Annotated in this window: 52 protein-coding genes and 2 pseudogenes (1 of these 54 only partly in view); 29 read left to right on the forward strand and 25 right to left on the reverse strand. The window is 71.8% G+C overall.

Annotated elements, in window-relative coordinates; genetic code table 11:
- Both ACIBQ8_RS06915 and ACIBQ8_RS06920 read right to left on the reverse strand, forming a co-directional pair.
- Positions 1–66, reverse strand: partial view of an alpha/beta fold hydrolase gene (locus ACIBQ8_RS06915; RefSeq protein ID WP_397191404.1) — the 5' end (the start) only. Its footprint begins 1,425 nt before the window's first position; 66 of the gene's 1,491 nt are visible here — the first part of the coding sequence; its start codon is at positions 64–66; its stop codon lies beyond the left edge, outside the window.
- A gap of 237 nt (positions 67–303) precedes the next feature.
- Positions 304–1,782 carry an alpha/beta hydrolase gene (locus ACIBQ8_RS06920; RefSeq protein WP_397191405.1) on the reverse strand — a complete coding sequence of 493 codons (1,479 nt, stop codon included), beginning with the start codon at positions 1,780–1,782 and terminating at the stop codon, positions 304–306.
- A 184-nt stretch (positions 1,783–1,966) separates the two neighbouring features.
- Here ACIBQ8_RS06920 and ACIBQ8_RS06925 point away from each other — a divergent pair, with 184 nt between their 5' ends.
- Positions 1,967–3,307 (forward strand): hypothetical protein, encoded by a 1,341-nt coding sequence (locus ACIBQ8_RS06925; RefSeq protein ID WP_397191406.1) that lies wholly within the window; start codon positions 1,967–1,969, stop codon positions 3,305–3,307.
- 9 nt (positions 3,308–3,316) lie between these two features.
- Here ACIBQ8_RS06925 and ACIBQ8_RS06930 read toward each other — a convergent pair whose 3' ends face one another.
- Positions 3,317–4,117: a MerR family transcriptional regulator gene (locus ACIBQ8_RS06930; RefSeq protein ID WP_397191407.1), complete on the reverse strand. Its 801-nt coding sequence runs from the start codon at positions 4,115–4,117 to the stop codon at positions 3,317–3,319.
- A gap of 32 nt (positions 4,118–4,149) precedes the next feature.
- Here ACIBQ8_RS06930 and ACIBQ8_RS06935 point away from each other — a divergent pair, with 32 nt between their 5' ends.
- Positions 4,150–4,905, forward strand: coding sequence for a MerR family transcriptional regulator (locus tag ACIBQ8_RS06935; RefSeq protein WP_397191408.1), 756 nt, complete (start codon positions 4,150–4,152; stop codon positions 4,903–4,905).
- 71 nt (positions 4,906–4,976) lie between these two features.
- On the opposite strand, the gene ACIBQ8_RS06940 is transcribed toward ACIBQ8_RS06935, so the two are convergent.
- Positions 4,977–6,005, reverse strand: coding sequence for a DUF4037 domain-containing protein (locus tag ACIBQ8_RS06940; RefSeq protein ID WP_397174174.1), 1,029 nt, complete (start codon positions 6,003–6,005; stop codon positions 4,977–4,979).
- 114 nt (positions 6,006–6,119) lie between these two features.
- Here ACIBQ8_RS06940 and ACIBQ8_RS06945 point away from each other — a divergent pair, with 114 nt between their 5' ends.
- A complete protein-coding gene (locus ACIBQ8_RS06945) occupies positions 6,120–6,716 on the forward strand; it encodes a dihydrofolate reductase family protein (RefSeq protein ID WP_397191410.1) in 597 nt (198 codons plus the stop codon).
- A 27-nt stretch (positions 6,717–6,743) separates the two neighbouring features.
- On the opposite strand, the gene ACIBQ8_RS06950 is transcribed toward ACIBQ8_RS06945, so the two are convergent.
- Complete coding sequence (locus tag ACIBQ8_RS06950) at positions 6,744–7,571, reverse strand: GNAT family N-acetyltransferase (RefSeq protein ID WP_397191411.1); 828 nt, start codon at positions 7,569–7,571, stop codon at positions 6,744–6,746.
- Positions 7,568–8,998 (reverse strand): adenylosuccinate lyase, encoded by a 1,431-nt coding sequence (purB, locus tag ACIBQ8_RS06955; protein ID WP_397191412.1) that lies wholly within the window; start codon positions 8,996–8,998, stop codon positions 7,568–7,570. Before purB ends, ACIBQ8_RS06950 begins: the two co-directional genes overlap by 4 nt.
- Before the next feature lie 193 nt (positions 8,999–9,191).
- Between purB and ACIBQ8_RS06960 the strand changes: the two genes are divergently transcribed.
- The gene (locus tag ACIBQ8_RS06960) at positions 9,192–9,386 is read left to right on the forward strand and encodes a CsbD family protein (protein ID WP_352350685.1); all 195 of its coding nucleotides are present in this window, start codon (positions 9,192–9,194) and stop codon (positions 9,384–9,386) included.
- 148 nt (positions 9,387–9,534) lie between these two features.
- Here ACIBQ8_RS06960 and ACIBQ8_RS06965 read toward each other — a convergent pair whose 3' ends face one another.
- Entirely contained in the window at positions 9,535–9,930 is a 396-nt protein-coding gene (locus tag ACIBQ8_RS06965) for a hypothetical protein (RefSeq protein WP_397174166.1), read from the reverse strand.
- A 289-nt stretch (positions 9,931–10,219) separates the two neighbouring features.
- Positions 10,220–15,940: a LamG-like jellyroll fold domain-containing protein gene (locus tag ACIBQ8_RS06970; RefSeq protein ID WP_397191413.1), complete on the reverse strand. Its 5,721-nt coding sequence runs from the start codon at positions 15,938–15,940 to the stop codon at positions 10,220–10,222.
- Between the two features lie 397 nt (positions 15,941–16,337).
- Between ACIBQ8_RS06970 and ACIBQ8_RS06975 the strand changes: the two genes are divergently transcribed.
- Positions 16,338–16,784 (forward strand): hypothetical protein, encoded by a 447-nt coding sequence (locus ACIBQ8_RS06975; protein WP_397191414.1) that lies wholly within the window; start codon positions 16,338–16,340, stop codon positions 16,782–16,784.
- Between the two features lie 110 nt (positions 16,785–16,894).
- Here the strand turns inward: ACIBQ8_RS06975 and ACIBQ8_RS06980 are convergent, their stop codons facing one another.
- Complete coding sequence (locus ACIBQ8_RS06980) at positions 16,895–20,152, reverse strand: efflux RND transporter permease subunit (protein ID WP_397191415.1); 3,258 nt, start codon at positions 20,150–20,152, stop codon at positions 16,895–16,897.
- Between the two features lie 97 nt (positions 20,153–20,249).
- Between ACIBQ8_RS06980 and ACIBQ8_RS06985 the strand changes: the two genes are divergently transcribed.
- Positions 20,250–20,702 (forward strand): MarR family winged helix-turn-helix transcriptional regulator, encoded by a 453-nt coding sequence (locus ACIBQ8_RS06985; RefSeq protein WP_387675313.1) that lies wholly within the window; start codon positions 20,250–20,252, stop codon positions 20,700–20,702.
- A 72-nt stretch (positions 20,703–20,774) separates the two neighbouring features.
- Here the strand turns inward: ACIBQ8_RS06985 and ACIBQ8_RS06990 are convergent, their stop codons facing one another.
- Complete coding sequence (locus ACIBQ8_RS06990) at positions 20,775–23,072, reverse strand: HelD family protein (protein ID WP_397191416.1); 2,298 nt, start codon at positions 23,070–23,072, stop codon at positions 20,775–20,777.
- A gap of 139 nt (positions 23,073–23,211) precedes the next feature.
- On the opposite strand from ACIBQ8_RS06990, the gene ACIBQ8_RS06995 reads away from it, so the two are divergent.
- Positions 23,212–23,973 (forward strand): SDR family NAD(P)-dependent oxidoreductase, encoded by a 762-nt coding sequence (locus ACIBQ8_RS06995; protein WP_397191417.1) that lies wholly within the window; start codon positions 23,212–23,214, stop codon positions 23,971–23,973.
- Positions 23,974–24,014: 41 nt separating this feature from the next.
- Here ACIBQ8_RS06995 and ACIBQ8_RS07000 read toward each other — a convergent pair whose 3' ends face one another.
- Both ACIBQ8_RS07000 and ACIBQ8_RS07005 read right to left on the reverse strand, forming a co-directional pair.
- Entirely contained in the window at positions 24,015–24,518 is a 504-nt protein-coding gene (locus ACIBQ8_RS07000; RefSeq protein WP_397191418.1) for a CGNR zinc finger domain-containing protein, read from the reverse strand.
- A 116-nt stretch (positions 24,519–24,634) separates the two neighbouring features.
- On the reverse strand, positions 24,635–24,976 hold the full coding sequence (locus ACIBQ8_RS07005; RefSeq protein WP_397174153.1) for a VOC family protein: 342 nt from the start codon (positions 24,974–24,976) through the stop codon (positions 24,635–24,637).
- Between the two features lie 95 nt (positions 24,977–25,071).
- On the opposite strand from ACIBQ8_RS07005, the gene ACIBQ8_RS07010 reads away from it, so the two are divergent.
- On the forward strand, positions 25,072–25,377 hold the full coding sequence (locus tag ACIBQ8_RS07010) for an ArsR/SmtB family transcription factor (protein ID WP_397191419.1): 306 nt from the start codon (positions 25,072–25,074) through the stop codon (positions 25,375–25,377).
- The gene (locus tag ACIBQ8_RS07015; protein ID WP_397191420.1) at positions 25,374–25,799 is read left to right on the forward strand and encodes an SRPBCC domain-containing protein; all 426 of its coding nucleotides are present in this window, start codon (positions 25,374–25,376) and stop codon (positions 25,797–25,799) included. The genes ACIBQ8_RS07010 and ACIBQ8_RS07015 overlap by 4 nt, the downstream gene beginning before the upstream one ends.
- Here ACIBQ8_RS07015 and ACIBQ8_RS07020 read toward each other — a convergent pair whose 3' ends face one another.
- The 3 genes from ACIBQ8_RS07020 to ACIBQ8_RS07030 are packed head-to-tail and all read right to left on the reverse strand — an operon-like array spanning position 25,800 to position 27,710.
- The gene (locus tag ACIBQ8_RS07020) at positions 25,800–26,012 is read right to left on the reverse strand and encodes a hypothetical protein (RefSeq protein WP_352328267.1); all 213 of its coding nucleotides are present in this window, start codon (positions 26,010–26,012) and stop codon (positions 25,800–25,802) included.
- Positions 26,013–26,052: 40 nt separating this feature from the next.
- A complete protein-coding gene (locus tag ACIBQ8_RS07025; protein ID WP_397191421.1) occupies positions 26,053–26,679 on the reverse strand; it encodes a LysE family translocator in 627 nt (208 codons plus the stop codon).
- A gap of 59 nt (positions 26,680–26,738) precedes the next feature.
- Positions 26,739–27,710, reverse strand: a complete 972-nt coding sequence (locus ACIBQ8_RS07030) for a helix-turn-helix transcriptional regulator (protein ID WP_397174147.1) — start codon at positions 27,708–27,710, stop codon at positions 26,739–26,741.
- Positions 27,711–27,754: 44 nt separating this feature from the next.
- Between ACIBQ8_RS07030 and ACIBQ8_RS07035 the strand changes: the two genes are divergently transcribed.
- Both ACIBQ8_RS07035 and ACIBQ8_RS07040 read left to right on the forward strand, forming a co-directional pair.
- Positions 27,755–28,507, forward strand: a complete 753-nt coding sequence (locus tag ACIBQ8_RS07035; RefSeq protein WP_397191422.1) for a DeoR/GlpR family DNA-binding transcription regulator — start codon at positions 27,755–27,757, stop codon at positions 28,505–28,507.
- Entirely contained in the window at positions 28,504–29,625 is a 1,122-nt protein-coding gene (locus tag ACIBQ8_RS07040; RefSeq protein WP_397174143.1) for an MFS transporter, read from the forward strand. Before ACIBQ8_RS07035 ends, ACIBQ8_RS07040 begins: the two co-directional genes overlap by 4 nt.
- 32 nt (positions 29,626–29,657) lie before the next feature.
- On the opposite strand, the gene ACIBQ8_RS07045 is transcribed toward ACIBQ8_RS07040, so the two are convergent.
- Positions 29,658–30,419, reverse strand: a complete 762-nt coding sequence (locus ACIBQ8_RS07045) for a sulfite exporter TauE/SafE family protein (RefSeq protein WP_397191423.1) — start codon at positions 30,417–30,419, stop codon at positions 29,658–29,660.
- A gap of 310 nt (positions 30,420–30,729) precedes the next feature.
- Positions 30,730–30,930 (reverse strand): annotated as a pseudogene (locus ACIBQ8_RS07050) (ATP-dependent Clp protease proteolytic subunit); the annotation flags it as partial.
- Between the two features lie 549 nt (positions 30,931–31,479).
- On the opposite strand from ACIBQ8_RS07050, the pseudogene ACIBQ8_RS07055 reads away from it, so the two are divergent.
- Together ACIBQ8_RS07055 and ACIBQ8_RS07060 are read left to right on the forward strand one after the other, a co-directional pair.
- A pseudogene (locus ACIBQ8_RS07055) lies at positions 31,480–32,337 on the forward strand (sensor histidine kinase); the annotation flags it as partial.
- Positions 32,338–32,472: 135 nt separating this feature from the next.
- Positions 32,473–33,111 (forward strand): response regulator, encoded by a 639-nt coding sequence (locus ACIBQ8_RS07060; protein WP_397174137.1) that lies wholly within the window; start codon positions 32,473–32,475, stop codon positions 33,109–33,111.
- Here ACIBQ8_RS07060 and ACIBQ8_RS07065 read toward each other — a convergent pair.
- Together ACIBQ8_RS07065 and ACIBQ8_RS07070 are read right to left on the reverse strand one after the other, a co-directional pair.
- Complete coding sequence (locus ACIBQ8_RS07065; RefSeq protein ID WP_397174136.1) at positions 33,081–33,959, reverse strand: DUF2268 domain-containing protein; 879 nt, start codon at positions 33,957–33,959, stop codon at positions 33,081–33,083. The genes ACIBQ8_RS07060 and ACIBQ8_RS07065 overlap by 31 nt on opposite strands.
- A gap of 43 nt (positions 33,960–34,002) precedes the next feature.
- A complete protein-coding gene (locus tag ACIBQ8_RS07070; RefSeq protein WP_397191424.1) occupies positions 34,003–34,767 on the reverse strand; it encodes a hypothetical protein in 765 nt (254 codons plus the stop codon).
- 55 nt (positions 34,768–34,822) lie between these two features.
- Here ACIBQ8_RS07070 and ACIBQ8_RS07075 point away from each other — a divergent pair, with 55 nt between their 5' ends.
- The 7 genes from ACIBQ8_RS07075 to ACIBQ8_RS07105 all read left to right on the forward strand — a co-directional run bounded on the left by ACIBQ8_RS07075 (position 34,823) and on the right by ACIBQ8_RS07105 (position 41,280).
- A complete protein-coding gene (locus ACIBQ8_RS07075) occupies positions 34,823–35,824 on the forward strand; it encodes a MoxR family ATPase (protein ID WP_352328096.1) in 1,002 nt (333 codons plus the stop codon).
- Positions 35,821–36,753, forward strand: a complete 933-nt coding sequence (locus tag ACIBQ8_RS07080; RefSeq protein WP_397191425.1) for a DUF58 domain-containing protein — start codon at positions 35,821–35,823, stop codon at positions 36,751–36,753. Before ACIBQ8_RS07075 ends, ACIBQ8_RS07080 begins: the two co-directional genes overlap by 4 nt.
- A complete protein-coding gene (locus tag ACIBQ8_RS07085; RefSeq protein ID WP_397174130.1) occupies positions 36,750–37,697 on the forward strand; it encodes a VWA domain-containing protein in 948 nt (315 codons plus the stop codon). The genes ACIBQ8_RS07080 and ACIBQ8_RS07085 overlap by 4 nt, the downstream gene beginning before the upstream one ends.
- 11 nt (positions 37,698–37,708) lie before the next feature.
- Positions 37,709–38,299 carry a methyltransferase gene (locus ACIBQ8_RS07090; protein WP_352350751.1) on the forward strand — a complete coding sequence of 197 codons (591 nt, stop codon included), beginning with the start codon at positions 37,709–37,711 and terminating at the stop codon, positions 38,297–38,299.
- Entirely contained in the window at positions 38,296–38,835 is a 540-nt protein-coding gene (locus ACIBQ8_RS07095; protein WP_352350753.1) for a TrmH family RNA methyltransferase, read from the forward strand. The genes ACIBQ8_RS07090 and ACIBQ8_RS07095 overlap by 4 nt, the downstream gene beginning before the upstream one ends.
- Before the next feature lie 34 nt (positions 38,836–38,869).
- A complete protein-coding gene (locus ACIBQ8_RS07100) occupies positions 38,870–39,670 on the forward strand; it encodes a glycerophosphodiester phosphodiesterase family protein (RefSeq protein WP_397174126.1) in 801 nt (266 codons plus the stop codon).
- A gap of 176 nt (positions 39,671–39,846) precedes the next feature.
- Positions 39,847–41,280 carry an MFS transporter gene (locus ACIBQ8_RS07105; RefSeq protein ID WP_397191426.1) on the forward strand — a complete coding sequence of 478 codons (1,434 nt, stop codon included), beginning with the start codon at positions 39,847–39,849 and terminating at the stop codon, positions 41,278–41,280.
- A 6-nt stretch (positions 41,281–41,286) separates the two neighbouring features.
- Here ACIBQ8_RS07105 and ACIBQ8_RS07110 read toward each other — a convergent pair whose 3' ends face one another.
- Entirely contained in the window at positions 41,287–41,733 is a 447-nt protein-coding gene (locus ACIBQ8_RS07110; RefSeq protein ID WP_397191427.1) for a hypothetical protein, read from the reverse strand.
- 113 nt (positions 41,734–41,846) lie between these two features.
- Positions 41,847–42,326 carry a helix-turn-helix domain-containing protein gene (locus ACIBQ8_RS07115; RefSeq protein ID WP_352350760.1) on the reverse strand — a complete coding sequence of 160 codons (480 nt, stop codon included), beginning with the start codon at positions 42,324–42,326 and terminating at the stop codon, positions 41,847–41,849.
- A 33-nt stretch (positions 42,327–42,359) separates the two neighbouring features.
- On the opposite strand from ACIBQ8_RS07115, the gene ACIBQ8_RS07120 reads away from it, so the two are divergent.
- The 3 genes from ACIBQ8_RS07120 to ACIBQ8_RS07130 all read left to right on the forward strand — a co-directional run bounded on the left by ACIBQ8_RS07120 (position 42,360) and on the right by ACIBQ8_RS07130 (position 44,080).
- Positions 42,360–42,854 (forward strand): nuclear transport factor 2 family protein, encoded by a 495-nt coding sequence (locus ACIBQ8_RS07120; protein ID WP_397174120.1) that lies wholly within the window; start codon positions 42,360–42,362, stop codon positions 42,852–42,854.
- A 113-nt stretch (positions 42,855–42,967) separates the two neighbouring features.
- Positions 42,968–43,582, forward strand: a complete 615-nt coding sequence (locus ACIBQ8_RS07125) for a hypothetical protein (protein WP_397191428.1) — start codon at positions 42,968–42,970, stop codon at positions 43,580–43,582.
- Positions 43,583–43,735: 153 nt separating this feature from the next.
- Complete coding sequence (locus tag ACIBQ8_RS07130) at positions 43,736–44,080, forward strand: RNA polymerase-binding protein RbpA (protein ID WP_043625492.1); 345 nt, start codon at positions 43,736–43,738, stop codon at positions 44,078–44,080.
- Between the two features lie 54 nt (positions 44,081–44,134).
- Here the strand turns inward: ACIBQ8_RS07130 and ACIBQ8_RS07135 are convergent, their stop codons facing one another.
- The 4 genes from ACIBQ8_RS07135 to ACIBQ8_RS07150 are packed head-to-tail and all read right to left on the reverse strand — an operon-like array spanning position 44,135 to position 49,682.
- Positions 44,135–45,118, reverse strand: a complete 984-nt coding sequence (locus ACIBQ8_RS07135; protein WP_397174116.1) for a DUF2804 domain-containing protein — start codon at positions 45,116–45,118, stop codon at positions 44,135–44,137.
- Positions 45,105–46,811, reverse strand: coding sequence for a glycoside hydrolase family 2 protein (locus tag ACIBQ8_RS07140; protein ID WP_397191429.1), 1,707 nt, complete (start codon positions 46,809–46,811; stop codon positions 45,105–45,107). The genes ACIBQ8_RS07135 and ACIBQ8_RS07140 overlap by 14 nt, the downstream gene beginning before the upstream one ends.
- Positions 46,808–48,427 (reverse strand): glycoside hydrolase family 13 protein, encoded by a 1,620-nt coding sequence (locus ACIBQ8_RS07145; protein WP_397191430.1) that lies wholly within the window; start codon positions 48,425–48,427, stop codon positions 46,808–46,810. Before ACIBQ8_RS07145 ends, ACIBQ8_RS07140 begins: the two co-directional genes overlap by 4 nt.
- A 4-nt stretch (positions 48,428–48,431) precedes the next feature.
- Entirely contained in the window at positions 48,432–49,682 is a 1,251-nt protein-coding gene (locus tag ACIBQ8_RS07150) for an MFS transporter (RefSeq protein ID WP_397191431.1), read from the reverse strand.
- Positions 49,683–49,756: 74 nt separating this feature from the next.
- On the opposite strand from ACIBQ8_RS07150, the gene ACIBQ8_RS07155 reads away from it, so the two are divergent.
- The 6 genes from ACIBQ8_RS07155 to ACIBQ8_RS07180 all read left to right on the forward strand — a co-directional run bounded on the left by ACIBQ8_RS07155 (position 49,757) and on the right by ACIBQ8_RS07180 (position 55,843).
- The gene (locus ACIBQ8_RS07155; RefSeq protein ID WP_352324949.1) at positions 49,757–50,392 is read left to right on the forward strand and encodes a TetR/AcrR family transcriptional regulator; all 636 of its coding nucleotides are present in this window, start codon (positions 49,757–49,759) and stop codon (positions 50,390–50,392) included.
- A gap of 76 nt (positions 50,393–50,468) precedes the next feature.
- Complete coding sequence (locus tag ACIBQ8_RS07160; RefSeq protein WP_397191432.1) at positions 50,469–51,593, forward strand: zinc-binding dehydrogenase; 1,125 nt, start codon at positions 50,469–50,471, stop codon at positions 51,591–51,593.
- Positions 51,594–51,623: 30 nt separating this feature from the next.
- Entirely contained in the window at positions 51,624–52,982 is a 1,359-nt protein-coding gene (locus ACIBQ8_RS07165; protein ID WP_397191433.1) for an ABC transporter substrate-binding protein, read from the forward strand.
- A complete protein-coding gene (locus ACIBQ8_RS07170; protein WP_397191434.1) occupies positions 52,979–53,863 on the forward strand; it encodes a carbohydrate ABC transporter permease in 885 nt (294 codons plus the stop codon). The genes ACIBQ8_RS07165 and ACIBQ8_RS07170 overlap by 4 nt, the downstream gene beginning before the upstream one ends.
- On the forward strand, positions 53,857–54,675 hold the full coding sequence (locus tag ACIBQ8_RS07175) for a carbohydrate ABC transporter permease (protein WP_397174103.1): 819 nt from the start codon (positions 53,857–53,859) through the stop codon (positions 54,673–54,675). Before ACIBQ8_RS07170 ends, ACIBQ8_RS07175 begins: the two co-directional genes overlap by 7 nt.
- A 7-nt stretch (positions 54,676–54,682) precedes the next feature.
- The gene (locus tag ACIBQ8_RS07180) at positions 54,683–55,843 is read left to right on the forward strand and encodes a mandelate racemase/muconate lactonizing enzyme family protein (protein WP_397191435.1); all 1,161 of its coding nucleotides are present in this window, start codon (positions 54,683–54,685) and stop codon (positions 55,841–55,843) included.
- Positions 55,844–55,855 lie beyond the last annotated feature (12 nt).

A 55,855-nucleotide genomic window follows, 5' to 3' on the forward strand; every position in this document is an offset into this window, starting at 1 on the left:
GGGGACGGCGAACAGCGCCGCCACCGTCGCCAGGGCGGTGGCCAGCAGGGATGTTCTTCTCAGCACAGTGCTCCTGTCGTCGATCGGCACGTCGATCGGCGGGCGGGGCTGCTCGCACGGCGTGATGGGCCCCCTGGCCCGGCTGTGGAGCGTTCCTCGTCCTGCCTCAGTGGCCCGTGGCGGGGCCGCTGCCGTGCCTTTCCTTGATCACGACTCGGAATCTAACAGGCGAAGGCCGTACTGGTGGACATTACGCCAGAATCTGGACATATACCGGCCCGAGGCCGCAAGCCCGCAACCGAGTCAGCAGCTCAGGTCACGCGCGGGCAGACGGCCCGTCACCAGGAAGCCGGTGACGGCACGGTCACCGCAGGCGTTGCCGTTGGCCAGATACACCCCGTGACCACTGGAGTCCACGGCGACCATCCGGGCCCGCTGCCCCAGCGCCTCGCGCATCTTCAGCGCCCCGCTGTAGGGCGTGGCCGGATCCCGCAGATTCTGGATCAGCAGCACGTTGGCCGGACCGCGCGAGCCGATCCGCGTGGCCGGCTCGGCAGGACGGAACGGCCAGTACGCGCACGGCCCGACGTTCACCGGCATGCCCGCCGTCAACGGGTAGGCGGCCCGGCTGCGCCGCACCTGCTGCTCGTGCCGGGCGAGCGAGCCCGGCCACACCACGTCGTTGCACATCGTGGCCCCGGCGTGCGCCGCGGTGTTCTGCAGAGCGGCCTGCGGCGGCTGGTTCGGCGCGGGCAGCTCGGCGCCGCTCAGCGCGGCCTTCATCAGCCCGGCCAGCATCGGGTAGTTGGCCCGGGAGTACAGCGCGTTGAGCAGCGTCTCCCGCAGCAGATTGCCGGTCAGCCGCTGCTCCGGCTCGGCCCCCGGCCAGGCCAGTGGCTCGCGGTCCAGCCGGGCCGCCAGCTCCAGGAACGTCCGCCGCACCGCGGCCACGTCGGCGCCCAGGCCGTAGTCACCCTCGCGCGCGGCCGCCCACGCGCCGAAGTCGGGGAAGGCGTCCTGCACCCCGACCGCGTAGTTGGCCAGCCACTGGCGCGCCACCTTGTGCGGATCGGGATCGTCATTGCTGTCCAGGATCACCCGATCGGTGGTGCCGGGGAACATCGTGGCGTGCACGGCGCCCGCGTAGGTGCCGTACGAGACACCCCAGTAGGAGATCTTGTCCTCACCCAGCGCCACCCGGATCCGGTCGATGTCCCTGGCGTGGTTGCGGGTGCTGATGTGCCGGATCAGCGGCCCGCCGTTACGGGCGCACGCCTCGGCGATCCGGCGCGACCACGCCGCGTTCCCGGCGATCCCCCCGTCGGCGTCGGGATAGGGCTTCAGCCGCGTCAGCGACAGGTCGGCGGGCGCGAGCCCACAGGAGACCGGCGAACTCCTCCCCACGCCACGCGGGTCGAACCCGACGATGTCAAACCGGTCGAGCACCTCCTTCGGCAGCTTCTTCACCAGGGTGCTGGGCCGGTTCAACCCCGGGCTGCCCGGACCGCCCGGGATGATCAGCAACACGCCGCGGCGCACGTCGGGACGGGCCGTCCGGATCCTCGACACCGCCAGCGTGACCGAGGGGCCGCCGGGGGCGGAATAGTCCATCGGCACCTCGATCGTCGCGCACTCCTGGCGAGGGTCGACACCCTCACCGGGCGCGCAGGCGTCCCACCGGGTGACGGCGGCGTGCGCCGGGGCCGCCAGGAGGGCGGCCGTCAACGTGGCAGTCAGCGTGGTCGTCAGCGTGGCTGCGGACAGCAGGGCAAGGGATTTCATCAGGGGCCTTTCGGTTCCGGAGGGACGTCCACGACTCTGCCGGGTCGTTGATCGCCGAACCAGAGACCTCGTCACCGGCCGCCCGTGACCTCATCACGAAACCGGCAAAACACCCCAAAACCGGAAACGTGGAACGGGATGGAACGCCCAGCCGACAAAGACCACCCACCCGAAAGAGACCCGCATGAAACCACTCACCCGACTCCCCCTCACCACCGCACTCCTCCTCACCACCCTGCACACAACCCCCGCCCACGCCGACACCCCACCCCTCCTGCACGCATGGGGCTACAACTTCTTCGGCCAAGTCGGCAACGGCACCAACGACACCCCCGTCACCCACCCCATCCCCATGGCCTCCACCGGCGGCCACGACGTCACCCAGACCAGCGGCGTCTACCTCGAAAGCTACGCCCTCCACACCGACGGCACCCTGTGGACCTGGGGCAACGGCACCCAACAGATCCCCCGCCCCGTACCCGGCCTCCCCCCGATCAAGCAGATCAGCAGCGGCGCCAGCCACAACCTCGCCGTCGGCCGCGACGGCTCACTCTGGGCCTGGGGCAGCAACGACTTCGGCGAACTCGGCGACGGCACCACCACCCGCACCCCCACCCCCAAAAAAGCCCCCATCACCGGCATCGTCCAAGCCGCCGCCGGAACCGGCTTCACCCTCGCCCTCAAAGCCAACGGCGAAGCCTACGCCTGGGGAACCAACCGCTTCGGCCAACTCGGCGACGGCACCACCACCCAGCGCACCACCCCCGTCCGCGTCAAAGCCCCCTACGGCATCACCCAGATCTCCGCCACCGGCGAATTCGGCATGGCCCTGCGCAACGACGGCTCCGTCTGGGCCTGGGGAACCAACGCCTCCGGCCAACTCGGCGACGGCACCACCACCGACCACCCCACCCCCACCCGCGTGGACCGCCACGTCTCCGGCATCACCGCCATCTCCGCAGGCATGGCCCACACCCTCGCCCGCGCCGCCGACGGCACCGTCTGGACCTGGGGCAGAAACTGGGCCGGACAACTCGGCGACGGCACCACCACCGACCACCCCACCCCCGTCCACCTCCCCCTCACCGGTATCACCCAGGTCAGCGCCGGAACCGGCGAAAGCCTGGCCATCGACACCACCGGCACCCTGCGCTACTGGGGCGACAACACCTACGGCCAAGCCGGCAACGGCACCGCCGCCCCCGGCAACCCCGTCCTCAACCCCACCCCCGTCAACGGCCTCAACGGCGTGACCACCGCCAGCGCCGGCATCGTCCCCCTCGCCGTCGCCGCACCCGGACCCGTCGCCGTACCCGACCTGACCGGAACACCGGCCATCCTGGCGGACCGGCCACTACTGGCCGTCGGCCTCCTCCTGGGCACCAAGGCCACCACCCCCGACAGCCAACTGTGCAACCACCTCGGCGAAATCGTCAGCCAGAACCCCCAACCCGGCCAAACCGCCACCGCAGGCTCCGCCGTCGACATCGTCGCCGCCGTCAAACCCCCCAACGGCTGCCTGTGACCACCCCCCTCACGAAACCCCGTCCACCACCGGAACCAGCACATCCGTCACCAACTCACCAGGCGGCGTACACCCCGGATCCGACACATACACCTCCCGCACCGCACCCCTCACCACCAGCCGCCGCTCGGCACACCACGCCAGAACAGCATGCACCGTCAACGCGATCTGGTCATAAGGCCCCACATGCGTCGCCCGCGCGAACAACCCACCCGGCAACACCCCCGCCTCCACCCCCTCACCGGCGAACCCCTCCACCCCACCGTCCAGCAACAACGCCACCCGGACATCCACCACCTCACCCACATCAACCGGAAACAACCCCACCAGCCGCACCGGCCCGAACCCCTCCGGCACCCCCGCCACCAACCGCGCCACCGCCGCAGACGTAGCCCGCCCCACATCCTCCATCCCCGCCGCCCGCTCACCCGCGAACACCGCCCGCGCCCCCATCTCCCGCACCACATCCACCTCAGCCGCCGGCAACCCCACAGCCAGCACCCGCTCCAGCGACGCCAACGTCCGCCGCCGCCGCGCCAACTCCACCTCCAACGACACCCGGACCGACTCCAACGCCCCCACCTCCCCCGACAACACCCGCCCCACCACCGCCAACGGCACATCCAACGACCGCAACAACCCGATCGACAACGCCTCCCGCGCCTGACCAGCCCGGTAATACCGGTAACCCGTCACCCCATCCACATACGCCGGACGCAACAACCCCAACTCGTCGTAATGCCGCAACTGCTTCACACTCAACCGACCAAGCCGCGCAAACTGCCCAATCGGCAGCAACTCCTCATCCACCAACACACCCACCCTCACGTAACGTCAGACCCATGACCCTGTCCATCGGCCAAGTCGCCAAACTGGCCGGCATCACCGTACGAACCCTCCACCACTACGACGAAATCGCCCTCCTCACCCCCAGCCAACGCACCACCGCCGGCTACCGCCGCTACACCGACGACGACCTCCTCCGCCTCCAGCAAATCCTCCTTTACCGCGAACTCGGCTTCCCCCTCGAAGAGATCACCGACATCCTCGACCACCCCCACACCGACCACCTCACCCACCTCCACCGCCAACAGCAACTCCTCACCCGCAAAGCCCAACGCCTCCACCAGGTCATCACCAACGTCGAACGCGCCATCCAAGCCCACACCCACCGCATCCCCCTCACCCCCCAAGAACGCTTCGACGTCTTCGGCGACTTCACCCCCGAAGACCACGACGCCGAAGTCCAACGCCGCTGGGGCCACACCGACACCCACGCAGAGAGCCGCCGCCGCGTCGCCACCTACACCAAGACCGACTGGCTCCGGCTCACCGCCGAAGCCACCGCCATCGACGACGACATGCGCGCCGCCCACACACGCGGGCTCGCCCCCGACCACCCCGACGTCATGGACATCGCAGAACGCCACCGCGCCCACATCACCCGCTGGTTCTACGACTGCCCGCCCGAACTCCACCGCGGGCTCGGCGACCTGTACGCCACCGACCCCCGCTTCACCGCCACCTACGACGACCGCGCCCCCGGCCTGGCCGCGTACTACCGCCAGGCCATTCACGCCAACGCCCGCCGCCTCTGACCTGGCTGAAGGGTTTTGGGAGTGAAAAAACCGGATCTTGTCTAAATCCACCACCTTTACATTGTAGATTTCTAAGCTGGGAGGTCGAGCGCGGCGGCCGTCAGCGCGCGTGCCCGGCGGGGAGAGCCCAGCAGCTCCACCGTGTCCGACAGCTGGTCCACGCACCCCGCCACCGGCAGCCCCCTGACCACCGGATCCGTCACCGACGCCATCAGCGACCGCGCGAACCGCTCCCCGCCGATCACCCGGAACGGCCGGTCGTGGAACCCCCGCACCCCCTCCTCCAGCCGTTCGGTCAGCGCCATGCGGTTCTGCAGCGCCGCCAGCCGTCCGTACGCCGCCGTCAGGCCCTCCTCCCGCTCGCGCCACGACCGCGCCGCCATCGCCGCCGCCAGCGCCTCGCCCAGCTCGGCCGAGCCCGGCAGCCGGGTCAGCGCGCTGCCCAGCCATTTGGCGTACGGCGGGTAGCGGCGACGCAGCAGCAACGCCAGCCGCATCACCTCCCGCGCCAGCCGCGCCGCCACCACGGCCGACCCCAGCTCGTCCCCCACCTCCGCGCACCGCCCCGGGAACGGCTCCTCCTGGCCGATGCGCTGCCACTGGCAGGCCAGCACGTACCGCCACACGTCCTGCGGATACCAGCGCAACGCCTGCCGGGCCGCCTCCAGCCCCGCACCCGGCACCCCGTCGCAGAACACCTCGCCGCCCGTCACCTCGGCCAGCGTCTGCCACGGCACCGACAACCAGTCCAGCAGGGACACGCCCGCCCGCGGATCGAACCCGAGCCGCCCGACCAGCCACTCCCCCAGCTCGGCGACCACCACCCCCGGCTGCCGCACCCCGTGATACTCGAACACGGTGTCAAAACCCCCGAACCGGTCGGGCAGCCCCGCCGCCACCCGCTCCCGTACCGGCTCCACCTGACCGGCCGGCACGAACAGCAGCACCCTCGGCCCCCAGTCATGGTCGGCCGAGCGGGCCGTGTCGAACGCGAGCACCTCCGACCCCGGGCCGATCAGCGCGGCGCTGTGCCGCACCCCGGGAAGGAGCGGCGCGACGACTTCGCCGTAGAAGGCACGAGAAAGCTCAATACCAGGCACAAAGTTGGACATCACGCCGTCAACTCTGCACGAGCACCGCCCGAACCTCACCCGGTTTTCCCAGCGCCGATGACAGCGTGGTGACCGACCGGACACGCCAGGGGGAGGGACCCGTTGACCAAGGTCGTCGCCGACATCTCCGTATCGCTGGACGGCTACGTCACCGGCCCCGACCCCGGACTCGAACACGGCCTCGGCACCGGCGGCGAACTGCTGCACGCCTGGGCCCGCCGGCCCACCGACGTCGACGCGCGCGTCCTGGGCGCCGCGGCCCGCGCCACCGGCGCGGTCATCATGGGACGGCGCACCTTCGACGTGGTCGACGGCCCCTACGGCTGGGGCGACCCGCTCGCCTACGGCTCGGCCCGCGAGCAGGCGCAGACGCCGCCCGTGCTCGTCGTCACCCACGTCCCGCCCTCAGCGGTACGCCGGCCCGAACTGTTCACCTTCGTCACCGACGGCCCCGCCGCGGCCGTCGAGCACGCCCGCACCGTGGCAGGGGACGGCGACGTCGTCGTCATGGGCGGCGCCGATCTGATCGGCCAGGCCACCGACGAAGGGCTGCTCGACGAGCTGCGCCTGCACCTGGTGCCGCTGCTGCTGGGCGCGGGCACCCGCCTGTTCGCCCACGTGCGCCCGCGCCAGTGGGAGCCGGTCGAGACGCACTTCTCCCCCCTGGCCACCCACCTGACCTACCGCGCCATCACCTGACCCACCCCCCGCTGCCCCCGGCGGGGTTCAGCCTGCGACGTGGCAGGCCAGCACCAGGCGCCGGCGGTAGCCGAGGCGCTCGTACACCTTGATCGCCGCGGCGTTGACGTCGTCCACCATCAGCGCCGCGCGGCCGTGCGTGGCCACGAGCTGGGACGACATCCACCCGCACACCCGCTCGGCCAGCCCCCGCCCGCGGAAGCGGGCGGCCGTGGCGACCCCGGCCAGCAACCCCACCGACGGCGCCGACCAGGCGTCGGCCGCCACCGCCGCCAGCTCGCGCCCCACCCGCGCGCCCGCCCAGCGCCGCACCCCGGCCGCGCCCGGCACCGCGTACGAGGAGGGCGCGTCACCGGCCAGCAGCGCCGTGATCTCCTGCTCGGCGTCGCCGTCCAGCCAGCCGACCACCGGCGGCGGGCCCGCGGCCTCACCGCCCAGCGGACCGGCATCCAGCCGCGGGCCGGCCCGCAGAGGACCGGCTTCCAGGGGTGGCGTGCCGGGCTGGCCGGTGCGGGCGCGGGGCGGCCCCGTCAGGCTCATCCACGAGAACGCGCCGCTCTCCCGCACGCCCTCCAGGCTCGCCGCCACCCGCCGCATCAGCTCCCGCTCGCCCAGCGGCCGGTAGGTCGGCCCCAGCTCGGCCAGCGCGTGCCGGACCAGCTCGGCCGCGTCGTCCGGGTCGCCCCACACCGCCAGCCGGTCATATCGGGCCAGGCCCGGGGCGGCGGCCACCACCGCCTCCCGTAACGCCCAGGCGCGGGCCCGGCCGCGCAGGTCCTGGGCCGTCCACACCACCAGGTCGTCGTCGCCGCACGCGGCGCGCACCGCGCCCGGGTCGCCGAGCCGGTGGATCACAGGATCTCGCCCGGCCGGTACGCGGCGGCCTGCGGGTGCTCGGCCACGACCTGCCCCACCTGCTGCACCACCTCGGCCACCTGCGCGGCGGCCGCGCCGGTGAAAGAGACCCGGTCGGCCAGCAGCGCCTCCAGCTCGGCCCGGTCCAGCGGGAAACGCTCGTCGCCGCCCAGCAGGTCCAGCAGCTCGTTGGACGCGCCCCGCGACCGCATCGCCAGCGCCGCCGCCACCGCGTGCTCCTTGATCAGCTCGTGGGCCTGCTCGCGGCCCATGCCGGCGCGCACGGCGGCCATCAGCATCTTCGTCGTGCCCAGGAACGGCAGGTAGCGGCCCAGCTCGGCCGAGATCACCGCCGGGAACGCGCCGAACTCCTCCAGCACCGTCAGCATCGTCTCCACCAGCCCGTCGAAGGCGAAGAACGCGTCCGGCAGCGCGACCCGGCGCACCACCGAGCAGGACACGTCGCCCTCGTTCCACTGGTCGCCGGCCAGCTCGCCCACCATCGAGGCGTAGCCGCGCAGCACCACGGTCAGGCCGTTGACGCGCTCGCAGGAGCGAGTGTTCATCTTGTGGGGCATCGCCGAGGAGCCGACCTGCCCCTCCTTGAACCCCTCGGTGACCAGCTCGTGCCCGGCCATCAGCCGGATCGTCCTGGCCAGCGAGGACGGCGCGGCCGCCAGCTGCACCAGCGCCGAGACCACCTCGAAGTCCAGGGAGCGCGGGTAGACCTGCCCGACGCTGGTCAGCCGCCGGGAGAACCCGAGATGCGCGGTGACCTTCTCCTCCAGCTCCGCCAGCCTGTCCTGGCGGCCGCCCAGCAGGTCGAGCATGTCCTGGGAGGTGCCGACCGGGCCCTTGACGCCGCGCAGCGGGTAGCGGCCGATCAGCTCCTCCAGCCGGTGGTAGCCGGCCAGCAGCTCGTCGGCGGCCGAGGCGAACCGCTTGCCCAGCGTGGTGGCCTGCGCCGCCACGTTGTGGGAACGCCCGGCCATGACGGTGGAGGTGTGCTCCTCGGCCAGGGAGGCCAGGCGGGCCAGCAGCGCCACGACGCGGTCGCGGACCAGCAGCAGGCTGTCGCGGATCTGCAGCTGCTCGACGTTCTCGGTCAGGTCGCGCGAGGTCATGCCCTTGTGCACCTGCTCGTGCCCGGCCAGCGCGTTGAACTCCTCGATGCGCGCCTTGACGTCGTGGCGGGTGACGCGCTCGCGCGCCGCGATCGAGTCCAGGTCGACCTGCTCGACCACCTTCTCGTAGTCGGCGACCGCGCCCTCGGGCACCGCCACCCCGAGCTCGGCCTGCGCCCGCAGCACCGCCAGCCACAACCGCCGCTCAGCGATGATCTTGTACTCGGGAGACCACAGGCGGGCCAGCCCGGGTGAGGCGTAGCGGGCGGCCAGGACGTTCGGGATGCGCGGCTTGGAAGTCACGTTGGACAAGTCTATTCACACCCCGTCACCCCCACCGCATCCAGCCCGCGCGGGCGTCCCGGCGGCCGCGTTCGCGCGCACGGAGGGGCGCTGACCAGCGCCGTCGCACCTCCGGCCGGACGGGGGCCATGTTTCCGCCCGTCCTGGCCGGTAAGTACGGAAGTCGCGAGGACCCGACCAGAAAGGCATGAACATGAGCACCGACGACAAGATCCGCAACAAGGCCCAGGAGCTCAAGGGACGCGCCAAGGAGAACATCGGCGACGCCACCGACAACGAGAGCCTTCAGGCCGAAGGCCGCGCCGACCAGACCGAAGGCGGCCTGAAGCAGGCGGGCGAGAAGGTCAAGGACGCCGGCAAGAAGGTCAAGGACGCCTTCAAGAAGTGATCGCCGCGGGCCTTGGGGGGCGGCGCGGGGGGTCGTACCGACCTCGCACCGCACCGCCTCCCCCGCTTCCCGGTCACCGGCCCTTGCCGCTCAGCCGCGGCTGTTCGGGCCGGTCGGACCGTCACCGGAAGCGCGTGCCCCACGTCGGCTAGCTGTTGCACTCCCGGGACAGGACCTTGCCGGTCTTGGCGTCCGTGCAGGTCTTGCACGTACGGTCCGGGCTCCCCGTGATCGGTTCCTTGGTGGTCTTGCACTCGCGCTCGGTCGACTGCTCCGGCTGCTTGGTCTTCTGCTCGCAGTACTGCTTCTTGTACCCGCCGCCCTTCTTGTCGCGGCAGTAGTAGCACCGCTTGTTGCCTTCCTCCAGATATTTGCACTTGGGCGCGCCACTGGCGGCGCCGCCCGCGGCACAGTCGGCAAGCGCAGCCGGCGTGGCGGGCGTGGCGGTGGTGGCATGGACTTTCTCCCCCAGCGCCTGCGAGGCCATCGAAGGGGCGAGGGCGGCAGCGACAAGGGCGCTCACAGCGCATGCTTCCTTGAACACGTTTCCTCCCACAGGACATCTTTCTCTGGCCCCTCCATCGTGACCCGCCCCCACCAGCAATCGTCAAGACATCGATCCGGAATTTATTTTCCGCCCCCGAACGCATTTCTCGGCCCGAAACCTGGCGGCGCATTTCTATTACGCGGTCAACGCCACCTCCAAAAGCACTCTTTACTTCATCGGGCCGTCCGCCGTTCCCGCCGCCCGGCCGCATCCTCTGGAGGCTCCCGGACTCGAACGACGTGGAGGCGCTCGAAGTGTTCCGAGCGCCTCCACGCACGAGAAGCGGCTACTTATCGGGGACGGCCTGCGCGGTCAACTGGCCGCGCGTGGGGCGACACCCGACTCCCTTGTTCTCTTTGTGCCACACCCATCCGACCTCTACGACGAACGTGCGTTCCGTATGGCACACGATGGAGTGTTCGGCCATGAAGATGTACTTCATGCCCGCCAGCTTGAATTCGGCGTTCAGGATGCCGTGGAAGTGGTGTCCGAACCGCGTGAGCATGCAGACCCCGATGAGCGGGCTCGTGCTGCATTCAGCCGTGACCTCGGGCTCGCTTCGCTTGACCGTGGTCTTGGCGTTCTCGAGGTTGTTGGTGAGCTTGGTCTCGTGACATTCACCCGCGATCGAATACTCGACGGGCAGGGAGATGTTGAACTTGTATTCCGGCGAGTTGTTGAAGATCTTGGGCGCGATGTCGGTCGCGATGTCACTTCCGAGATTGAGGGACTCCTGCAGGAAGCACCCCTTGGCGATCACCTCCATCCCCTTCTCCTTCTTGGTGCCGAACAGCGCCTTCTGCATCGCCACGCCGAACTTCGTGTTCCAGTACTTACCGGAGTTCGGGTAGGCGAAGAACATGTTCTCGAAGGGACCCACGGCCCACCACTCGTGAGCCTTCTTCCGGCCCCAGTCCACCGGCTTGGACCACTTGGAATACACCGACGACCGTACGTACCAGTTCTTGATGCGCAGGCTCTCCACCTGCTGGCAGTAGATGTCGTACGGATTGGCCCGGCAACCTCCGGGCCCGGCGGCGGCCCCGCCCGCGCCGCCCTCGGACACCCCGCACACGGCCTCGACCGTGCCGTCGGGATGGACGAGGCCGGAGCACGGGTCATGCCCGTCGCTCGTGTCCTCGTAGTTCGGCAGGGGGACGTCGATGATGGTCAGATCACCGCAGCGGTCGAAGACGAAGATCGAGATCGTGGATTCGATGCCTTCGACGACACCGGCCGCGCCTGTCGCGGAACGCGCCTGAGCCGCGCTGACGGTTGAACTCTTCTGTTCGGTCCAGGTCCGCTTCACTTCCGTGGTGACCTTGACAGTGCCGTCGGGCATGGCCTGGATCACCGGGTTCAGCAGCTCGACTTCGGAGCCGTCACGCGTGACGCCCCTCCGCTGCATGTCCTTCAGGTTCTGCTCGAGCTCATTGTTGAGCAACGACAGCTTGGCCGTGGCAGGCGCCTGAGGGGTGACACCGGGAGCGTCCCAGACGGTCGCGGCTCCTCTTTCCAGGACGACATCCTGCGCCTGAAAGTAGGCCTTGATCCGGTCGCCGTATTCCTGTGCGCCCGAGCTCACGCCGGCTGTGGCCGCCTTCGCGCTCGCGGCGCGACCTGCCGCCGAGAGGGGCTCCAGGACACACGTGCTTCCTGGTGCGGGAGGCGGCGGGACGGCCTTGGTGGTGACCGTGGCGGCTTCCCAGCCGCTGGTGCCGAAGGCCGTCTTCGCGCGCACCCGGATGGTGTAGTTCTGCCCGTTCGTCAGGCCGGAGACGGCCGCGTATGGATCCTTCGCCTCAAGTGTCTTGACCACGGCGCCGCCGTTGTCGAGCACCTCGACGTCGTACCCGTTCAGCAGGGCGACGCTGCCGTTGCTCTCAGGCAGGCCCCAGCTGGCGACAGCGCTCGCGTCGCCACCGGAAGCCACCAGGTTGAGCACCTTTCCGGGTGGACCGGCCGGCAGATAGGTGAGCGTGAGCGACGGCTGCTGGACTGCCACTTCATCCCCGAACGCGATCACCTCGTCCTTGTTCGAGGTCAGCATCAGCCACTGATAGACGCTACTGGCGATGTCACTCTGAGGACCGCTCAGTGGAAGCGTGTACGGCGCGATGTCGGCATCGGCATCACCAGCCAGATCCGAACCCTTGGTCTCGCCGGTGACCGAACTCTGCAGCGGCGTCGCCGTGACCACCGCGCCGGCCGGACACGTACCAGCCGGACAGACGGGATCCCCGAGCTTGAGGACTCCTTCCGTCACCATCGATCCCGGAGGCAGCTCGTCGAGTTTGATCTTGACGAGCGCCACGGTCTTCTCGGTACCGGCGCCCCCAATGCGCGCCGTGGTCGCGTCGGTCACCGTGCACGGGTGGCCGTCGCAGGCGGTCGGGTCGGTCTTGGCCGACTTGATGACGAAGTTGTCCTTGCCCAGGGTCAGGTGCCGCACGTCCTCCACCGGGGGCGGCGGGGGCGTGCCCGGGGTGGTGAAGGACACCGGGGCGGTCTTGGGGGTGCAGACCTCCTCGAGCATCGGCGTGGTCGGCGTCGTCGGGGTGGTCGGCGTGGTCGTCGGGGTGGGGGTAGGGGTCGGGGTCGGGGTCACGCCGATCGGGGCCTGCATGTCCGCCTGGATCTCGGCGGCGGTCTGCGCGCGGTTGTAGATGCGCAGTTCGTCGATCGCGCCGCCGAAGTACTCGCCCCAGTTGGTGTTGGCGCCGATCTGCAGGGCGCCGCCGGAGTCCTCCAGAGCGCCGACGGCCTTCTGCGCGACCTGTTGCCCGTTGACGTACAGGCGTGCGGTGGTGCCGTCGTGGGTGACCGCCAGGTGGGACCAGGCGCCGGTCGAGAGCGCCGCCGTGCCGTCGACCTGCTGGTGGACGCCGCCGGAACGCAGCCAGCTGCTGGGGGTCAGGCCGTTGGAGGCGTACAGGCCGTAGCCGACGCCGTCCGTGTAGTCCTTGAAGGCGACGCTGCGCCAGCCGCTCAGGCTGGTGGGGTTGATCCATGCGGACATGGTCATGCCCCGCGGCAGCACCAGGCCGGCGTTGTGCGGGACGGAGACCTTGCTGGACGTGCCGTTGAAGGACAGCGCCCTGCCGTACTTGCCGGCGGTCCAGGTCGTGTTCTGGGCGGTTCCGGTGTTGTTCTTGCCGGAGACGTCGCCGACGCTCGTGCCGGCGCCCTCGTTCATGCCGTAGGCGGCCACGAGCCCCTGGGGAAGCGGCGTGGGGGTCGGTGTCGGCGTGGGCGTGGGGGTCGGCGTGCTGCCCGGCGTCGTGGTGCCGCCCTGACCGACGGCGCAGGCCACCATCTGCCACTTGTAGGTGGTGCCGGGCTGGACCGTGTTGGCGGGAATCTGGAAGGAGGCGCGTTCGCCGCCGCTGACGCTCCGGGTCCCGAGCGGAGCCGACCCGACCGGGGTTCCGGCGTTGTCGTACAGGTAGTACTTGGCGGTCACCGGCCCGCCGGAGGGGCGGTTGACCATGCCGGACAGGATCGGCTGGGTGGGGTCGGCCATGCCGGTCTCGGTGTCGGTGGGCAGCGTCGCCGCGTCGGACGTGATCCGGTAGGCCGGGCTCTCGCTGCAGGACGGCGGCGTCACCCCGGTCCGGCACGCCTTGACCACGAACTTGAAGCTGGCCGGATTGTCCAGGGAGAAGATCCTCTCCGGGGTCTGACCGGCCGGCACGCCGTTGTTCGTCGTCGTGCCCGGAGCGGTGACCATCGTGCGCAGGTCGGACGCCGACAGGACCCTCTGGTAGGCGTGGACGTCGTCGATCGCGCCGGTGAAGGGCGTGTGGTCACCGGCGATCTGCCCCTTGCCGAACTGGAAGGCGCCGCGGGCGTTCCACGTCACGGTGTGATCGCGCTCGTCGGCCAGCTCGCCGTCGACGAACAGGCGGATCTTGTGAGCGCTCTGGTCGTACTGGATCGCCACATGGCTCCATCGGCCGACCCGGGCGATGTTCTTGGAGACCGCCCACTGTTCGTAGATCCGATCGGAGATGTCCTGGGTGACCATGGTGAGAATCCACCGCTGATCCACCTCGGGAACCGTCGAGCGGGCGTAGGCCAGGGTGAAGGCCGGCTGGTTGACGCCCTGCTGGGAGAAGACCACCTGGTCCTCGGCGCTGTCCTCAAGCCTGACCCAGGCCGTCACCGTGTAGCTCTGATCGGTGTTGAGCACCGGCCCGGCGGTGGCGCCGGTACCGCCGGACAGCTTGAGAGCCTGACCGACCTGCCCCGGGACGCGGCTGTAGGAACCGGTCAGGGTGGCGTTCAGGTTGTGGCCGGAGGCGTCGGCCGCGCCGGCCCCGGAGGTCTCGTCCAGCTTCCAGTAGCCCGCCTCCCCGGTGGGGAGCTGCGCGGGCGGCGGCGCCATGGTGGAGTCGTTGACGCTGACGGTGTAGTCGAGGGGGGTCGCCTCGGGCACGCCGGACTTGTAGGTGACCTTGACCGCGGTGGAGCGGGCGATGGCGTCGTTGCCGCTCAGAGAGTCGATCGACTCGGCGGCGACCGTCGGGATCTCCGGCGGCAGCACCCAGTCCACGCTCAGCTTGGGCACGTTCTGGTTGTAGGCCTGAGGCCAGAAGTCGAAGTTCTCGCTGGCATTGGAGGCAGGGGTGCTCTCGGTGCCCAGCTGCATCATCAGCCCGTGGTTGGGGGCGCCGCCGGCCCAGGCCTGAGCCATCGCGGTCAGATCCCAGCTCCACACCGCCCCGGCGGTCTGCGGCTGGATGCACGGATTGATCGAGGAGCGCCCGTCGGGGGTGGTGGCGGGCTGCCTGCTCCAGAACGTGTCGTCGGCCACCCACGCCTCGGTGATCCGATGCGCGAAGATCGACTGGTAGTTGACCAGGCAGGAGCTGGCGTTGGCCCGCAGGGTCAGCTGCATGGTGGCCTTGAGCACGTTCCGGTTGGCGATCGACGTGGTGTCGAAGGCCATCAACGCCCGAAGCGTCTCGGGGACGTCGGTGCAGGTCTGGTTGGGCCACGTCCCGGTGCAGCGCCGGTAGTTCTGGCGGCCGACCCTGCCCGGCGCGATCTGGGAGTTGGGCGACATGATCCCCACCTCTTGGGTGACGCCCAAAGTGGTGGTGGGATCGACGGTCACCGGGTACCGGGTGGCCGGGTCGGCCAGCCAGGCCGGATCCGGCTTCAGCACCAGGACGGTCCGGCCGTCCTTGGTCTCCACGCTCGTCCTGACCTTGGCCTCGCGGCCCGGCTGGTCGTCGGCGGTGTCGGCCGCGGCGGCGTCCCACATCCGGGGCGCCGGAGCCGACAGGGCGGTCTTGCCCTTGCTGTTCTTCAGCGCCAGCCCGCCCCCCTTCGACATCGACAGCGTCAGGCCGTCGGTCTCCACCGGCAGCCGGAACTCCACCGGCTTCGTGGGCCGCTCGCGCAGGACGACGTCGTGCCGGAACCCGGTGGGCAGGGCCGTGGCCACGAGATCGGCGCCGGGCCCGGCGGCGTCGGCGTACCGGGCCTTGTCGCCGGTGATCTCCGGGCGTGGCAGTGGCGCGCCCCAGGACAGGGCGACCCGCTGTTTCCCGTCACGTGCCAGTGAGGCGAACGGGCCATCGCCTCCCAGCGAGAAGCTCACGTCGGCCTTGGCCAGCTTCGGCTGCAGCACGCCGTCCCGCTCCACCAGGCTCGTGTCGATCCGGCCCCAGCCGCCGTCGGCCTGTTTGAGCTGCACCGGCCCGTCGTAGGCGTGGGTGGTCAGGTGCCCGTCGGGATAGGCCCACACGCGGGCCGACTCGGTGAAGGCCGCCTCCACCGGCACCGGCTTCCCGGACTTGCGCGCCTGGGCCACCGCCGCCCGCAGCGGCGCGTCCGGATCCTCCGGCTTGGGGAAGGTCGTCATCGACGGAGGTGCGGGGGTCGCGGCCGGAGCCGGTTCGGGGTCGGCCGACGCCACCGTGGTTCCGGCCACCAGCAGCGACGCCGCCACCGTGAGCGTCGCGGCGACGGCGAGGCGTCTGGGCGGCTTTCCGCTCACCGTTGCCGCGCTGACTAACTTGTTCACTAACACTCACAATCTGTCACGAGTTGGATTAGCAAACAAGCTTTACCTGCCGTCAAGATCGCCAGGCAACAAGATCCGGGATCACAATAAGATAAACATAAAATTTGTAACGGCCGCCGTCGACGGCGCGATATATCTGGCCAAATTACTGGTAATTGTCATTCTCACAATACGCGGAGTGGCAAGGCGATCACACCAGCAAAACCGGCCTCCGCGGCACGCTGTGGTGCCAACGTCCCCCATAACCACCACAGCCCAGCCCCACTGTGGGGCAAATGCACACGTTGCCGCCCGCAGGCCACAGAAATTACATATGAAGCACCTGGCCCGCGCCAGAAACGCCGAATTCCCGCAACGAAAGGAACGGCACATGCCCCATGCCCACGGAACACACCGCGACCTCCTCCGCCGGGCCGCGGCAGCGCTCGGCGCGCTCCTCATGGGCGTCTCCCTCGTGGCCGGCGCCACGACCCCCGCGCACGCCGCCGGCGGCTGCGCCGACAGGTCGCAGAACGGCTGGACCATCCGGCTGTGCGCCAGCAAGAACGGGCTCGACCTGATCTCCGACATGTACGTCATCACCAAGGGACAAACCGGCAACGGCTGCAGAGGCGAAGGCCACGCCACCTCATCCGGCCGGCCGATGGGATACCTCGACCTCACCGGCTGCGCCGACATCGCCGTCAACACCCGCTACGTCATCGCCTCGCAATGGGCGGCCGGCGGCGCGCAGGTCACCACCCGCGCGGTCATCTTCGAGAGCCTGTCCCCCTTCCGCGCACTGTTCGACCAGAGCGCCTCCTTCAGCGACGTCTGACGGCCCCCCGGACGGCCGGATGCCCGGCGCGAGGTGAGAGACCTCGCACCGGGCATCCATGACCCCACCCACCCCCGGCGCCGCATGAGGTCGGCGCCGGGGTGCTCCGCTCACGACGTGGGCGTGAGGACCTTGGCCTCGTGCTTGGGCGCCGACGGCTTGCGCCCCATCCGCTCCTTCGCCCGCTCCACCACCGTGTACAACGTCGGGACCAGCACCAGCGTCAGGAGCGTCGAGGACACCAGGCCGCCGATCACCACGATCGCCAGCGGCTGCGAGATGAACCCGCCCGAACCGGTCACCCCCAGCGCCATCGGCGTCAGGGCGCAGATCGTGGCCACCGCCGTCATCAGGATCGGCCGCAACCTGCGCCGGCCGCCCTCGATCACCGCCTCGACCACGCCCAGCCCCTGATCCCGGTACTGGTTGATCAGGTCGATCAGCACGATCGCGTTCGTCACCACGATGCCGATCAGCATCAGCATGCCGATCAGCGCCGGCACGCCCATCGCCGTGTCCGTCGCCACCAGCAGCCCGATCGCGCCGGTCGCCGCGAACGGGATCGACACCAGCAGGATCAGCGGCTGCACGAAGCTCCGGAACGTCGCCACCATGATCATGAACACGATCGCGATCGCCGCCAGCATCGCCATGCCCAGGTCGGAGAACGCGTCCGCCTGGTCGGCCGAGGCGCCGCCGATCTCGTACCGGGCGCCGGCGCCCAGCGACACCGACTTCAGCTTCGTCGTCAGCTCCTGCGTGACCGTGCCCAGGTCCGAGGCCTCCACCTTGCCCGACACCGTCGCCGAACGCTCACCGTCGATCCTGGTCACCTGCGTCGGACCGGCCACCTGCTCCACCTTGGCCACCGACGACAACTTCACCAGGCCCGCCGCCGTCGGCAGCTTCAGGTCCTCGATCGCCTTGACGTCGTCGGGCGCGTCGCCACCGCGCAGCACCAGGTCGCTGCTGCGGCCGTCCAGGGTGATCTGACCCAGCGGCGCGCCGCGGAACGCCTGCGCCACCGCCTGGCCGACCTGCCCCTCCGACAGCCCCTTGGCCGCCGCCTTCTCCCGGTCCACCGCGACCTCGATGCGCGGCGCGCTGGCCTCCAGGTTCGACGACAGGTCACGCAGACCCTTCACCTGGCCCATCGCACCCTTGACCGCCTCGGTCGCCGTGCGCAGCGACTCGGCGTCGGGCGCCTGCACGATCACGCTCACCGTGTCGGAGGAGAACCCGCCCCCGCCGGCGCCGCCGACCGTCACCTCGCCGACCCCGGACAGGCCCGTGATCTTCTCCCGGAGCTGCTGCTCCACCGTCGCCGGCTCGGCGCCGTCCTTGACCGTCACCGAGAACGACGCCCGGTCCGCGCCGCCGCCCACGCCGCCCTGCATGGCGTTGCCGCCACCCACGTTGACCTGGTACGTCTCCACACCGGCCAGCCCCGACAGCACACCCTCGACCTTCTTGGCGGCTTTGTCCGTCGTGGCCAGATCGGTGCCGACCGGCATCTTCTGCGTCAGCGAGATCGTGTTCTGCCCGGAGGAGTCCAGGAAGTTCGTCCGCAGACCGCCCGCCAGGCCCATCGTCCCGACGAACACCGCCACCCCGATCAGCACCGTCACCAGCTTGAACCGCGTGGCGAACCGCAGCACCGGCAGGTACGCCCGCTGCAACGGGCTGCGCAGCTCCTTGGCCTCGGCCTCCTCACGCTGGGCCCGCGCCTGCTCCGGCGACAATGACGGCGCCTTGAGGAACCAGTACGCCAGCACCGGCACCACCGTCAGCGACACCACCAGCGAGGCCAGCAACGCCACCGCCACCGTCACCGCGAACGGCCGGAACAACTCCCCGACCATGCCGCCCACGATCGCGATCGGCGCGAACACCGCCACCGTCGTCAGCGTCGAGGCCGTCACCGCCCCCGACACCTCCCGCACCGCGGTCAGGATCGCCTGCAGCTTGGCCTCGCCGTAACCCAGATGGCGCTTGATGTTCTCCAGCACCACGATCGAGTCGTCGACCACCCGGCCCACCGCGATCGTCAGCGCGCCCAGCGTCAGCATGTTGAGCGAGTAGTCACCCGCCCACAGCGCCAGCAACGCGATCACCACCGACAGCGGGATCGACACCGCCGTCACCAGCGTCGAACGCACCGACAGCAGGAACACCAGGATGACCAGCACCGCGAACGCCAGCCCCAGCAGGCCCTCGGTGGTCAGGTTCTCGATCGACTCCTCCACGTACGGCGCCTGGTCGAACACCACCGACACCTGCGTGTCGGAGGAGTCGCCCAGCGACCGCGTCAGCTCCGGCAGCTTCTCGCGGATCTCGTGGGAGATCGTCACCGCGTTGCCGTCGGGCGTCATCGTCACCGACACGCCGAGGCTCGTTCTGCCGTCGGTACGGGTGATCGTCGAGGCGTCGGCCAGGCCGCGCTTGATCTCGGCCACGTCACCGAGCTTGACCGGCTTGAGCGGCTTGGGCCGCGCCACCTGCTGCGGCAGCGCCGCACGGCCCGTCTGGGCCGGCTGCCCGGCCTGCGGGCGGCCCTGCGCCTGCCCCGGCGTCTGTCCCGGCGTCTGGGCCGGGGACTGGGCCGGGGACTGGGCCTGCTGCTGGGCGGGCTGCGCGGGCGTCAGGTAGAGGTTCTTCAGCTTCTCCAGCGAGTCGACCCGCGCCCCCACCTGCACGGTCAGCGACCTGCCGTCGGAGGTCAGCGACCCGGCCGGGATCGGCGTGCCGTTCGCCTTGAGCACCTCGGGGATCTGCGCCGCCGACACCCCGGCCAGCGCCATCTTCTTGACGTCCGGCTCGATCGTGACGACCTCGTCACGGGTGCCGGTGACCGCCGCCTCGCGCACGCCCTCCACGCTCTGCAGCTCCGGCACCATGATCCGGCGCAGCTTGTCGGCCATCGCCCGCTCGTCGCCGCCGTCGCCCACCGCCAGCACCAGCACCGGGATGTCGTCGGTGTTGCCCGCCACCACCTGCGGATCGACGCCCTGCGGCAGCGAGATCCTGGCGACGGCCTGCTGCATCTTGTTCAGCGAGGCCTCGATGTCGGTGCCGTACTCGAAGGCCACCTGGATCTGGGCCATGCCCTCCTTCGACGTGGAGGTCATCTGCTCCATGCCGGGGATCCCCTGGAAGGAGTCCTCGATCGGCTTCGTCACCTGGTCTTCGACGATCTCCGGCGAGGCGCCGGGGAAGGGCGCGATGACGAACGCGCCCGGATACGCCAACGACGGCAGGAGCTGCTGCTTCAACTGCGGAATCGTGAACGCGCCGAACGCGGTGATCACGACCGCCACCAAGATCACAAGACTGCGGTTGACCAGACTCAACCGGGCGAAAGCGGTCATAGGCTCCCCTCCAAAGTTCGCCCCAGACTAACACTTTGCCTTATACGAATATTTAGCCTGATCCAGCTTTCCTGATAACCTTCTCAGGAAGCGAGAGGTGAGCGTGAGCGACGACCGCGAAGACCTGATCCGCCGGATCACCGAGACACAGCGCGACCTGGGAAGACTGTTCACCCGGCAACAGTCCCCCCTGTTCAGCTCCAACCTCACCATCCGGCAGCTCCGCGTCGTCATGCAGCTGTCGACGCACGGCTCAGCCTCCGGCCAGGACCTCGCCCACACCCTCGGCGTCAGCCTCGCCACCGTCACCGGCATCGTCGACCGCCTGGTCGCCCAGGGCCTGGTCAGCCGGCACGAAGACCCCAACGACCGCCGGGTGCGCCGGGTCGAGCTCACCCCCGCCGGCGCCACCCTGATCGCCGAGATCAACGACGCGGGCCTGCGACACTACAAGCGCATCATGTCCCACCTCGACACCGAGACCCTGCGCGCCCTCGACCACGCCACCCGCCGCATCCGCGAAGTCGCGGACAAGCTCTACAACGAATGACCCGCCCGGGGCGCTCCCGATCGTCGCCGCTTTTTCGGTGGATTAGGGATGAATGTCACCAGCCCACCGGCTTTACATTGTAGATTTCAAGCGGGACAGCATCGGCGGGAGCTCGCCCTCGCAGGCCACCGTCAGCCGCCGCGTCGCCCGGGTCACGGCCACGTACAGGTCGTGGCCGCCCATCGGCGACTGCTCCAGGATCCCCGCCGGATCGACCACCACCACCCCGTCGAACTCCAGGCCCTTGGCCTGCGTCACCGTCAGCACCGCCACCGGCGCGTCCAGGTCCGCCGACCCCGGGAACAGGGCCGCCACCCGCGCGTGCAGCGCGTCCGGCGTGATGACCCCCAACCGGCCGCCCTCGCCCCGCGCGCTCAGCTCGGCCCGCTCCGCCGCCACCAGCGCCGGCAGCTCCGCCACCGCCGCCCGCACCGCGCGCGGCTCGTCGCCGCCGTCGCGCACCGACTCCGGCGGCTCCTGCCACGGCGCCACCGCCGCCAGCACGTCGGCCGCCACCCGCATGATCTCCACCGGCGTGCGGTAGTTGACCAGCAGCCGCTCCTCCCGCCAGCGCCCCTCCAGGTACGGGTCGAGCACCTGCGCCCACGAGCGCGCCCCCGCCGCCGACCCCGTCTGGGCCAGGTCGCCCACCACGGTCAGCGACCGCGCCGGAACCCGCCGCACCACCGTCCGCCAGGCCATCGGCGACAGCTCCTGCGCCTCGTCCACGATCACGTGCCCGTACGCCCACGTGCGGTCGGCCGCCGCCCGCTCGGCCGTCGTCAGCCCCGCGCCGTCGTCGGCCTGCCGCTCGGCCAGCACGTCGGCCCGGTCGAAGACGCCCCCCTCCAGCAGGCCGGTGGTCTCCAGCACCTCGCGCGCGTACAACTCCTGCTCGGCCCACTCCTCCCCCGCGCGCCGAGCCGCCACCCGCTCGGCCGAGTCGTCGTGGCCCAGCAGCTCGGCCGCCTCGTCCAGCAGCGGCACGTCGCCGACCGTCCACGGCGACTCGCGGGGCCGCACCAGCGGCGTCCAGTCCAGGCCCGGCGGGCACACCGACCACAACGTGTCCGGCGCCGACAGCAGATCGGCGACCAGCTCCTGCGGCGTCAGCTCCGGCCACAGCTCGGCCACCGCGCGCCGCACCGGCTCCTCACCCCACAACCGCTCGGCCGCCAGCGCGATGTCCGTCTCGTCCAGGTCGCCCTCCAGGTCCAGCGGCTCGGCCAGCTCCGGGTCGTCGGCCGCCAGCTCCTCCAGGTGCAGCGACTCCTCCAGCGCCCGCGCCTCCGCCCTGGCCAGCTCCTTCAGCAGCTCGGTGACGTACAGCTTGCGGGCCATGTTGTGCGGCAGGCGCACCGCCCGCGCCCGCTCGCGCAGCCGCACGCACACCGCGTGCGGCACGCGCAGCCGCAGCCCGTCGAGCTCCACCTCCAGATCCCCCGCGGGCACCCGCTGCCGCTCGGCCACCGCCGCGGCCACCACCTCGGCCATCCGCAGATCGCCCTTGACCACCGCGGCCGCCGGCGGATCGGCCGCCACCGCCCGCACCCCCGGGAACAGCTCGCCCACCGTGGCCATCACCACCTGCGTCTCCCCCAGCGCCGGCAGCACCTGCCCGATGTAGCGCAGGAACATCGGATTGGGCCCCACCACCAGCACCCCGCGCCGCTCCAGCGTGTCGCGGTGGGTGTAGAGCAGGTAGGCGGCCCGGTGCAGCGCCGCGACGGTCTTGCCGGTGCCCGGCCCGCCCTGCACCACCAGCGCCCCCTGCAGGCCCGCCCTGATCACCCGGTCCTGCTCGATCTGGATCGTGGCCACCACGTCGCCCATCCGGCCGGTACGGCCGCGCCGCAGCGCCGCCAGCAGCGCCGCCTCGCCCACCAGCGTGCGCCGGTCGCCGTCGGACATGCCCTCCAGGTCGAACACCTCGTCGTCGATGCCGACCACCGTGCGGTCCTTCAGGTGCAGATGCCGGCGCCGCACCAGGCCGCCCGGGTCGGTGGCGGTGGCCACGTAGAACGGGCGCGCGGCCGGGGCCCGCCAGTCGATCAGCACCGACTCGTGATCCTCGTCCCGCAGCCCGATCCGGCCGACGTACGTGCTGAGGCCGCCGGAGTCGTCGATCCGGCCGAAGCACAGGCCGCGCTCGACCGCGTTGAGCTGGGCCAGCCGCCGCGCCTGCTCGGAGGCGGTCACCTCGCGCTCGAAGCGCGCCTGCCGGGTGCCCGTCGCGCCGCCGCCGGCGTACACCTGGCGCAGCGTCGCCTGCGCCCGCTCCCTGGCCGCGTCGAGCCTGGCGTACAGCCACCGGACCGTACGCTGCTCGCTGTCAAGGGCTTCCGCGAGACCATCTTGACGATTAGCCATTCCCTGCTATACTCCTTTACGGGAGCTCTGTGGAGCCGCTTCTCGTATTGCCGAGTTCACGAGCCTAGCCCTCCTTCGCCGTTCCGGCAACCGACGCCGCCCGCCCGCCTTCTCACGGCTGCTGCTAGCTTGAGCGCTCGTGTCGGACTATCTGCGTGACCTGTTCTCCCTGCGCGGCCGCCGCGCGCTCGTCACCGGCGGCAGCTCGGGCATCGGCCTGGCCATGGCCGAGGCGATCGGCCGGGCCGGGGCCGAGGTCGTCCTCGCCGCCCGCAGGCCCGCCGAGCTCGACCGGGCCGCCGAACGGCTGCGCGCCCACGGCGTCACCGCCTCCGCCGTCAGCGCCGACCTGCACGACCGGGACGACCTCGCCCGCCTGTGCGCCGCCGCCGGAGAGATCGACATCCTGGTCAACGCCGCCGGCAACAACATCCGCAAGCCCATGGCCGAGCTCACCCCCGGCGACTACGAGCAGACCATCGCCGTGCACCTGACCGCCCCCTACCTGCTCGGCCAGCACTTCGGCCCCCGCATGGCCGCCCGCGGCAGGGGCCGCATCATCAACGTCGGCTCCCAGCAGTCCATCAGCGCCTTCGGCGACAGCGGCGTGTACGGCGCCGCCAAGGCCGCCGTCGCCGGCCTGACCCGCTCGCAGGCCGAGGCGTGGTCGGCGCACGGCGTCTGCGTCAACACGATCATCCCGGGATTCGTGCTCACCCCGCTGACCGAACCCGCCCAGGCCGTCCCCGGCCGCGTCGAGGAGCTGGCCGCCCGGCACATGACCGGCCGCAACGGCGTGCCCGGCGACTTCGCGGGCGCGGCGGTGTTCCTGGCGGGGGACGCCTCGGCGTTCGTCACCGGCCAGCTGCTCTTCGTCGACGGCGGCTTCTCCGTGCACTGACGGCGGGTGGGCGGCCCGGACCGGCGCCTTTACGTTGTAGATCAGGTACTGCGGCGGGCGCGGTAGGCGCTGGCCTTGGCGCGGTTCTGGCACGACAGGCCGCAGAACCGGCGCGAGGCGTTGCGGGTCGCGTCGAAGAAGACCAGCTCGCACGCCGCCGCCTCGCACGTGCGCAGCCGCACCCCTTGCCCGACGCCGATCACCATGGCCAGCCCGGTGGCCATGTCGGCCGCCCACGCGTCCACCAGGCCGGCGGCGGGCCCGTGGAAGGCCAGGACCGGCGGGTCGCCGTGGAGGTTGGGTACGGCGCCGTGCCGCAGCAGGGCCCGGTTCAGCACGGCCGGCGCGGCGGGGCTCGCGGTGAAGGCGGCCCGCAGCTCGTCGGCCACCCCGGCCAGCCGGTCGGCGTCGGAGCCGGTCAGCGCCCTGCTGGGCGTCCATCCATGCCGGACGAAGGCGGCCTCGAGCGCGGCGCGCCGGTCGGCCGGCGGCCCGGCGGGACGGCCACGCACCTGGGTAACGGCCAGTTCGTTGACCAGCAACACGGCCAGATCAACCCATCTACCGACATACCTGTCAATTTGCGACTGGCCGGTGATACGCCACGCGTCTGTCGTCACCGGCGAAGCTTACCTAGACAGTGAGGACGGGCGCATGAGGGTCACTCGAAGCCGGGCGCGGGCTGCCACAGGCTGATCTCGGTGCCCTGGTCGTCGGTGCAGGAGCAGCCGCGGCCGGACTTGCTCTCGTACACCTCGCCCGTCGTGCCGCCGAGCTCGTGCACCCGCTTGACGGCGGCGTCGATGTCCTCGACGTGGTAGTAGAGGTTGGGCTGCGCGGACGGGCCGCCGGCGCGCAGGCCCATCGGCACGTCGGCGTTGGTGACGTGCAGGTAGCGCTCGTGCTCGCGCCTGAACTCCCAGCCGAACAGCGGCCCGTAGAAGGCCGCCGCCCGCTCCAGGTCCTCGACCGACAGGGTGTAGTAGCCCAGCTGGACACTCATGCACGTCTCCCCGCAATAATTGCCGCTATCGTTAAGCACCAACACCATAACGGAAGCAGGCAAAGATTAACAACAGCGTTAACGACCTGGACGCCATGCTGGCCGCCCTCGCCGACCCCACCCGGCGCAAGGTGATCGACCTGCTGCGCGAGGGCCCGCGCCCGGCCGGCGAGCTGGCCCAGGCGGTGCGGATGAGCGCCCCCGCGCTCAGCAGGCACCTGCGCGTGCTGCGGGCCGGCGGCCTGGTACGGGCGGAGGCGGGCGGCGACGACGCCCGGCTGCGGCTCTACACCCTGCGCCAGGAGCCGTTCGCGGCGCTGCAGGCGTGGCTGGACCAGGTGCAGGCGTTCTGGGCCGAGCAGCTCGGCTCGTTCAAGGACCACGTGGAGCGCGGTCAGTGAACGCGGTGCGGGCGGCGGTCGTCGTGCCGGTCGATCCGGCGACCGCGTTCCGGATGTTCACCGACGAGATCGACCAGTGGTACGTGCGCGGCCGCCACAGCTGGGTCGACCCCGCCCGCGCGGTGGCCATCCGCTTCCAGGACGGCTACCTGCGCGAGCTGTGGGGCGACGGCGGCCACGCCGACATGGGCCGGATCGTGCACTGGGAGCCGCCCCACCGCCTGGTCTGGGCCGACCTGCTCAACCCGGGCGGCCGGATGGAGATCGAGGTGGCCTTCACCGCCGTCGAGGACGGCACAGAGGTGCTGCTCGAACACCGCGGCCTGGACACCCTGCCCCCCGACGTGGCCGGGCGCATCCGCCGCGGCTACTCCTGGAACATCGTGCTGGGCTGGTTCGCCGCCCGATGGACGCGGGCGTGATCAGCGACGGCCGTACTTCTTGTGCACGGCCTGCTTGCTGACGCCGATCGCGTCGGCGATCTGCGCCCAGGGCAGCCCCGCCACCCTGGCCCGGCGCACCTGGACGGCCTCCAGGCGCTCGATCTCGCGCCGCAGCGCGGTGGTGGCGTGCAGGGCCAGCAGCGGATCGTCGTCCTGCGCCTGCCTCATCAGGGACGCCAGGTCGTTGGTCATGCCCTAACGGTAGTCCACGATCGGCCGCCGGCTCGGCGGGTCATCGCGCGTCCAGGGCCAGCCGGACGCCGAGGCCGATGAGCACGACGCCGGAGATCTGCTCCAGGCGGCGCCTGACGGCCGGGCGGCCGAGGAGGTCCCTGGCCCTGGCGACGGCCCAGATGAGCAGGCCGTACCAGAGGGTGTCCACCAGCACCCACACGACGGCGAGGGTCACCAGCGTCAGCGGCACGTTCTGCCCGGCCGGCACGAACGGCGGCAGGAACGACATCGCGAACACCGCGGCCTTGGGATTGGCCAGACAGGTGCCGAGCCCGGACAGGTAGGACCTGCGCAGCCCGGCCACCGGCTCCCCCTCCACCGGCGCGCCCTCCGCCTGCGGGGTCGCCCGGCGCGCCTTCCACAGCGCCTGCGCGCCCATCACCACCAGCACGACCGCGCCCGTGACGCGCATGACGTCGTAGGCGACCTGCGAGGCCACCAGCAGCGCCGACAGCCCGAACGCGGCGGCCAGCCCCCACAGCAGGATGCCGGTCTCGTTGCCCAGCGTGGCCGCCAGGCCGCAGCCGCGGCCGGCGCGGAGCGTCTGGCGCAGGATGATGGCGGTGCTCACCCCGGGGACCATGGCCACCAGGAAGCACGCGCCGACGAAAGCCAGAAGGTACATGGTGGGCATGCTGACAGAGAAGGCAGCCCTTTTCTCGCCATTTATCCGGACAAGTTGATCTAGAGGTACAGCTTGCCGAGGCCGGTCACCGCCTCGGCCATCAGCACCCGCAGCTCGGCCGGCTCCAGCACCTCGACGTCGGCGCCCATGCGCAGCAGCAGCCAGCGCGCATGCGTGAGCGACTCGACCGGCACGGTGATCGTCCGCCAGCCCTCGGGGTCGGGCTCGCCCGCCGCGGCCAGCGCCGCGGCGACCACGTCGGACCCCATCGTGTACGCCAGCAGGTCCTCCCGGCCGGGCGCGAGCCTGATGACGGCCTCGGCGGTGTACATGCGCTCGCGGAACTCCTTGGCGTACGCCCGCCAGAACGCCGCCAGCTCGAACCCCTCCGGCCTGCGGAAACGGCCCGGGAGCTGCTCGACGGTGAGGATGCGCGAGACCCGGTAGGTACGCGGCGAGCCCTCGGGCGGGGCGGCGACCAGGTACCAGGAGCCGCCCTTGAGCACCAGCCCGTACGGGTGGATCACCCGGTCGACCTCCCGCTGCCCCCACCGGCGGTAGGTCATGTGCAGCGGCCGCTGCTCCCACACCGCCTCGGCCACGTCGCTCAGGTGCGGCACGTCGTCGGCCGAGCGGTACCAGCTCGGCACGTCCAGCAGGAAACGCTCGCGCATGCGCGAGGCCTGCGAGCGCGGCTCGGGCGGCAGCGCGGCCAGCAGTTTCAGCTCCGCGGTCGCCGCGACGTCGGCCAGGCCCAGCTCGGCGGCCGGTCCGGGCAGCCCGGCCAGGAACAGCGAGGACGCCTCCTCGGCCGTCAGCCCGGTCAGGCGGGTGCGGTAGCCGTCCAGGAGCTGGTAGCCGCCCGCCGGTCCGCGGTCGGCGTAGACCGGGACGCCGGCCGCCGACAGGGCCTCGACGTCCCGGTAGACCGTGCGGATCGACACCTCCAGCTCGGCGGCCAGCTCGGGCGCGGTCATCCGGCCCCGCGTCTGCAGCAGCAGGAGGAGGGAGAGCAGGCGGCTGGCACGCATATTCGTCATTGTATTGCGCACATTCTCGGTGTTTGTATGAACATATGGAACGTTTGACCGCCATCATGAACGCCCTGCGCGCCCACGACAGCGTCTCGGTGGCCGAGCTCGCCGAGCGGCACGGCGTGTCGGAGATGACGATCCGGCGCGACCTGGACGAGCTTGCCCAGCAGGGCGTGGTCCGCCGGGTCAGGGGCGGGGCGCTGTCCCTGCTGCTGCGCGGCGAGGAGCCGCCGTTCGGGGTGCGCGAGCGGGAGGCGGTGGAGGCCAAGCGGCGCATCGGCGTCGCAGTCGCGGCGCTGATCGCCGACGGGGAGGCGGTCGCCCTGGACGGCGGCACCACCGTCCTGGAGGTGGCCCGCGCCCTGGCCGGGCGGCGGCTGACCGTGCTGCCGCTGGCGTTGCAGGCCGTCTCGCTGCTGGCCGCCGCGCCGCGGGTGCGCCTGGTGCTGCCCGGCGGCGAGGTCCGCAAGGGCGAGCTGAACCTCACCGGCCCGCTCGCCGAGAGCTCGATCGCGGCGCTGCGCTTCGACACCGCCGTGATCGGCTGCTGCGGCCTGTCGGCCGAGCACGGCCTGACCGCGCACGACCTGCCCGAGGTCGCGGTCAAACGGGCGGCCATCGCCGCCGCCCGGCGGGTGATCGTGGCCTGCGACTCGAGCAAGTTCTCCCGTACGGCCTTCGGCGCCGTCTGCCCGATCTCCCGACTGGACGTCGTGGTGACCGACGACGGCGTGCCGCCCGAGCAGCGTGACGCGCTCGTCGCGGCCGGGGTGGACGTCAAGGAGGCCCGGTGAGACGCGAACGGACGGCCGTCTACCTGCTGTTCTTCCTGGCCGGCCTGGCCATCGGCACCTGGACGGCCCGCATCCCCGCCATCAAGGAGAACCTCGGCCTCGACGCCGGACGGCTCAGCCTGGCGCTGCTGGCCATCGCCGCGGGCGCCGTCGCCGGCATGACGACCGTCGGCCGCCTGGTGGACCGCTACGGCAGCAGCCGCGTCATGATCCCGGCGGCCCTGTCGCAGGGCGTGGTGCTGGTGCCGCCCGCCTTCGCCGCGGGCCTGGGCTCGCTGGCCGCCGCGCTGCTGGTCTTCGGGGTCGTCCACGGCGTCCTGGACGTGTCCATGAACGCCAACGCCGTCGAGGTGGAACGCGCCTGCGGGCGGCCGGTGATGTCGTCCTTCCACGCCGTCTACAGCATCGGCGGGTTCGCCGGGGCCACGACGGGCGGGGTGTTCGCGCAGGCCGGGCTGCCGCCGTCGGTGACGTTCGGGTGCGTGGGGGCGGTGATCGCCGTGCTGGCGGCGTGGGCCTGGCGGTGGGCGCTGCGCTCGGCGCCCGCTCCCCTGCCGGCCGGCGGCTCGGGGTCCGGACGGCCCAAGGGCATCCTGTTGCTCGGCGTGCTGGCCTTCTGCTGCCTGGTGGGCGAGGGGGCGGCGGCCGACTGGAGCTCGGTCTACCTGCGCGAGAACCTGGCCTCCTCGGCGGGGTTCGCCGCCGCCGGGTACGCCGCGTTCTCCCTCGCGATGACCGCGGGGCGGCTGGCGGGCGACCGGCTGGCCGCCAGGTTCGGGCCGGTGACGCTGGTGCGGTGCTGCGGGCTGCTGGCGGCGGCGGGGCTCGGGCTGGCGCTGCTCGGCGGGGGGCCGGTGGCCGGGGTGGTGGGATTCGGCTGCTTCGGGGCGGGGTTGTCGTGCATCGTGCCGCAGGTGTTCTCGGCCGCGGGGCACCGGGACCCGGCCTTCGCCGGGCGGGCGCTGGCGCGGGTGGCGTCCGTCGGGTACCTGGGGTTCCTGTCGGGGCCGGTGATCATCGGGGCGGTGGCCCAGCTCGCCGGGCTGCCGCGGGCGCTGGCCGTACCGGCGCTGATGGCGGCCTTCGTCGCCCTGACGGCCCCCGCCCTGCGGCCTTAGGCATCCGGACGCGGGCGGTGGCGTGCCGGGGATCAGCCGAACTGCTGCCAGCCGAGCCTGATCACCATCGCCACCACCACGCACAACAGCACGACCCGGACGAACGCCGTGCCGCGCCTGATCGCCATCCTGGCGCCGAGCTGGGCGCCGGCCACGTTGCACAGCGCCATGCCGAGCCCCAGCGCCCACTGCACGTGGCCCTGCAGCCCGAACACCGCCAGCGCCCCGAGGTTCGTGCCCACGTTGATGATCTTCGCCGAGGCGGAGGCGGCGACGAAGTCCAGGCCGAGGATGGTGGTGAAGGCGATGATGAGGAACGTGCCGGTGCCCGGCCCCATGATGCCGTCGTAGAAGGCGATGCCCACGCCCGCCGCGGCCACCGCCGCCACCACCCGGCCGTTGGTCCGCAGGTGCGGCTGCGGCAGGGCGCCCATCGAAGGACGCAACGTGACGAACGCCGCCACGCCGAGCAGCACCACCATCACGACCGGGCGCAACACGTCGGCCGAGATCGCCGCCGCCGCCCACGCGCCCAGCCCGGCGCTCACCACGGCCAGCGCCGCACCCGGTAACGCCACCTGACGGTCGATCTTGGTGGAGCGCGCGTACGCCACGGCGGCCGAGGCCGTGCCGAACACCGAGGAGAACTTGTTGGTCGCCATGGCCTGGACGGGCGGCATGCCGGTCATCAGCAACGCCGGCAGCTGCACCAGCCCGCCGCCGCCCACGACCGCGTCGACCCACCCGGCGCCTGCCGCGGCCGCCAGCAACACCACAACCTGCTCCAGCGGCACGCCGCGCCCCCACTCCCCCAGGAAACGCCCAGAAGACTACAGCCCCCCTCCAACCACCCACCGCAGGCCACCCCCCACCCGGCCCTCACCCCACCCCTCGCGTGCTCCAGCCGTACGATCAGGCGGCGAGCAGGCGGAGCAGGACCGCGTTGCCGCTGGCGAACGAGCGCAGGCGCGGCCGCAGGTCGTGGATCTCGTGCCGGAGCACGCTCCTCTCGCCGGCCTCGGCCAGGACGCGGGTGACGGCGGTGTGCCGGCCGGCGAAGCGGGCGCGCAACGCGTCCAGCGCGGACCCTTCATGGCGACACCTGCCGGCCGTCACCGAGCCGCCCGGCGAATTGATGTAAAGCGTTATGTCCCGATGGGGGTCTTCGGCTGCCGGCAAAAGCAGCTCACCGCAGAGCCGGTTGCAAATCTCGTCGTCGACCTCCTGGCCGAGGACCACGATGCGTTCCTTCAGCAGGCGCTGACTGAGCTGGTCAGGCCAGGCCGCGCGCTGGGTCTCCGTCATTGACATCACCTTTCTGCCGAAACTGAACCTGCGAAAAACGCTGGACCCGGCGGCGGTGAATTCCAGCCCCTTTTCGCTGGGGGCGCATTTCACTCAAGGCGCGTTACTCCCAGCGCGAAAAACCATCGACATACAATCCCGGATGTGAGAAGGAACCTCCCCCGCCGTTGGGCGTGCCTCATCCTGGGCGGGGCGCTGCTGATGCCGTACATGATGGCCGGGGTGCTGGTCGCCGGATTGTGGCGCGGCATGTCGTCCGACCTGCTGATGCCGATCCAGGTCGGGGTGTTCGTCGCGGTGCTGCCGGTGGTGGCGGTGACCGGGCTGTTCCTGCCGGTGCGCGCGCTGGAGGTGAACGCCGCCCAGGGGCTGCTCGGGGCCCGCGTGGAGACCCCGCCGCGGCAGGCCCGCCGGTCGTGGCAGGAGCGGCGGCGCACCGCCGCGTGGTTCACGCTGCATCTGGCGGTGGGCGGCGTGGTGAGCGGGTTCACGCTGGCGGTCGTGCCGTTCACGGTGTTCACGATGGCGCTGCCGTTCGTCGGGGAGCCGATGCCGGTGCTGGGGCTCACGGCCGAGCCGGGGTGGCCGTCCGTGCTGTGGGCGGCGGCGGGCGTGGGGGCGCTGGCGCTGCTGGTGGCGGGCGCGGCGGGGGCGGGGGCGCTGCTGGCCGCCCTGGCTCCCCCGCTGCTCGGCCCCACCCCCGCCGAGCGGCTGGCCGCCGCCGAGGATCACGCCCGTACGCTGGCCGAACGCAACCGGCTGGCCCGCGAGCTGCACGACTCGGTCGGGCACGCGCTCAGCGTCGTCACCCTGCAGGCCGCCGCGGCCGGACGCGTCCTCGACCGCGACCCGGCCACCGCCAGGACCGCGCTGGCGGCCATCGAGCAGTCGGCCCGCGCCGCGCTGGAGGACCTGGACCACGTGCTCGGCGTCCTGCGCGAGGACGCACGCGGGGACGGGCGCGGAGACGGGCGCCCCGAGGCAGGCGGCACAGGCGGGCGCGAGGGCCACCGGGAGGACGGCGAGGAGGCGCGGCGGGCGCCGCAGGCGACGTTGGCCGACCTCGCGGCGCTGGTGGCGGGCTCCGGCGCCGAGGTGCGGCAGGACGTGGGCGACCTGTCCGGCGTGCCCGCCGTCGTCTCCAGGGAGGCGTACCGCATCCTGCAGGAGGCGCTGACCAACGCGATCCGGCACGGCGGCGGCACGGTCCGCCTGGCCGCCGCCGTCCAGGGCGACGACCTGCGCCTGGAGGTCAGCAACCCCGGCGGGGCGCACGGCGGCCCGCACGGGGGGAGGCGCGCCGGGAGCCGCGGCCGGGGCGTGGCGGGCATGCGCGAACGCGTCCGCCTGCTCCGCGGCGACCTGCGCGCCGGCCCCGACGAGGACGGCTGGACGGTCTCGGTCCGCCTCCCCCTCCGCCCGAACCCGGAACCCCCCTCAGCCGACTCCCTCCGGGCGGCTCGCTCCTGGGGCAGGCCACGCCGCCGTCACCCCGGGGACGCCCCGAACCCTCTCCGCACGGGTGCCGCTACGGTCAGGGGCATGACACTCAAGGTCGTGATCGCCGACGACGAGGACCTCATCCGCGCCGGGCTGCGCGTCATCATCGACGCCGAGCCCGGCCTGCGCGTGGTCGGCGAGGCCGGGGACGGCGCCGCGGTCCTGCCGGTCGTCCGCCGCGAGCGCCCCGACGTCGTGCTGATGGACGTCCGCATGCCCGCCATGGACGGCATCCAGGCCACCCGGCGGCTCGTGGCGCTCGACGACCCGCCCAAGGTCCTGGTCGTGACCACGTTCGAGAACGACGACCACGTCTACGACGCCCTGCGCGCCGGGGCGAGCGGCTTCCTGCTCAAACGCACCAGACCGGACGACCTGCTCCAGGCGATCAGGCTGGTGGCGGCCGGGGAGTCGCTGCTGTTCCCGGCCGCGATCCGCACCCTGGCCGGCCGCCGCCCGCGCGCCCACGTGCCGGGGATCGACCGGCTCACCGGCCGCGAGGGCGACGTGCTGCGGCTGATGACCAGGGGCATGTCCAACACCGAGATCGCCGCCGAGCTGGTCGTCAGCCAGGAGACCGTCAAGACGCACGTCGGCAACGTCCTGGCCAAGCTGGGCGCGCGCGACCGCACGCAGGCCGTGATCGCCGCCTACGAGTCGGGGTTCGTCTCGCCCGGCTGAGGCCGGTCGAGCAGCCGCGCGGCCGGCAGCAGGGTGGCCTCGGCGGCGCTCAGCCCCTTCTCGGCCAGGGCCCGGTCCACCAGGCGCAGGCCCACCGCGTAACCCGCCATGTCGGGAACGCCGCGGGGCTGCCCGCCGAAGAGCCGCATGGCGCTGTCGCCCAGCACGTACGCCGGGGTGTTCGCCATGCCCTGCAGGTCGAACGCATCCATGATCATCTTGTCGGCGCGCTCCAGCTCCTCCCCCGTCACCATCCGCGACCAGGGGCCCATGGCCTCCGGGCCGGACAGCTCCCTGACGAACGCCTCGGCCAGCCCCTCGGCCACCACGTGCTCGCCCACGGTGACCGTCCGCGGGTCCCACTCGACGTTGGTGTAGCGCACGTTGTGGTGGAACTCGTGCACCGCGCAGTGCGCGATCCGGCCGATGACCTCCTCCGACGGCCAGCCCAGCAGGTACAGCCAGCCGGGCGAGCCGCCCATCCCGTAGTAGCCGCCGCTGACCTTCATCAGGTGCTCGTTGCCGGGGTCGCCGAGCACGAACATCACCTGCAGCGAGGACGCCTGCCTGGCCTCCTTCAGCGCGTGGGAGGCGCGCTCCAGCTCCCTGCGCACCTGGCCGAGCACGTCGGCCTCGATCATGGCCTGGACGGCGGGCAGGTACCGGGCGTCCTCGGCGTCGACGCGGAAGCCGCCGCCCTGGTGGTGGACGTCGACGATGTCGCCGGGCACCGGGATCGCCGGCCGGATCGGCGCCAGCATCTCCCGCAGCGCGTCGGGCCGGTCGGCGAGCGGCCGGGCGAGCAGGTCCGCCATGGCCGTGAGCGTGTCGTGAACGATGAACTCCATGCCACGGACGCTAAAGCCTCACGTAACGTGAGGCTCAAACGCATTAAAGCGGCGACTCGCCCAGTTCGTCGCCCGGCGACTGCCCCGGCGTGCCGGGACCGGTGCGCGTCGGCGACGGCGACTGCGACGGCGAGGGCTCCTCCGGCACCGGCGTGGCGGGCGTGGGCGGCGGCGTGGGCACGAACACCGTCGGCGGGAGCTGGCGGGGCATCGGCTCGCTGTCGCGCCTGCCGAACAGCAGCAACAGCAGGATCGTCGTGACCAGCACCAGCAGGATCGCCAGCGCCAGGGCGGCCAGCAGCACCCGCCGCCGCGTCTCGGTCAGCGGCAGCCGCCGTGCCAGCGGCCCCGGCAGCGCGGGCGCGCGGTCGGTCAGCCAGTACGGCACGAAGTCCGGCCCGTGCGCCTGCCCGATGAACGTCCCGCCCACCATGACCGGGTCCAGGAACCGTTCGGCCCCCGGCTGCCCCGGCGCGTACGGCACCGCCACCCACGGCGCGGGACCGTCGTGCACGTCGAGCACCTCGGGCGTCCCGTCGAGCACCGAGGCGCGCCCCCGGCCGAGCCCCAGCCACCCGCGCCCGCCGGACCGCCCGGACGCCTCCTTGATCGCGGTCAGGAACCGGTCGCGCGCCGCCGCGTCGAGGGCGGCGCCCCGGGTGAGCACGGCCAGCGACACCGCGCGCCCGTCGGGTCCCTGTCCCAGGTAGACGAACCCGGCCGGGGCCGTGTGCAGGCGGGCCTGCACGACGTAGCGCCCCAGCTGGGGCGGATCACCGTACTGCAGGGGACTTGCCACGTTTGCCATGAAAGCACAGACGTGGCGTCGTGCACGTTCGCGGCGCGTTTGGTGGAATGGCGTCATGAGCGTCGCCGAAGAGTTGCCAGGCGGAAACGACGCGGCCCTGCTGCGTCGAAGTCTCGACGAGGTCCGGCGTGTCATCGTGGGACAGGAGCACATGGTCGAACGGCTGGTCGTGGCCCTGCTGGCCCGCGGTCACTGCCTGCTCGAAGGCGTGCCGGGCGTCGCCAAGACCCTGGCCGCCTCCACCCTGGCCACCGTCGTGGGCGGCACGTTCGCCCGGATCCAGTTCACCCCCGACCTCGTGCCGAGCGACATCGTCGGCACCCGCGTCTTCCACCCCTCCAACGAGAAGTTCGACGTCGAGCTGGGTCCGGTGTTCGTCAACTTCCTGCTGGCCGACGAGATCAACCGCGCCCCGGCCAAGGTGCAGTCGGCGCTGCTGGAGGTGATGGCCGAGCGCCAGGTCACGCTGGCCGGCGTCACCCATCCGCTGCCCAGGCCGTTCATCGTGCTGGCCACCCAGAACCCGATCGAGTCCGAGGGCGTCTACCCGCTGCCCGAGGTGCAGCGCGACCGTTTCCTGTTCCGCGTGCGGGTGCCGCACCCCAGCGCGCACGAGGAGCTGGAGATCCTGCACCGGATGAGCGTCACGCCGCCCGTGCCCGACCGGGTGCTCGACCCGGCCAGGCTGCTGGCCCTGCAGCAGGCCGCCGAGCAGGTCTCGGTGCACCAGCTCGTGGCCGACTACGTGGTGCGCCTGGTCATGTCCACCCGCGCGCCCGCCGACTACGGGCTGGGCGACCTGGCCGAGACGATCGAGATCGGCGTCAGCCCGCGCGCCACGCTCGGCCTGGTCTCGGCCGGGCGCGCGCTGGCCCTGCTGCGCGGCCGCGACTACCTGCTGCCCGACGACGTGCGCGACGTGGCCGTCGACGTCATGTCCCACCGGCTCATGCTGACCTTCGACGCCCTGGCCGACGGCGTCGATCCCGAGCAGGTCGTCAAGCAGATCCTGCACGCCGTGCCGCCACCCCTGGTCGTCTGGAACCAGAACCGTTGAACACCGCCGAGCAGGCGCTGCGACGGCTGGAGCTGACCGTCACGCGGCGGCTCGACGGCCTGCTGCACGGCGCCCACCAGGGGCTGCTGCCCGGCACCGGCAGCGAGACCGGCGACAGCCGCCTGTACGTGCCCGGCGAGGACGACGTGCGCCGCATGGACTGGGCCGTCACCGCCCGCACGACCGTCCCCCACGTCCGCGACCTCATCGCCGACCGCGAGCTGGAGACCTGGGCGCTGGCCGACCTGTCGGCCAGCATGGACTTCGGCACCGCCGACACCGACAAGCGCGACCTGGTCGTGGCCGCCGTCGGCGCGATCGGCTTCCTGTCCAGCCGCATGGGCGACCGGTTCGGCGCGCTGGTGCTGCACGAGGAGTACATCCATCGCATGCCCGCCCGTACCGGCCGCCCGGCCCTGTACGGGCTGCTCAACTCCCTCATGGACGCCCCGCGCGGCCGGGCCGTGCCCGACGCCCCCGACCTGGCCGAGGGCATCGACGTGCTGGCGGCCACCCGCCGCCGCAGGGGCCTGCGCCTGGTCGTCTCCGACTTCCTCGACGACCGCCCCGAGCTCGACCCCGACGCCGAACGCCCCTGGGAGCGCCCGATCAGGCGGCTGGCCTCCCGCCACCAGGTGCTGGCCGTGGAGGTCATCGACCCGCGCGAGCTGGAGCTGCCGGACGTCGGCCGGGTGGCGTTCACCGATCCCGAGACCGGGAACGTACGTGAAGTGCACCTTTCTCCCAAAGTCCGGCAAGCATATGCAGAAGCCGCTGCCCTCCAGCGTGAGGGCACCCGGCTCGCCCTGCGCCGCGCCGGGATCGCCCACCTGGTGCTGCGGACCGACAGGGACTGGGTGTTCGACGTGGCGCAGTTCGTCCTGCGCCAGCGCCGCATGAGCCACCTCGCCCACCGGAGACCCGTATGACGTTTCTCGCCCCCGGCTGGTTGTGGCTGTTCGTGCTGGTGGCGCTGCTGGTGGCCGGATACGTCGTGGCGCAGTTCGCCCGCCGCCGCTACACCGTGCGCTTCACCAACCTGGCGCTGCTCAACCTCGTCGCCCCCGCCGGGCCGGGCTGGCGCCGGCACGTGCCCCCGGCGCTGTTCCTGGTCATGATGTCGTTCCTGGTGGTCGGCGCCGCCAAACCCGCCGACCAGGTACGCGTCCCCCGCGACCGCGCCACCATCATGATCGCCCTCGACGTCTCCCTGTCCATGGACGCCGGCGATGTCCAGCCCAACCGGATCAGCGCCGCCAAGGCAGCCGCCCAGGCGTTCGCCAGGGAGCTGCCCGACCGCTTCAACGTCGGCGTGGTGTCCTTCGCCCGCTCGGCCAACGTCGTCATCTCGCCCACCACCGACCACCAGGCCGTCGTCACCGCCATCGGCAACCTGACCACCCGGCCCGGCACCGCGATCGGCGAGGCCGTCTTCAACTCCCTCGACTCGGTGCGCTCCTTCGACCAGCAGGCCGCCACCGACCCGCCGCCCGCCGCGATCGTGCTGCTGTCCGACGGCGACAACACCTCCGGCCGGTCGGTGAACGAGGCCATCGAGGCCGCCCAGCAGGCCCACGTCCCGGTCTCCACCATCGCGTACGGCACCCAGGAGGGCACCGTCGACATCGACGGCAGGCCCGTGAACGTCCCGGTCAACAAGCAGACCCTGCAGTCGCTCTCCGACGGCACCAGCGGCCGGGCCTACGCCGCCGAGTCCGGCAGCGAGCTGCGCGACGTCTACGAGCAGATCGGCACCTCGCTGGGGTTCAAGCTGGTCAGCCAGGAGATCACCCAGTGGTTCATCGTGGCCGCGATCGTGCTCGGGCTGCTGGTGGCCGGCGCCGCGGTCTTGTTCGGCACCCGCATCCCGTAACGTTTTCCCACGTGGCCCACTACTTCTCCGAACGTCCCGAGACCGCGAGCAGGCCGGGCTCGGTCGACCTGGTCCTGCCCGACCTGCACCTGCGGCTGGAGACCGACCGGGGCGTGTTCTCACCCGACCGGGTCGACGTCGGCACGCGCGCGCTGCTGGAGTCCGTCCCGCCGCCGCCGCAGGAGGGCGACCTGCTCGACCTGGGCTGCGGCTACGGGCCCATCGCGCTGACGATGGCCTCGCGGGCGCCAGGGGCGACGGTGTGGGCCGTCGACGTGAACCGGCGCAGCCTGGAGCTGACCGGGCGGAACGCCCAGGCCGCCGGCCTTTACAAAGTAAGACCTGTTCATGTTGATGAAGTGCCGGATGACGTGAAATTTCGGGCCATCTGGTCCAATCCCGCCATCCGGATTGGCAAGCCGGCTCTGCACGAGATGCTCACCAGGTGGCTCACCCGGCTGACGCCCGACGGCGTCGCCTACCTGGTCGTCCAGAAACACCTCGGCTCGGACTCCCTGCAGCGCTGGCTCGGCGAGCAGGGCTGGCAGGCCTCCCGCGAGGCCTCCCGAGCCGCCTACCGCATATTGAAGGTGGCCCGATGAGAAGGCAGCTGCGCCCCACCGACGTCAAGCGGCTCAACCGCACCTGGCGCAGGAACACCGACAACCGGCTCGCGCTGATCCTGGAGTCGGTGACGGGCCCGTTCAACGTCGGCTCGATCTTCCGCAGCGCCGCGGCGTTCGGCGTCGACCAGATCTGGCTGGCGGGCAACGCCACGCCGCCCACCAACCCCAAGGCGGGCAAGACGGCGCTCGGCACCGAGCGCCTGGTCACCTGGCACGAGCCGGTCCCGGCCACCGAGGCGGTCAAGGCCGCCAAGGACGACGGCTACGCCGTGCTGGCCATCGAGCTGACCGGCGAGGCCGTGCCGCTGCACCGCGCCGACCTCGGCCGCGACGTGTGCCTGGTGGTCGGCAGCGAGGACCACGGCTGCTCCCCCGCCCTGCTGGAGGCCGTCGACGGCGTCTGCTACATCCCGCAGGTCGGGCGGGTGGGCTCGTTCAACGTGTCGGTGGCCGCGGCCATCGCGCTGGCCGAGGCGCGCCGCCAGGAGTGGGAGAATCTCCCCGAACCGTGACCGAACCGTCCACCATCGGAAGGGACACCGGGTCGTGCTCAGCCGTCGTTTCGCCTTTCTCGACCATCCGGGGCCGCTGGCCTTCGCCCACCGCGGCGGCGCGCTGGAGGGCGCCGAGAACTCCCTGGCGGCCTTCGAACGCGCGGTCGGGCTCGGCTACGACTACCTGGAGACCGACGCGCACGCCACCGCCGACGGCGTGCTGCTGGCCTTCCACGACCACACCCTCGACCGGGTGACCGACCGGCGGGGCCGCATCTCCGAGCTGCCCTACCGGGAGGTCCGGCAGGCCCGCATCGCCGGCGTGCACGAGATCCCGCTGCTGGAGGACCTGCTCGGCACGTGGCCGCAGGTGCGCTTCAACATCGACGTCAAGGAGGCGGCGGCCATCGCGCCACTGGCCGGGGCGGTCCGGCGCACCAACGCCTACGACCGCGTCTGCCTGACCTCCTTCTCCGACGAGCGCCTGGTCATGGCCAGGGCCGCCATGGGCCGCGAGGTGTGCTCGGCACTCGGCCCGCGCGGCGTGGCAGCGCTGCGGGCCGCCGCCGCCACCTCCGGCTACGGCCGGCTGCTGGCCCGCCTGTCGCGCGCCGGGATCCCGTGCGCGCAGGTGCCGATCGGCTTCCGCGGCCTGCGCGTCACCACCCGCCGCCTGGTCCGCACCGCCCACGCCATCGGCATGCAGGTGCACGTGTGGACGATCAACGACACCGTCCGCATGGAGCACCTGCTCGACCTCGGCGTCGACGGGATCATGACCGACAACGTCACCGGCCTGCGCGAGGTCCTCGAACGGCGGGGCCTGTGGCACCCGCGCGGCATGGCGGCCTGACCGGCCCGCCGGCGGCGACCTTCCTCTCCTGAGGTGATCACTGTAAGGTCATGTGCACGACACGTGGACGTGACCCACGACCTGCGAAGATGGGCACTTCGTCAGGCATGACCCCACCCCGTGGCCGGGCCGCGCGAGGCCCCCGGCCCCCGGCCGCAGAGGAGCGACACGACACCATGGCCTCCACCGCACCCCCCGCGGCCCTCGACGACTCCCCCGCGGCGCGCCGCCGCGAGCAACGCGGCTGGTACTTCTACGACTGGGCCAACTCTGCCTTCTACACCACGATCATCTCGGTGTTCCTGGGCCCGTACCTGATCCCGGTCGCCAGGACCGCGGCCTGCGCGAAGGACTTCCCCGCCCTGGCGCCCGGGACGTGCGCGTCCCAGTTCGACGCGCTGGTCCTGCGCCACCCCGGCCTGGGGTACGTCGACGTGCTCGGCGCCGACATCAGGCCCGCTGCCTTCTTCGGGCTGACGCTGACGGTGGCGGTGTTCCTGCAGATCGTGTTCCTGCCCATCGTGGGCGCGCTGGCCGACCACACCGGCCGCAAGCGGGAGCTGCTCGGCGGGTTCGCCTACGTCGGCGCGCTGGCCACCATGGGCCTGTACTTCGTCGAGGGCGACCGCTACCTGCTGGGCGGCGCGCTGTTCGTGGTGGCCAACCTCGCCTACGGCTCCTCCGTGGTGGTCTACGACTCCTTCCTGCCGCAGATCTCCACCCCCGAGGAGCGCGACGGGGTCTCCTCGCGCGGCTGGGCGATCGGCTACCTCGGCGGCGGGCTGCTGCTCCTGCTCAACCTCGCGCTGTTCCTGCAGCACGACAGCCTCGGGCTGAGCGAGGGCATGGCGGTGCGCATCAGCATGATGTCCGCCGGCCTGTGGTGGGCGACGTTCACCGTCATCCCGCTGCTGCGGCTGCGCAACCGTCCCGTGGCGGCGCACGAGACCACGGCGCTGCGCTCGGTGCGCGGGAGCTTCCGCCAGCTCGGCCGTACGCTGGCCGAGCTGCGGCGGTACCCGCTGACGCTGCTGTTCCTGGTGGCCTACCTGGTCTACAACGACGGCGTGCAGACGGTCATCGGCAACAGCGCGGCCTTCGCCTCCGAGGCGCTCAAGCTGGACAAGACCGTACAGATCACGGCGATCCTGATGGTGCAGTTCGTGGCGTTCTTCGGGGCGCTGCTGCTGGGGTGGCTGGCGCGCGGCTTCGGCACCAAGCGCACGGTGCTGGCCAGCCTGGTGCTGTGGACCGGGATCGTGGTGGTGGCGATGTTCGTCGGCGAGGGGCAGGCGCTGCAGTTCTACCTGATGGCCTTCGCCATCGCGATCGTGCTGGGCGGTACGCAGGCGCTGTCGCGGTCGTTGTTCTCGCAGGTGATCCCGAAGGGGCGGGAGGCGGAGTACTTCAGCCTGCTGCAGATCAGCGACAAGGGGTCGGCGTTCATCGGGTCGCTGACGGTGACGATCGCGCTGCAGGTCACCAACAGCTACCGGATCGCCATCGTGTCCATGATCATATTCTTCGTGGTGGGCTTCGTGCTGCTCGCCCTGACGAACCTGCCCAAGGCCATCAGGGCGGCCGGCAACGAGGTCCCCTCGCGGATCTGACCCCCGTCAGGGGCCGTAGCGGCGCGAGAGCCAGTACGAGGTGCCCACCAGGGCGCCGGTGCCCAGGATGGCCAGCAGCACCAGCGGGCCGACGTGCCCGCCGCTGGTCATGGTGCCGCTCTCCAGCCGGATCTCGGCCCGTCCGGGAGCCTGGGCCGGGCGGGTGACGGGCTCGGGGGGCCGGGAGTCGCGGGCCTCCAGGCCGGGGATGGCCTCGACGTCGTCGTCCCGGCGCGGGGCGTGGGCCTGCTTCCTGGCCGGTTCGTGCCGCCCGGACCGGGGGGCCGCGTCGTCGTCGCCGTCGTCACTGTCATCGTCGTCGCCGTCGTGGGCGGCCAGGGCGAGCGCCGGGGGCGGCCCGGCCGCCGCCTGGGCCGGAAGCAGCACCCCTCCCCCGGCGAGGACGAACGCGAGCGCGGCGACCGCCGCGGCCCAGCGTGGCATGAGATCCATCTACGCCTCCTGATCGACGTCGCGGTCCCCTGAGCCTGCGCGGCCGCCGTGGGGCGGCCGTGAGCGGGCCATGAGAGTCCTCTCACGAAGGGTCGCTCGTCAAACACGCAACGTCACAGATCGGCGGCCAGCACCATGGTGCCCGGCCCCCGGGCGGCGCCGGGACCGGGCATCGGCAGCACGGTCTCGGCGGTGGCCTCGCCGCCGCAGTGGGGGCAGGTGACGACGGGCGTGAACTCCCGCCCGCAGGAGTGGACGAGCAGCGCGGGCGGCCCGCCGGGCGGGGTGGACCACCGGTCGCCCCAGGCCATGAGCGTCAGCAGCGCGGGCACGACGTCACGCCCGGCCTCGGTCAGCAGGTATTCGTGCCGCACCGGACGCTCCTGGTAGGGGCGCTTCTCCACGACGCCGGTGGCGACGAGATGGTCGAGCCGGCGGGCCAGCAGGTTGCGCGAGATGCCCAGGTCCTCGGCGAGGTCGTCGAACCTGCGCAGGCCGAGGAACAGGTCGCGCAGGATCAGCGGGGTCCACGGCTCGCCGATGACGCCGACGGCCTGGGCGATGGAGCAGTGCATCTCACCGAACCTGTTCATGCACCCATGATAGTGGGTTGATAATGTGAACCCATGACAGTTCACATTCAGGACTCACCCGCCGGCGCGTACCGCCGGGCCGGCGAGGCGCACGACGCCCAGGCACTCAAGGCCACCCTCGCCGACGGCGTGGTGTTCCACTCGCCGCTGAGCCACCGGGCCGGCTTCGAGGGCCTGCCCCAGGTCGGAGCGCTGTTCGAAGCCGTCTTCGACGTGCTGTCGGACCTGCGCTACCAGAGCGACATCGGCGATGACCGCACCCGCATGCTCACGGCGACCGCCCGGGTCGGCCGCCAGCCGCTGCACGAGGTGGCCCAGCTCGAACTGGACGACGACGGCCTGGTCCGGGAGATCACCATGTGGATCAGGCCGCTGCCGGGACTGACCGCGCTGATGGCCGCCCTGGGCCCCCGCATCGCCAGGGACAAGGGCAGGCCGGGCCTTCCGCTGCTGGTGAAGGCGGCCTCCGCGCCGCTGGCCGCGATGACGAGGTTCGGCGACCGGACCTTGGTGCCGCTGCTGGCCTGAGACGCAGGCTGCGGCCGTCGCTCTAAAGAGAGAGCAGTGCTCTTGACAGGAGAACACCTGTCACGAGAGCATTGCTCTCACAACAGAGCAACGCCCTCAGCCAGGAGTCACCCATGACCTCCCCCCGCCTCACCTCCGCCGCCTTCGCCCTCGGCGGCGTCCTGCTGTTCGTCTACCCGGTGGTACGGCCGTCCGGCGACGACGCCGCCGCCATGGCCTCGACCGCCTGGGTCACCGGCCATCTGGCCGCGATGCTCGGGTTCGTCCTGCTCGGACTGGGCACGCTCGGCCTGCACCGGGTGCTCGGCGACCGCCTGTCGCTGCGCGCGGCCGCGGTGACCTGGGCCGGCGCCGGCCTGACCCTCCCCTACTACGGGGCCGAGGACTTCGGCCTGCACGTCATCGCGCAACGTTCGCTGCGCGACGGCGCGCCCGCGCTGATGGAGCTGGCCGAGCAGTTCCGCTTCGCCCCGGCGGCGGTCACCATGTTCGCCGCCGGGCTGGCGCTGCTGGGCGCCGGCACGGTGATGGCGGCCGTGGCCGTGTGGCGTTCGGGGATCCTGCCCAAGGGGGCCGGGACGGCGCTCGCGCTGGGTCTGGCGCTGTTCATCCCGCAGTTCTTCGGCCCGTACCCGGTGCGGATCGCGCACGGGGCGCTCGTCATGATCGGCGGGTTGTGGCTGGCGGCGAGCCTGCTCAGAGCCCCGCGGACGACCGCCGCGGCCTGAGGAAGCGGCACCGCTGGGAGCGGACTCGAATAACCGAGGCCCCAAGCGCGATTGGATCACCCCGCGGGTGGGAATCCCATCACGGTACCAAGCGTTAGACACCGTGGGAGACAGACCCCCCACGTATGGGGGCCCTGTAGGAGGCATTTAGACATGGGCGAGCGCGCGCTTCGTGGCACCCGGCTCGGGGCAACCAGCTACGAGAACGACCGTAACACGGATCTGGCCCCACGCCAGGAGGTGTCCTACACCTGTCCTAAGGGCCATCGCTTCGAGGTTCCGCTTGCCGCCGAGGCCGAGATCCCCGCTACCTGGGAGTGCCGCATGTGCGGCGCGACCGCGGTGCGGGTCGACGGTGAGCAGCCGGAGTCGAAGAAGACCAAGCCCCCACGGACTCATTGGGACATGCTGCTGGAGCGGCGGTCCATCGAGGATTTGGAAGAGGTGCTCAACGAGAGGCTCGCGGTCCTGCGTGCCCAGCGGCGCAAGAGCGCCTGACCCCTTCTCACGGTGAAAACCCCCGGGCGACGCCCGGGGGTTTTGCTGTGCCCGCTACCAGCGGTTGCGCGCCTCCTCGGCCCAGCCGGTGAGGCCGTCGAGGTCCACCCACGCGCCGTCGTCGTCCTGGACGCGGCCGGAGAAGTGGCCGAAGCACTGGTGGGTCTCGTTGGCCACCACGCCGAGCTGGGTGCGGGCCACCTTCTCGTGGAACGGCCGGAACTCCACCTCGACCCGCGGGCCGCTGATCCGCCAGGGGCGCAGCCAGTCGCCGCGGTCGTAGGTCCACTCCAGCTCGTCGCCGATCTTGTGCAGCCGGCCGCCGGTGAACAGGGCGTTCTCGGTGACGCCGGTGCCGTCGGTCCACTTGCCGCCGAGCTGGACGGACCTGCCGGGCCCGCTGCCGGCCGCCCAGTTCCAGGTCACCGCGTACGGCCACTTGCCCCGGCCGTGGTCGAGCACGGCGAAGGAGTCGGCGGGGTCGATCGCGAACTCGTCCTGGCCGAGGCGCAGCCGTCCGCGGGCCGGGCGGCCGACGTCCTTGACCGTGTACTGGAACCGGTTCGGCCCCCAGGGGACCACGACGCCGAGCGACTCGTGGCCCTGCGGCAGCGGCACCTCCAGATCGATCCGCACGCCGGGGGCGGTGGCGCGGATGACGGTGGCGGCCGGGTCCTGCCGGATGTCGATCGCCAGCCCGCCGCCGCGCACGGACACCGTGCCGGCGCCGCTGCGGTCGGGGAAGACGGCGCCGCGGGCCAGCGGCACGACGACGTCCTTGGCGAACTCCGCGCCGCCGGCCCGGTCGAGCACGTAGACGCCGTGCACCCCGGCGTAGTCCAGCGAGGAGGCCACCAGGCCGATGATGTGGGAGGGGGTGACGACGCCCCAGTACTCCCAGCGCTTGCGCCGTCCCCAGCCGCGCAGGTTGGCCCGGTGCAGCGGCGTGCGGGTCCAGCCGACCGCGGCGGGGTTCAGCCGCCCGCCGGGCAGGCACAGGTCGGCGGGGGCGGTGAGCTCCCGTTCATGGGTGGTCATGGAAGGCGAGCCTCCTCGTGACGGAGCGGATGAGGTCGGCGGGCAGCTTCAGCTCGGCCCGGTCGTAGGTGAGCAGGCCGTTCAGCTCGTCCTCGACGTCGGAGAGCTGGGTGTAGACGGTGGCGCTCAGGCCCTGGCGGATGGCCGGGACGATCTGCTCCTCGTGCAGCCGGACGAACGCCGCGCCCAGCTCTTCGGCGGTGCGGTAACGCCGGTAGCCGAACTCCTTCTCGCCCCAGGTGCGGCCCTCGACGGCCAGGCTGTAGCCACCGTACTCCGTCAGGGCCAGGACGCGGCCGTCCGGGCGGGGCGGGCGGAAGCGGCGGAAGTAGACGTGCAGGCTGAGCAGGTCGCCCGCGCGCTGGTCGTGCCAGCCGCTGGCGTGGTCGATCGTGCGGGTGGGGTCGAGCCGGGCCAGCTCGGCGGCGATCCGCGCGGCGTCGAACTGGCCCCACCCCTCGTTGAACGGCACCCAGACCGCCAGGCCGACCACGTTGCGCAGGTGCTCGACGGTCTCGCGCAGCTCGGCCTCGAACGCGGCCCGCCCGGCGGCGTCGGCCCGTCCGAAGCGGTGGTGGCGGCGGTCGTCCAGGCGCAGCGGCAGCAGCGCGGGGGTGGTGACGACCAGCGGCCGGTAGCTCTCGCCGCCGTTGACCAGGTCCTGCCAGACGAGCATGCCGAGCCGGTCGCAGTGGTGGTACCAGCGCAGCGGCTCGATCTTGATGTGCTTGCGCAGCATGGTGAAGCCGAGCTGCTTCATCATGACGATGTCGTCGACCATGGCCTCGTCGGAGGGCGGCGTGTAGAGGCCGTCGGGCCAGTAGCCCTGGTCGAGGATCCCGGCGTGGAAGTACGGCCGGCCGTTCAGCAGCAGCCGGGGCACGCCGCCGGCGTCGGGGCCGACGGAGAAGGAGCGCATGCCGACGTAGCCGCGGACGCGGTCCTGGCCGAGCGAGACGCTCACGTCGTACAGGAAGGGGTCCTCGGGGCTCCACGGGCGCGCGCCGGGCAGCGGGAGGCGCACCGGCTGGCCGGCGGGGACGGTGGCGCGGGCCGCCACCTGGCCGTCGGCGAGGATCTCGACCTCGGCCTGGCCGCCCGCGGCGTGCACGGTCACCTCGACGCACTCCTCGGCGAGCACGGGCGTCAGCGTGAGCCGTTCCACGTGCGGCTCCGGCACGCGCTCGGCCCAGACGGTCTGCCAGATGCCCGACTGGGCGGTGTACCAGATGCCGCCGCGGCGCAGCCGCTGCTTGCCGCGCGACTGCCAGCCGGTGTCGCTGTCGTCCCGGACGGCCACGTCGAGGGTGTTGGCGCCCTCGGTCAGCGCGTCGGTGACGTCGAAGGAGAACGGCAGGTAGCCGCCGCTGTGGCCGCCCACCTCGACGTCGTTGACCCACACCCGGCAGGTCTGGTCCACGGCGCCGAAGTGCAGCAGCACCCGACCGCCGGCGGGCCCGGCGGGCGGTTCGAACGTGCGGCGGTACCACAGGGTCTCCCCCGGCAGGAGCTGGCGGCCGACGCCGGACAGCGGCGCCTCCGGCGAGTACGGCACGAGGATGTCGCCGTCGTAGGCCCCGGGCCGCGCGCCGTCGTTGATCGCGTATCGCCAGCGGCCGTTGAGGTTGACGTAGCTGTCGCGGACGAGCTGGGGGCGGGGGTACTCCGGCAGCGGGATCGGGTCGCCGGTCACGAGAGCCACACCGCCGTGTCGGCGGGCAGGACGCCGCCGTCCAGGGGGCCGCTGGCCAGCAGGACGTCGTGGTGCGGGGGCAGCGGCACCGCGTCCGGGCCGAAGTTGACCATGAGCGTGAAGCCGGGCTCGCGGCGCAGGGCCAGCACGCCGGGCGGCGCGTCGAGCCAGGTCAGGTCGCCGTCGCCGAGCGCGGGATGCTCGCGGCGCAGGGCGATGGCGGCGCGGTGGAGGTTGAGGGTGGAGCCGGGGTCGTCCCGCTGGGCGGCGACGGTGAGGTGGGCCCAGTCGGCCGGCTGGGGCAGCCACGTGCCGCCCGGACCGAACCCGTACGGCGCGGACGTGCCCGACCAGGGCAGCGGCACGCGGCAGCCGTCCCTGCCGATGAAGGCGCGGCCGGTGCGCTCGAACATCGGGTCCTGCCGCGCCTCATCCGGCATGTCCAGATATTCAGGCAGGCCCAGCTCGTCGCCCTGGTAGAGGTAGGCGGCGCCGGGCAGGGCGAGCAGCAGCAGCGTCGCGGCGCGGGCGCGCCTGAGCCCGAGCTCGCGGTCGACGGAGACCTTCCCGAGCAGCACGTCGGCGGTGGGGGCGCGGACGAGGTCCTGGTCGATGCCGAACCTGGTCGCCATCCGCGGCACGTCGTGGTTGCCCAGCACCCAGGGGATCGACCCGCCCGTCTCGCGGGCCAGCCGGTGCGACTCCTCGATCACCGCGCGGAACTCCCCGGCCGCCCACGGCAGGGGCATCAGGCGGAAGTTGAACAGCTGGGCCAGGCCGTCGCCGGTGAGGTAGGGCCGGGCCTGGGCGGGGTCGGCGAACCAGATCTCGGCCACCGTGCCACGCGGCCCGGGGTAGGCGGCCAGGATCTTGCGCCAGGACCGGTACAGCTCCAGCAGTTCGGGCTGGTGCTCGTACGGCACCGCCGACTGTCCGGGCGCCAGCGGCGCGCCCTGGCTGCCGGGGACGACGTCGGGCAGACCGTCCTCCTTGAACAGCATGGCGGCCACGTCGATGCGGAACCCGGACACGCCGCGGTCCAGCCAGAACCGCAGCACGTCCTCGAACATGGCGGTGACGCCGGGGTGCCGCCAGTTCCAGTCGGGCTGGGCGGAGTCGAACAGGTGCAGGTACCACTGGCCGTCGGGGGTCCGGGTCCAGGCGGGGCCGCCGAACATGGACTGCCAGTTGTTGGGCTCGTCGCGGAAGACGAACCAGTCGCGCTCGGGGCTGCCGGGGCCGGCCGCCAGCGCCTGCCGGAAGCGCGGGTGGGCGGCGGAGCAGTGGTTGGGCACGATGTCGACGATGACCTTGATGTCCCGGGCGGTGGCCGCGGCGACGTAGGCGTCGAAGTCGGCCAGCGTGCCGTAGCGGGGGTCCACGTCGGTGTAGTCGGCGACGTCGTAGCCGCCGTCGGCCAGCGGCGAGGGGTAGAACGGGCTCAGCCAGACGGCGTCCACGCCCAGGTCGGCCAGGTGGTCCAGGCGGGCCAGCGCGCCGGGCAGGTCGCCCTGGCCGTCGCCGTCGGCGTCGGCGAAGCTGCGGGGGTAGATCTGGTAGACGACGGCCTCGCGCCACCAGGCGTCGCCGTCGAAGACTGCGGATCGGTCGGGCACTGCGTTATCGGACACTGCGGATTCTCCAGATGAGGCAGGCGCCGAGCGCGGCGAAGGCCGCCGCGACGGCGTACATGAGCGGGTAACCGCCCGCGGAGGTGACCAGGGGCGCGGCGATGACCGGCCCGAACGTGCTGGAGGCGGAGTTGGCCAGGCTGACGATCCCCAGGTCCTTGCCGCGGTCGGCGTCGGCGGGCAGGAGCTGGGTGACCATGGCCTGGTCCACGGCGGCGAACATGCCGTAGCCCGCGCCGAGCAGGACGCTGGCGGCGATGGCGGCGGGCCAGCTGGTCAGGAAGGTCAGCACGAGCCCGGAGGCGGCCATCGTGAGCCCGCCGACGAAGACGGCCGTCCGGCGGTTGCCGAACCGGTCCGACAACCAGCCCGCGACCAGGGTGGGCGCGACGCTGCTCAGCGTGAAGACCGCGACCAGCACCACGACGCCCTGCTCGACGGTGGAGCCGGGGAAGAGCGCCTCGTAGCCGACGCCGTCGCGCAGGTAGTACTGCAGGTAGCCGATCGCCATGGCGAGGGTGAGGGTGATCAGGAAGCGGCTCAGCCAGGCCCAGGCGAAGTCGGGGTGCTTGCGCGGGCTCACCTTGAAGCTGCGCAGCAGCGCGCGCAGCCCGAACGGCGGCAGGTCGACCGGCGCGCTCGCGGGCTCCTTGGTGAACAGGCTGAACGGCAACACCAGCAGCAGCACCAGGACGGCCATCGCGACGAACCCGGCCTGCGAGCCGGTCGCCACGACGGTGACCACGACGCCGCCCAGCAGCGGCCCGGCGAGCTGGCCCACGCCCGCCAGCGCCGACGCCTTGCCCCGCTGGCTGATCGGCACCTGGTCGGGCACGGTGGCGATGGCGGTGGCCAGGGCGGCGGTGAAGGCGAGCTGGGCGACCGCCCAGCCGACGACCAGCCCGGCCAGGGAGTCCTGGCGGGACAGGAAGACCAGGGACGCGGCGCAGACCAGCGCGCCGCCGGCGACCCAGGGGCGGCGCCGGCCCATCCGGGCGCGGGTGCGGTCGGACAGGGCGCCGAACAGCGGGTTGGCCACGATCGTGCAGACGGCGGCCACGGCGAAGACCACCGCCAGCGACGCCTCCTTGTGCTGCGGATCGATGCGCGCCACGTGGGAGGGGAGCAGGATCTGGTTTCCGACGGTCATCGCCATGATGACCCCCATCTGGGCCAGCGCCAGCAGGGACATCCAGCCCGCGGACACCCGTCTGTCAGGCGCTAGGCGCGTTTCGGCCATGCAGGTCCTCCCTGGGGGGAACGTGAGAGGATGTCACGTTAGAACATGACAGGTCGTTATGTTAAGACTTGTTCGTGGAGAACCCCGGCATCCGGCGCCGACCGGTCCAAAGGCGCAGCATCGACAGGGTCGAACGCATCCTCGACGCCTGCGCCCGCCTGCTGGACGAGGTCGGCCTGGACGCCCTCACGATCTCCGACGTCGCCAGGAGCGCCGGCGTGCCCTCCGGCACGATCTACCAGTTCTTCGACGGCAAACCGGGCATGCTGCGCGAGCTGGCGCTGCGCAACCTGGAGGTCCTGCTGGCCCGGCTGCGGGCCAGGGTCGCCGAGGAGCCGCCGCTGACCTGGCCGCGGGCGGCCGAGCTGGTGCTGGCCGAGACGGTGGAGATGCGCAGGAGCGTGCCGGGCTTCACCGTGGTCGACTTCGCCGACACCCGGCCGGGCGGCCCGTCGTTCCTGCCCGCCGGGCGGGTGCGGGAGAGCGGGGACGTGCTGGCCGAGCGGCTCTACCACTTCGCGCTGGAGGAGGCGGGGCTGCCGGCGCTGCCGGATCCGTACCGGGTGATGCGGCTGGCGATCCAGTCCACGGCGGCGGTGCTGTACCTGACGTTCTCCGCCACGCCGCAGGGCGATCCGGCCATGATCGAGCAAGGACGCAGGCTGCTGCGGGCCTACTTCGTGGACGTGGCCTCAGAAACATTCCGGTAACAAGGATTGACCGTTCAAAACCGGACGAACTACCGTCTTCCACATTCTATAGAAAGCAGAATGCAGGAGGCGGTGCATGGACGCGACGGCACGCGCGGCGATCGTCACCGACGTCGCGGGAGCGGTGGAGGTGCGCGAGTACGGCCTGCCGCAGCCCGGTCCGGGAGAGTTCGTCCTGGAGGTCGAGCTGTGCGGCATGTGCGGCACGGACGCCCACATCTACCGTGGCCGGCTGGCCAGCGTGCGCTTCCCCGCGCTGCTCGGGCACGAGATCGTCGGCCGGCTGGCCGCGCTCGGCGACGGCGTCGCGGCCGACCACGCGGGGCGGCCGGTGGCCGTCGGCGACCGGGTCGGCGTCTTCCCGTCGCTGAGCTGCGGCCGGTGCTTCGAGTGCCAGGTGCGGCGCAGGCCGGGAAGCTGCCCGGACCGGCGGCCGTCCTACGGGTTCGCCTCCCCCGCCGACCGGCCGCCGTACCTGACCGGAGGCTTCGCCACCCACCTGTACGCCTCGAACGCGGGAACGGTGTTCTACCGGACCGATCTGCCCGCCGAGGTCGCCGTGCTGCAGGAGCCGCTGTCGGTGGCCCTGCACGGCGTGGAACGTTCCGCGATCCGGATCGGCTCCACCGTCGTGGTCCAGGGGGTGGGCGCGATCGGCCTGATGGCCGTGGTCGCCGCCCGCGCCGCCGGGGCGGCCAGGGTGGTCGCCGTCGGCGCGCCGGGCGCCCGGCTGGAACTGGCCGCGCTGCTCGGCGCGGACACCGTCGTCGGTCTCGGCGAGGGCCCGGACGGGCGTCGCCGGGCGGTGTTCGACGCTCTGGGACGCCCGGGCGCCGACGCCGTCATCGGCACCGCCGGCTCGCCCGAGGCGTTCACCGAGGCGCTCGGCCTGGTCGCCGACGGCGGCGTGCTGGCCGAGCTGGGCAACTTCACCGACCGCGGCGCCGTCCCGTTCAATCCCCACAGCGACCTGCTGAAGCGGGACCTCACGATCGCCGGCGTCTACGGCGCCGGCCCCGACATGCAGCGCCGCTACCACCAGGCGCTGACGATCCTGGAACGCGGCGGCAGCCCCTTCGAGCGCGTGGTCAGCCACCGCGTGCCGCTCGGCCGGGTCCGCGCGGCCCTTGAGGCCCTGGGCTCGGGCCACCCGCTGGACGGCCGGGACGTCGTCAAGCTCGCCGTCGCCCCCTCCGCCTGAAATCCCCCATTCCCCTCCGGGAGGACACCAGTGTTGACCAACACCCGGCTCGTCACGGCCGCGGCCGTGCTCGCGCTCAGCGTCGCCGCCTGCGGCTCGCCGTCGCAGGAGGTCGCGGCCGACGGCGGCGGCCTCGGCACGGCGCAGGCCCCGGTGTCGATCCGCGTGATCGCCAACGACGCGTTCGCCAAGCAGTGGCAGGACAAGCTCGTGCCGGAGTTCGCCAAGAAGCATCCCGGCATCAAGGTCACCGTGGACGGCATCCCCTACAACGACCAGCTCCCCAAGACGATGCTGGAGCTGACCGGCACCACCGCCACCTACGACGTGGTGCTCGCCGACGACCCCTGGCTGCCGCAGCTCGCCAAGACCGGCGCCCTGTACGACCTCAAGGGCCCCGAGCTGGCCAAGTGGAACGACCCCGGCTACGACTGGGCCGACTTCAACCCCTCGCCGCTGGCCGCCGGGGAGTGGGAGGGCAAGCAGTACGCCGTGCCGGTGCGCTCCAACCTGCTGCTGATGTTCTACAACAAGTCGCTGTACAAGAAGGCCGGCGTGGCCGAGCCGACCGCCGAGACCACCTGGGAGCAGTACTTCAAGGACGCCCCCAAGCTCGTCCAGGACACCGACGGCGACGGCAGGACCGACTCCTGGGCCGTGGGCACGTACTTCACCAAGGACCCGCTCACCCCCACCGTGTGGCAGACCGTGCTCAACTCCGACGGCGGCAAGATCCTGGACGGCACGAAGGTCGCCTTCGGCGGCCCGGCGGGCGTCAAGGCCCTGCAGACGCAGGTCGACCTGCTCAAGTACGCGCCGCCCGGGGCGAGCACGTACCAGTTCAACGAGCCGCTGGAGGCCTTCCGGCAGGGCAAGACGGCCACCATGTTCATGTGGGGCAGCGTCTACAAGGGCACCGCCGTGGACAAGGAGACCACCACCCTGACCCCCGAGCAGGTGGGCCTCACCACCCTGCCCGCCGGATCGACCTCGCCGGGCGCCCACCGCGGCATCTGGACGGCGGGCGTCTCCAAGAAGTCCACGCACCCGGCCGCCGCCTGGACCTGGCTGCAGTGGGTGACCTCCAAGGAGGGCGAGCAGTTCACCGGAAAGGCGTTCGGCACCTTCCCCGCCCGCAACTCCAGCCTCGACGGCACGCCGCCGGCCGAGTGGGCCGGCCCGGTCTACAAGGCGCTCAAGGACGGCTACGAGGTCGTCTCCAAGGGTGAGATGTGGCGGCCCAGGCTGCCCGAGTCCGACGCCGTGCAGCAGATCCTGGCGTTGCAGACCAGCCGGGCCATGTCCGGGCAGGCCACCGCGCAGCAGGCGATCGACCAGGCCGCCAAGGAGATCGGCGACCTGCTGACGTCCAAGGGCTACAACCAGTGAGGCGTGCCCGACTGGGAGAGCCGGGCACGGCCTGGCTCTTCCTGGCCCCCGCCCTGCTGCTGCTGGCGGGCATGCTGCTCTACCCGATCCTCTACACGGCCTGGGTCAGCGTGTCCGACTTCGACCTGGCCTCCTTCCAGCCGTCCGGCTGGGTCGGCTGGCAGCACTACGAGGCCGTGCTGCGTGATCCGGGCTTCCTGGACTCGCTCCGGGTCACCGGCGTCTACCTGGTGATCGCGCTGCCGTTGCAGATGGTGCTCGGGTTCGCCATCGCGTTCCTGCTCAACGTCGCCTGGCGGGGGCGGGGCGTGCTGCGCGCCCTGTTCCTCATCCCGATGGTGGTGGCCCCGGTGGTCGCCGGCGGCGTGTGGCGGATGCTGCTCGACCCGCTGTGGGGCGTGGTCAACTACGCCCTCGGCCTGGTCGGCGTCGGGCCCGTCGAGTGGATCGGCGACCCGGCGCTGGCCATGGTCAGCCTGATCGTCATCGACACCTGGCGCTGGACGCCGTTCGTGGTGCTCATCGCCTCGGCCGGGATCATGGCGCTGCCCGGCGACGTGTACGAGGCCGCCCGCTCCGACGGCGCCGGCCGCTGGGCGATCCTGCGGCACATCACGCTGCCGCTGCTGGTGCCGGTGATGGCCGCCGCGTTCGTGGTGCGCTGGCTGGGCGCGGTCAAGATGTTCGACATCGCGCTGGCCGCCACCAGGGGCGGGCCGGGCAACTCGACCAACGTCATCAACCTCTACATCTACGAGAAGGGGTTCCGGAGCCTGGAGTTCGGCTCGGCCTCCTCGATGGCGACGATCGTCCTGGTCCTGACGATGCTGATCACCTTTGTCCTGTTCCGCGTGACCCGGCGTCTGGAGAACCGATGGTGAGACGGTACGCGGCCGTCACCGGGGCCGTCCTGGTGACGCTGGCCTTCCTGTTCCCCGTGCTCTACATGGTCTCGATCTCGTTCAAGCTGCCCAGGGACATCTTCACGGTGCCGCCGCGGTGGCTGAGCGAGTTCACCCTCGACAACTACGTCAGCTACTTCCGGCAGGCGCGCATCCTGCCCCGCATGGTCAACACGGTCATCGTGGCGGCCGGCGCCTCGGCCATCTCCATGGTCGCCGGCTCGATGGCCGGGTACGCGCTGTCGCGGCTGCGGATGCGCGGCGCGGGCGTGGTGGGCGGGCTGATCCTGGCCTCGCGCGCGGTGCCGCCGATCGCGCTGGTGGTGCCGCTGTTCCTGGTGGCCAGGAAGCTGGGGCTGACCGACCAGTACATCACCGTGATCCTGGCGTACGTGACCTTCCTGGTGCCGTACGTGGTGTGGCTGATGCGGGCCTTCTTCCGCGGGCTGCCCAAGGAGCTGGAGGAGGCGGCGATGATCGACGGCTGCTCGCGGTTCGGGGCGTTCTTCCGGATCATCGTGCCGACGAGCCTGACCGGCCTGGTCTCGACGTTGATCTTCTGCATCATCCTGGCCTGGGAGGAGCTGCTGTTCGCGCTGATCCTCACCAACGACCGGGCGGTCACCATCCCCGTCGCCATCGCCGGGATCGCGGCCGACACCGAGAAGGGCGGGATGTGGGGGCCGCTGGCCGCGGTCGGCGTGCTGACCGTGCTGCCCGTGGTGGTCTTCGCGCTGCTGGTGCAGAAGTACCTGATCAAGGGTCTCGCGGACGGCGCGACCAAGGGGTGAGGAGCCGATGAGGATCACAGACGTCCGCGCGCGGGTCATCGAGCTGCCCTATCCCCGGCCGTTCGTGCCGTCGTGGGCCCCGGAGGGCGCGCACCGGGCCATGTCGGCGGTCGTCGTCGAGGTCGAGACCGACGAGGGCATCGTCGGAGTGTCCGGCGGCGACATGGGCCACGGCACCGGGCCGATGCTGCTGGAGGCGATCCGCGGCTGGATCCGCCCGCAGCTCGTCGGCCTGGACGCCTTCGACACCACGCACGTCGCCAACCGGCTGCGGTACGTGGCCGAGTACGTCTTCCCCCGGCCGTGGGTGGTCGGCGTCGCCGTGTGGGACGCCGTCGGCAAGGCCTGCGGGCAGCCGCTGTACAAGCTCTGGGGCGGGCACTCGGGAGCTGTCCGCGCGTACGCGAGCTTCGGCGAGCTCCGCGACCCCCGGCAGCGGGCCGAGGACGCCCTGGCCGCCGTCGAGCGCGGTTTCCAGGGCATCAAGCTGCGCGTGCACGCGGCCACCGTGGCCGAGGACGTGCGGCAGGTCGCCGCCGTCCGGGAGGCGGTCGGCCCCGACGTGGCGATCATGGTGGACGCCAACCAGGCGGCCGCCCGCTGGCGCTACGCCCCCGACGGCACCCGCCTGATCTGGGACTTCGAGCGCGCCCTGACCACCGCCAGGGAGCTGGCCGGGCTCGGCGTGGCGTGGCTGGAGGAGCCGCTGCCCCGGCACGACTACCGCGCCCTGTGCGAGCTGACCGCGGCCTCGCCGATCCCGATCGCGGGCTGCGAGCACAACCGGGGCATCGGCCAGCTCGTGCGCATGCTGGAGGATGGTTGCTTCGACATCTTTCAGCCCGACGCGAACGAGAGCGAGGAGATCGGCGCGCTGCGCGACTTCGGCGCCATGGCCGCCGCCCGGCAGCGCAGGGTCATCCCGCACGCCTGGGCCACCGGGCTCGGGGTGGCGGGCAACCTGCAACTTTGCGCCTCGCTGCCGAACTGCGACTGGCTGGAGTACCCCTACGATCCGCCGGTGATCGTCCCGGAGGTGTTCCACGCCATGCTGACCGAACCGCTGCTGCCCGACTCCCGCGGTCTCGTCGCCGTTCCGACGGGGCCCGGAATCGGTGTAGAGCTGGACCACGCGGCGATCGAGCCGCTCACCGTCCAGCGGGTCTGAAGGGCTCCTCAA

The organism is Nonomuraea sp. NPDC049646 (assembly GCF_044465525.1).
In the GTDB taxonomy this organism is placed as follows: Bacteria; Actinomycetota; Actinomycetes; order Streptosporangiales; family Streptosporangiaceae; genus Nonomuraea.

Excerpts from the sequence above, each read along its gene's own strand:
- ACIBQ8_RS06920 (WP_397191405.1), bottom strand. The coding sequence starts at position 1,782 with ATGAAATCCCTTGCCCTGCTGTCCGCAGCCACGCTGACGACCACGCTG.
- ACIBQ8_RS06925 (WP_397191406.1), top strand. The coding sequence starts at position 1,967 with ATGAAACCACTCACCCGACTCCCCCTCACCACCGCACTCCTCCTCACC.
- ACIBQ8_RS06935 (WP_397191408.1), top strand. The coding sequence starts at position 4,150 with ATGACCCTGTCCATCGGCCAAGTCGCCAAACTGGCCGGCATCACCGTA.
- ACIBQ8_RS06960 (WP_352350685.1), top strand. The coding sequence starts at position 9,192 with ATGAGCACCGACGACAAGATCCGCAACAAGGCCCAGGAGCTCAAGGGA.
- ACIBQ8_RS06975 (WP_397191414.1), top strand. The coding sequence starts at position 16,338 with ATGCCCCATGCCCACGGAACACACCGCGACCTCCTCCGCCGGGCCGCG.
- ACIBQ8_RS06980 (WP_397191415.1), bottom strand. The coding sequence starts at position 20,152 with ATGACCGCTTTCGCCCGGTTGAGTCTGGTCAACCGCAGTCTTGTGATC.
- ACIBQ8_RS06990 (WP_397191416.1), bottom strand. The coding sequence starts at position 23,072 with ATGGCTAATCGTCAAGATGGTCTCGCGGAAGCCCTTGACAGCGAGCAG.
- ACIBQ8_RS07005 (WP_397174153.1), bottom strand. The coding sequence starts at position 24,976 with ATGAGTGTCCAGCTGGGCTACTACACCCTGTCGGTCGAGGACCTGGAG.
- ACIBQ8_RS07010 (WP_397191419.1), top strand. The coding sequence starts at position 25,072 with ATGCTGGCCGCCCTCGCCGACCCCACCCGGCGCAAGGTGATCGACCTG.
- ACIBQ8_RS07020 (WP_352328267.1), bottom strand. The coding sequence starts at position 26,012 with ATGACCAACGACCTGGCGTCCCTGATGAGGCAGGCGCAGGACGACGAT.
- ACIBQ8_RS07025 (WP_397191421.1), bottom strand. The coding sequence starts at position 26,679 with ATGTACCTTCTGGCTTTCGTCGGCGCGTGCTTCCTGGTGGCCATGGTC.
- ACIBQ8_RS07030 (WP_397174147.1), bottom strand. The coding sequence starts at position 27,710 with ATGCGTGCCAGCCGCCTGCTCTCCCTCCTCCTGCTGCTGCAGACGCGG.
- ACIBQ8_RS07035 (WP_397191422.1), top strand. The coding sequence starts at position 27,755 with ATGGAACGTTTGACCGCCATCATGAACGCCCTGCGCGCCCACGACAGC.
- ACIBQ8_RS07060 (WP_397174137.1), top strand. The coding sequence starts at position 32,473 with ATGACACTCAAGGTCGTGATCGCCGACGACGAGGACCTCATCCGCGCC.
- ACIBQ8_RS07065 (WP_397174136.1), bottom strand. The coding sequence starts at position 33,959 with ATGGAGTTCATCGTTCACGACACGCTCACGGCCATGGCGGACCTGCTC.
- ACIBQ8_RS07070 (WP_397191424.1), bottom strand. The coding sequence starts at position 34,767 with ATGGCAAACGTGGCAAGTCCCCTGCAGTACGGTGATCCGCCCCAGCTG.
- ACIBQ8_RS07075 (WP_352328096.1), top strand. The coding sequence starts at position 34,823 with ATGAGCGTCGCCGAAGAGTTGCCAGGCGGAAACGACGCGGCCCTGCTG.
- ACIBQ8_RS07085 (WP_397174130.1), top strand. The coding sequence starts at position 36,750 with ATGACGTTTCTCGCCCCCGGCTGGTTGTGGCTGTTCGTGCTGGTGGCG.
- ACIBQ8_RS07095 (WP_352350753.1), top strand. The coding sequence starts at position 38,296 with ATGAGAAGGCAGCTGCGCCCCACCGACGTCAAGCGGCTCAACCGCACC.
- ACIBQ8_RS07105 (WP_397191426.1), top strand. The coding sequence starts at position 39,847 with ATGGCCTCCACCGCACCCCCCGCGGCCCTCGACGACTCCCCCGCGGCG.
- ACIBQ8_RS07110 (WP_397191427.1), bottom strand. The coding sequence starts at position 41,733 with ATGGATCTCATGCCACGCTGGGCCGCGGCGGTCGCCGCGCTCGCGTTC.
- ACIBQ8_RS07115 (WP_352350760.1), bottom strand. The coding sequence starts at position 42,326 with ATGAACAGGTTCGGTGAGATGCACTGCTCCATCGCCCAGGCCGTCGGC.
- ACIBQ8_RS07120 (WP_397174120.1), top strand. The coding sequence starts at position 42,360 with ATGACAGTTCACATTCAGGACTCACCCGCCGGCGCGTACCGCCGGGCC.
- ACIBQ8_RS07125 (WP_397191428.1), top strand. The coding sequence starts at position 42,968 with ATGACCTCCCCCCGCCTCACCTCCGCCGCCTTCGCCCTCGGCGGCGTC.
- ACIBQ8_RS07130 (WP_043625492.1), top strand. The coding sequence starts at position 43,736 with ATGGGCGAGCGCGCGCTTCGTGGCACCCGGCTCGGGGCAACCAGCTAC.
- ACIBQ8_RS07135 (WP_397174116.1), bottom strand. The coding sequence starts at position 45,118 with ATGACCACCCATGAACGGGAGCTCACCGCCCCCGCCGACCTGTGCCTG.
- ACIBQ8_RS07150 (WP_397191431.1), bottom strand. The coding sequence starts at position 49,682 with ATGGCCGAAACGCGCCTAGCGCCTGACAGACGGGTGTCCGCGGGCTGG.
- ACIBQ8_RS07160 (WP_397191432.1), top strand. The coding sequence starts at position 50,469 with ATGGACGCGACGGCACGCGCGGCGATCGTCACCGACGTCGCGGGAGCG.
- ACIBQ8_RS07175 (WP_397174103.1), top strand. The coding sequence starts at position 53,857 with ATGGTGAGACGGTACGCGGCCGTCACCGGGGCCGTCCTGGTGACGCTG.
- ACIBQ8_RS07180 (WP_397191435.1), top strand. The coding sequence starts at position 54,683 with ATGAGGATCACAGACGTCCGCGCGCGGGTCATCGAGCTGCCCTATCCC.